Consider the following 57,671-nt stretch of genomic DNA (forward strand, 5'->3'; position numbering starts at 1 on the left):
AAGGCACACCGCTGCATCTTGCGCGGCCTTCCGATCCGAAATGGTATCGCACCGCGCACCGCATCCTGCGCGATATGCGTCGTCTTGGTGTCACCCACAACGACCTCGCCAAACCGCAAAACTGGCTGATGACACCCGAAGGTGAAGCAGCGGTCATCGATTTCCAGCTTGCAAGCGTTCATCGTCGTCGTGGCGCGCTCTATCGCCTGATGGCCTATGAAGACTTCCGCCATCTCATCAAGCAGAAGCGTGCTTTCGCAAAAGACCTGATGACACCGACGGAAAAGCGCATTCTGGCGCGCCGTTCTCTGCCGTCGCGCATCTGGCTGGCGACAGGCAAGAAAGTCTACAACTTCATCACTCGCGGCATTTTCAGCTGGTCGGACGGTGAAGGCACTGGTGACCGGATCGACAATGAAGGCCCTGCAATTCAGGCTGCCCTCAAATCCGATCCACGCGTGACCGATGTAGCGCTCGCGCTCTATTCACTGCCAGCCAAGGGCGTCGGCATCTACGCTTTTGTGGAAACACTGAACGCCGATGAGAAAAGTCTGCGTGCAAGGCTCAAAGGCCAAAAGGTTGAACTGATCCAGCCGGTTGCGCATCTGCCGCGGCGCGCCGATGGGACCATCCGAGACGACATTCTGCGGCTAATCGCAATGAACCAGATGACGGAGCTCGATGATCTTCTGCAGCGTGAACCGGAACTGCGTGGACTGGTTGAAGCACTGGCCTCGCATCGCCTGAACTTTACGGATCGTCGCGTTACTCAATTAGAGTAGTCGAATATTTTAACCCTTTCGCTGGTCTTTCAGCCGCGAATCATTACATTCGGGTCAAATGTCTGACTTTCCCGACGATATGCCGTTTTTCGGCGATGACGACGCTCCGGCAGGCCGCACGCCTGCTCCCGGTGGCATTGCCGCACGTGCCATGGCAGCACGCAACCAGCAGCGTGGCGAACCCGATTACCTAAAAGGGCTGAACCCGGAACAGCGTCAGGCTGTCCTGACGACAGAGGGTCCTGTTCTGGTGCTTGCCGGTGCGGGCACGGGAAAAACGCGCGTTCTGACAACGCGTATCGCACATATTCTGACCACCGGCCTTGCCTATCCAAGCCAGATTCTCGCCGTGACTTTCACGAACAAGGCCGCGCGCGAAATGAAGGAGCGTATCGGTCATCTGGTCGGCGGCGCAGTCGAAGGCATGCCGTGGCTCGGCACGTTCCACTCGATCGGTGTTAAGCTTTTGCGCCGCCATGCGGAACTTGCAAATCTGACATCGGATTTCACCATCCTCGACACTGATGACGTGATCCGCCTCATCAAGCAACTCATTCAGGCTGAAGGCCTCGATGACAAGCGCTGGCCTGCCCGCACCTTCGCCAACATGATCGATGGCTGGAAGAACAAGGGATTCGGACCATCCGATATTCCAGAAGGCGATGCACGCTCGTTCGGCAATGGTCGCGGACGCGAGCTTTATCAGGCCTATCAGGAACGCCTGCGCACATTGAACGCCTGCGATTTCGGCGATCTTCTGCTGCATCCGATCCGTATCTTCCGCAATCATCCGGATATCCTGCGCGAATATCACGCGAAATTCCGCTACATTCTGGTGGATGAATATCAGGATACGAATACGGCGCAATATTTGTGGCTGCGTCTGCTGGCGCAACGACCAAAATCACGAACGACAGCGCCAACGCGGGCCGGAGGCTCGCCGGTACAGCCCGCCAAGGCATCCGAAGCCTCCCGCAGGACCGATGAGCGCAGCGAATTCGGCGTGAGCGGAGATAAAGTCAATCTGTGTTGCGTCGGCGACGACGATCAGTCGATTTACGGCTGGCGCGGAGCAGAAGTGGACAATATTCTTCGCTTCGAAAAGGATTTTCCGGGCGCAGTCGTCATCAAGCTTGAGCGCAATTACCGCTCCACAGCGCATATCCTCGGTGCAGCCGCCCACCTGATCGCACATAACGAGGGTCGCCTTGGCAAAACGCTGTTTACCGAAGCACCCAATCCGGACGATCCACGGGTCAAAGTTCATGCGGCCTGGGACTCGGAAGAGGAAGCCCGTGCTGTCGGCGAAGCCATTGAGCAGGCCCAGCGTCAGGGGCATCTCCTCAACAACATGGCGATCCTCGTCCGCGCTTCTTTCCAGATGCGTGAATTCGAAGACCGTTTTGTCACACTCGGTCTCAACTACCGCGTCATCGGCGGCCCGCGCTTCTACGAGCGGCTCGAAATCCGTGATGCGATGGCCTATCTGCGTGTCGTTGCACAACCGGCCGACGATCTGGCGCTGGAGCGCATCATCAACACGCCGAAGCGTGGTCTGGGTGAAGCCGCCATCCGCCAGATCCATGATTATGCCCGCGCACGCGATATTTCGATGTTTTCTGCGGCCTGCGATCTCATTGAAACCGAGGAATTGAAGCCGAAGCCACGTTCCGCACTGCGCGAAGTGGTCGAGAACTTCCTGCGCTGGCAGTCCCTGATCGACAACACGCCGCATACCGAACTGGCCGAAACCATCCTTGATGAATCCGGCTATACGGGCATGTGGCAGAACGACAAATCAGCAGAAGCACCGGGCCGGCTTGAAAACCTCAAGGAACTGATCCGTTCCATGGAGGAATATGAAAGCTTGCGCGGTTTCCTTGAGCACGTTGCACTCGTGATGGACGCCGAGCAGAATGAGGATCTGGATGCCGTCAACATCATGACGCTGCATTCGGCCAAAGGTCTGGAATTTGAAACCGTCTTCCTTCCCGGCTGGGAAGAAGGCTTGTTTCCACACCAGCGCGCGCTTGATGAAGGCGGGCGTTCCGGCCTTGAGGAAGAGCGCCGCCTCGCCTATGTCGGCGTGACCCGCGCCAAGAAAAACCTGCATATCTGGTTCGTTTCCAACCGACGCATCCACGGCATGTGGCAATCGACCATTCCTTCCCGTTTTCTGGAAGAACTACCGGAAGCGCATGTGGAAGTGGCCGAACTGGAAGGCAATTACGGCGGTTACGGCGGTGGCTATGGACAGTCCCGCTTCGACAAGGCTGATCCATTCCAGAATTCCTATTCGACACCCGGCTGGCAGCGCGCGCAGCAGAATCGCTCCGATGCCACCCGTAACAACTGGGGTTCTCGTTCGGGCAGCAAAGTGGAACGCATCGGCTATGGCGAGACCGATTCCGGTTTTGGAGCTGGTCGTGGCTCCATCAAGGGACGCACGATTGACGGTGAACTGGTGGCCAAGTCAGTGGCCGACAAGCCATCGGCCTTCAAGGCGGGCGACCGCGTGTTCCATATCAAGTTCGGCAACGGAACGATCTCGCTTATTGACGGCAACAAGCTGACCATCGATTTCGACAAGGCCGGACAGAAGCGCGTTCTCGATAGTTTCGTCCAGCCGATCTAGTTTCCATCACAGATGAAGGATCAGGGCAGCCGGATTATTCCGGCTTGCCCTTCGCCCATGTTACATCACCCTTGTAAAGCGGCACGGTTGAAAGCGACGTTTTCGCTGAACCATCCTGAACCTGTGTCGCATGGGCGAGATAGAGCAGAGTATTGTTTGTCTTGTCGTATATGCGCGTGATGACAAGCTTCTTCCAGATCAAGCTTGTACGCTCGGAGAACACCCGTTCCCCGCCCTTACCGAGATCGATATCTGCGATAGTGATCGGCCCTGTCTGCTCGCAAGAGATGGAAGCATTGGACGGGTCCTCGAACCAGTTGCCTTTTTGCAGCCGGTCGATCATGCCGCGCGAAAACGACGCCAGATGACAGGTTACGCCCTGCACTTTCGGGTCCTGTACCGCATCGATGACAATATCGTTTCCAAGCCAGTCGACGCCAACCTTGCCAACTTCTTCGGCCGGAGCGGCCGAAGCCGCAACGACCAGCATGGGAGCAAGCAACAACCCGGCAAAACGCTTCAGTCCGACCATATCTTCCAGCCTCCAGAACTGTTGTGATGCCAAGGTGGGTAAACAATTGCGGCTTTGCAAGAGCCGGAATTCAGCTGCTCCACTTTTCCAGAAACGCCTCGATTTCGAGCGTCTGGATGTCTGGAACCGCTTCATAGAGCTTTTCCACCGACCAGTTCCACCATTCGAGTTCGAGCAGTCGGTCTATGACAGCATTATCGAAGCGTTTGCGGATGAAACGAGCGGGAACACCGCCGACCACATGATAGGGTGGCACATTCTTCGTCACGACCGCATTCGCACCAATCACGGCACCGTGGCCAATCTGAACGCCCGGTGTGATGACCGCGCCGTGGCCGATCCATACATCGTTGCCGATGATCACGCGCTGCTCCTGACGCCTTGCCCGGAACTCGCCATCAACGCCCAGATAACGAAAATACTCATTCGGTCGATAACTGACTTTATGAGTCGTGAGCCGCTCCATCGGGTGTTCGAGCGCATTGATGCGAACATTCGCGGCAATAGAACAGAACTTGCCGATCTCGGCATAGATTCCCTCGCCGTTCCGCTCGAAATAAGTGAAGTCGCCGACCATGACTTCACGAAGAATCACACGCTCGCCAATATCGGCATACCGTCCCAGCTTGACGGATTTCAGTTGAGCCGTCGAATGAATGCGGGGTTCACTGTTCTGGAAACGGAGATCATCTGACGACATCATTGCAAACTCACCTCAAGCTTCCCTGCAGCGCAGTCAGCTCTGGAACGAACTGCTTAAGCCGCTTCCTGCGAACTATCTTGCTCGCCGGAAAGATAATCCTTGATAACATTCGGCAGAACATCGTCAAACTTCGCAATGAGGGTCTGGTGAATTTGGGCTCGAAATGCGGGATCGAAACGCTCAAAACCCTGCACGCAGCCGAAGGGCGCTGAACCGGCCTCGATCGCCTCAAGTTCTTCCGCCCAATGTTTTTCCTGGACAAAATCCAGATAAGCCAGTTCTCTCGCCGGACGAACAGAAGCTTTGTGCCGCAAAATCTCCAGATGATTGGCGAGAGCAACCGTATTGAACTGTTCGATATCGCGATATCGGAAACTGACCTGCTTATTCAGAACGCCGGGTTTCTCGGTGAAAAAAGCCGCCAGCGTGTTGCGCCGCAACGGATGTGGGTGATGATGGATCGACATGAATCGATCCTTCATGCCAGCAGTGACAGCGCCTTTCCATTGCGCCATGCGGAATTTCGGAAACGTATATTCATACCGCGATATCTTGCCAAGCAAATGGCGCAGCTTGTACTTCCAGCGGGTGTTTTCAGGCCGCACCCAATCGCCATGAAGAACAGGGCGCTCGTTCTCATAAAGATCGGATACTGTCAGCGGAGCATTCACGAAGAAATCGTCGTTGGAATAAATAAAATGCTCCGACAGCCCGGGTATCCGCCACATCGCACCTTCAATAGCGCGGGCGTTGAACGAAGGGCGAGCAGCCGGCAAACCATCAAAAATATCATCATGTGATACGATCTGAATAAAAGAAGCATCACATTTGCCCTCATGCTTGAATGCATCGAGGAAACGTGGCTTCTGATGATCGGTGATGATGAAAATGCGCTTGATGAACGGGGCGAATTTGATGACGGAAGCGATGTTATAATAAATCTCGCCATTATCGAGATAACGTTCGTTTGTAACGGCTTCGAAATGCGTGCGATCAGAATTTGGCGCGAACCTTTTTCTGGCAGCCGTATGCGCGGGATCCTGCCCGTCAACCCAAGCGATTACGTAATCGACTTCCAATATTGCTCTCACAAGAAATTGCAATTTTATGACCGAAATATATCAGTTCGATCAACCTTGCAAAAAGAAAGAACGAAGAAGCTGTTCAACTTTGGTCACGCGAATGAGACAGGAGCCAAACTGTGCGAAGAGCCATTTCCACCGCGCGACAAATAGTCAAAAGTTTCAGAAATTATTGAAAATTGAGCAAATGGCCGTACATTACCGCCATGCTCTTCATGATGCAGGATGCGGCTATATCGACCGTTCTGCAACGCATAAAGAAAAGATAGATTGTTGATCAGCGCATCAAGGCGCGTTCGGAAATTCAAGGCTGACTGGACATGAAAAAATTCCTGCCCATCTTCATCATCGCCTTCATCGTCGTTATCGTCGGCGCTGCGGGTCTCAATCTTTTCCGAGACAAGGAAGCGGCTAAAGAACCCTTCGGCGGTCCGCTTAACCTTGTGACCATGGATGGCACGCCTTTCACCGAGAACGACCTGCGCGCTGCGCCAGCAGCAATCTTTTTCGGCTTCACCCATTGCCCGGACGTCTGTCCCACCACGCTCTATGAGCTTGATGGCTGGCTGAAGCAGCTTGGGCCGGAAGCCAGTGACATCAAGGCTTATTTCATCACCGTTGATCCGGAACGCGACACGCAGGAAGTCATGAAGACCTATGTCGGCAACGTTTCCGACCGCATCATTGGCATCACCGGTACACCACAGAATATTGCTGATATGGTCAAATCCTACCACGTCTATGCCAAGAAGGTTCCGGGCGAAGACGGCGAATATACGATGGATCATACAGCATCGGTATTTCTGCTCGACAAAGGCGGTCGCTTCCGCAGCACAATCGCCTATCAGGAAAACCCGGATACGGCTCTGGAAAAGTTGAAGAATCTGGCCAAAGGCGCTGCAAAGAGCTAAATAGAATCTACGAAGCATTTCCATCGGAAATGCGTCAGAGCCTGAATCAAAAAGCGGCATGTATGTGCGAAAATGGTGATTTTCGAGTACCGGAACGCAATGTACTTCTGAGCATGGTCCCGAAAAGTTGCAGACTTTACGGATAAGACTATGCACCCGAGAAAGCTACATGAGCACCGGAACGCAGAAAAATTGCCATTTGCAGCCATACAGGTCGGCTTTTGGTACAGACTCTCAAAGATAGAGAGCTTTATTACTTCATGGCCCAGTCACGACTTTTCTTTTCGGCGGATAAGGCGGAAGCCGAGCGCGTCTACAACATTCTCGAACAGACTTTCGAGGAAGACGGCTTCCCCATCGCTATCACCGAAATCGATGAAGACCGGCAGATTTTCGAGGTGTCGGTCTATGTCGAGGACGATGCCGAAGATGTCGCCAAGCGGATCGATGCGTTGGTCGGTGCGGACATTTTCTCCGTCGAAGAACTGCCTGACATCGACTGGGTCACGCATTCGCTGGAAGGTCTGAAGCCTGTCAGAGCCGGGCATTTCTTTGTCCATGGCTCGCACGACCGCGACAAGATCGAAGCAGGCGACATCCCCATTGAAATCGATGCTGGTCTTGCCTTCGGCACCGGCCATCACGGAACGACGGCAGGATGCCTTGAACTGATCGAGGAAACTGTCAACGGCGAACATCCGACCAATGCGCTCGACCTTGGCACCGGCAGCGCTGTTCTTGCCATCGCCATAGCCAAGCTCGCTCCCATTCCTGTACTGGCTACCGATATCGATCCTGTCGCTGTCACCGTCGCCGCAGAAAATGCCGCCAAGAACGGTGTGGCAGAACATATCGTTACGGCAACGGCGGAAGGCTTCAGTCACCCGATCTTCCGTTCCTATTCGCCATTCGACCTGATCGTCGCCAACATTCTTGCCAATCCGCTTATCGAGCTGGCACCTTCCCTCAAGGAGCATCTGGCATCCGGCGGTTCCATTGTTCTTTCCGGAATACTTGACAGTCAACACGATGCAGTGCTCGCTGCCTATCAGGCACAGGGACTCACCCACCAAAAGACGCTGCATCGCGAAGGCTGGGTAGCAATTCATCTGAAATAACAGGCCGTTTGAACCACGGCGTATTCCTGTTTTGAGCGAGTTAAACCTATGGCTTTTCAGAGTTTCGACGTCACCACAAATCCGGCCAATGGCGGCCCACGCGTTGCGAAGCTGCGCGCGAAAATGGCCGAACTTGGCCTTGACGGATTTCTGGTTCCTCGCGCAGACGAGCATCAGGGTGAATATGTTCCGCCCCATGCGCAGCGCCTTGCCTGGCTGACCGGCTTCACCGGATCGGCTGGTGCCGCGCTCATCCTCGAGAACAGCGCCTATATCTTCGTCGATGGACGTTATGAACTGCAGGTCCGCGCCCAGACCGACCCAAAGGTCTTCTCCTATGAAAGCCTTGTCACAAATCCACCGGCTTCCTGGCTGGCAGAAAACGGCAAAGGCCTGAATATAGGCTTCGATCCCTGGCTCCATACAATTTCCGAAGCCCGCGCCTTGCGCGAAGCGCTTGAAAATCAGGGCGGTCAGCTCGTTCCCGTCGAAATCAATCTTGTTGACGCCGTATGGAACGATCAGCCTGAAGTGCCAACGGCAGAGGTGACGATCCAGCCTGCCCGCTTCTCCGGCCATGAAGCGGAAGACAAGATCAAGGAAATGCAGGCGGCAGTCGCCGCAAGCGGCGCCAGCGCAACTGTCCTGACCGATCCGTCATCAGTTGCATGGGTGTTCAATATCCGCGGCAAAGACGTGTCCAACACACCACTGCCGCTGAGCTTTGCCATTATCCCTGCAAAGGGCGAACCAGAGCTTTTCATTGATGAACGCAAGCTCGCCATCGAACCACGCGCCTATCTGACCCAGCTCGCCAAGCTCTCGGCACCGAGCGATCTGGAAGGGCACCTCAGTGCTCTCGCGGCCAAGGCAGAAGCTATTCTTCTCGACCCGACCCTTGCGGCTGAACAGCTCCGCCTCGTTGTCACCAGCGCAGGCGGCAGTGTGATCGAAGGCAAAGACCCTGCCCGTATTCCACGCGCAATCAAGAACAAGGCGGAACTTGATGGCTCACGCGCCGCCCATGAGCGCGACGGTGTGGCTATGGTCAATTTCCTCTCATGGGTCGACGGCCAGAAGCCCGGCACAATCGATGAAATCAGCGCAGCGCAGAAGCTGGAAGAATCGCGTGCCGATGCCGGGCGCGACTTCCAAATGCCGCTGGAAGACATATCCTTCGACACGATCTCCGGTGCGGGGCCAAATGGCGCAATCATCCATTATCGCGTCAATACCGACACCAACAGAACGCTTGAAGATGGCGAGCTTTATCTGGTCGATTCCGGCGCACAATATCGCGACGGCACCACCGACATTACCCGCACCGTCCCCATCGGCAAGGTAACGCCAGAGACGATCAAGGCATTCACGCTCGTGTTGAAAGGTGTGATTGCGATCACGACGGCGCGTTTCCCGAAAGGCACACGCGGGCAGGATATCGACGTTCTGGCGCGCATCGCACTATGGAAGTATGGTTTTGACTATGCGCACGGAACCGGTCATGGCGTCGGCTCCTACCTGTCAGTGCACGAAGGCCCACAGAGCATTTCGAAAAAGGGCGCGCAGGAACTGCTGCCGGGCATGATCCTTTCCAATGAACCGGGCTATTACAAACCCGGTTCATTCGGCATCCGCATCGAAAACCTCATCATCGTCACCGAACCGGAAGTGCCGGAAGGCGGCGACATTCCGATGATGGGCTTCGAGACACTGACTTTCTGCCCTATCGACCGGCGCCTGATCGACAAGTCACTTTTCACGCACGAGGAAATCGACTGGCTGAACAGCTACCATGCCAGCGTGCGCGAGAAGCTTTCAGGCCACCTCAAGGACGCTGAACGCAAATGGCTTGAAGCGGCAACCGCGCCGCTTTGATAATGCATTCACACCGTGAAATGGCGTAGCGCGATCAAAAGCGCTACGCCAGCAAAGAACATGGTCATCATGCTGAGCCGCAACGAAAGCACGATGCAAACCGCGAGTACGAGCAGTTCCCGCCAGCCATGATCCGAAGCAGGCGCAGCCACGATGGCCGTCAGAACGGCTGCAGGCACGGCGTTGAGCGCCGCTTCCACCCGGTAATGCACACGGCTGAAGCGTGACAGGACCAGATGCCCACCAATACGGGTGAGATAAGTGCAGAGCGCGCCCGCAAGAATGATCCAGATTGTGGTGGACATTTACGCCTCCCCTTCGCGTGGCTTGGCAATAATCGCCGCAAGAACAATGCCGCCAAGTGCGCCCAGCGATACATGCCACGGAGATCCCACGAACTTGTAGGCCGCCACGGCTGAAATCGCACTGACGATAACGACCGGCAGCCAGTTCTGTCGGTGACGGAAACTCATCACCATGCCGAGAAAATAGATCGGCAGCAGAAAGTCGATGCCGAAGGCGTAGGGATTCGTGATCAGATTGCCGAACAGCCCGCCAATCAGCGCTTCGAGAACCCAGGTCAGATAGAATGTGAGCCCGATGGCCATATACCAGACGAAGGTGACCGGCTTACCGGCTTCCGCTCGCTGTTCAACTTCCGCATACTGGATGTCTACCAGTACGAAAAAGGCCAGTGCCTTCTGCCATGGCTTGAAGTGACGGATACGCCGACCTGTGCTCGCCGAGTAAAGCACGTGCCGGAAATTGACGGCGAAGATCGACATGACAATCATCCACGGCGCAATGTTCTGGCCGAAAAGATCTAGCCCGACCATCTGGCTGGCACCGGCATAGATGATGGAACTCATGAACACCGCTTCGGCGAGCGACAATCCGTTATCGACAGCAAGCGCACCGAACAGCAGGCCAAAGGGCGCGCCGGCAACGACAAGCGGAAGTCCGCGCCGGACACCGTCAATAATATCGGCGCGCGCTGAAGCCCTTACGGGCCGAAAAGTCTGATCCACGAATATTCACTCCTCCGAATGAAGAGTAGTTAGGAAATTCTGGGGCCTGTTGGAATATGATTTCCCAAAAAATCATACTATTAAACAGGAATGCCGCATTTGCGCATCACTCATAAATCCGGCTGATGCATTCATGAACGATCATGATTGTTGCGGAACTGTCTTTTCGATTTTGTGCATCCAGTCTACGAGCGGACGAGCCCGTTCGGTGAAGTCGACAAGACGATCCGCCAGATCGGCACGGGTAATCGTTTCAGGGTCGATTTCCATCCGCACCGAGAAATGCCGATTGCGAATTGCTTCCAGCAAATCATCATCAGTGACGGCCTCGAAACCACGTGGCGTGCGTTTCAGCCGGTCGTAATCGCTGATTTTCAAACCGTTTTTCTTGAGTTTCGCGACCATGGCGCGGAATTCTTCCGGCTTCTCGGCAATGGCCGTACGTATAGCCAGAAGCAGCTCTTTTCTCGCTCCCCACCAAGCCACACAGGCGTAGCAGTCGCGAACACCCGGCAGGCCGATACAGACATAGAAGCAGCCGCTCTCGTCCCATTTTGTACCCGATTGCGACAGCAGCGCAGACAGGTGACGGTTATAGGGGGCCTTGTCCTTGGAAAACCGCGTATCGCGTTTGATACGGAACTGCGATTTCACCCGGTCGCCCTTGAACGGCAGACCGGCCTTTGCAAAACGACCTGTCAGTTCCTCGACAAGATCGCCAAGCGGTTCCTTCAATTGCTGCTCGAAAAGATCCTTGTTCTCGACGAACCATTCGCGATTCTGGTGAAAATCCAGAGCTTTCAGAAACGGGATCGCTTTTTCACCAAAACCGCTGAACGGGGCCATTATTCTTCTCCGACCAGTGTGAACCAGGCGTCTTCATCGATGACTTCGATACCCAACTCGGACGCCTTGGCGAGTTTGGAACCAGCGCCCGGTCCGGCCACCACAAGATCGGTCTTTTTCGAAACCGATCCAGCCGTCTTTGCCCCATAGCGCTCGGCCATGGCTTTCGCCTCATCGCGCGACATACGTTCCAGACTGCCGGTAAATACCACCGTCTTGCCTTCGACCGGCGAACCGGTGGCAACACGTGCTTCCTCGTCAAGCGGCGTCACTTCGGCGAGAAGAGCCGCCAACACTTGCACGTTATGCGGCTCCGCATAAAAATCCACGACTGCCTCTGCAACGATGGAACCGATGCCCTCAACCGCAATCAATTCCTGCCAGGCGTCGTTACCCTTGTCGGTGCGGTCGCCTTCTTTTGGCGGAACCGCTTCCAGAGCCGCTTTTTCAAAGGCGGTATAAGACAGATAGGCGCGCGCAAAGCGCTTGGCATTCACCTCACCAACATGACGGATACCAAGGCCGAACAGAAAGCGATGCAGGGCAATCTCGCGCCGATCATTGATCGCATCATAAAGCTTCTTCACGGAAGTCGCGCCGAAACCTTCAATGTTCTCCAGTTTCTTGAGAGGCGAATCCGCCTGTCGCTTTTGCAGCGTGAAGATATCGGCAGGCGATTTGATCTTCAGGCTGTCATCTTCTGCATGGAAGAAGAACTCGACCTGCTTCTCGCCAAGGCCTTCAATATCGAACGCATTGCGCGATACGAAATGACGAATGCGCTCGACCGCCTGCGCAGCACAGGTCAGGCCGCCGGTGCAACGATAGACCGCCTCGCCCTCTTCACGCACAGCATGGCTGTGACAGACCGGGCATTCATGCGGGAACACAAACGGCGTTGCATCGGCTTTGCGCTTCTCCAGCACGACATCGACAATCTGCGGGATCACATCACCTGCGCGCTGCACGATTACCGTATCGCCGACGCGAATATCATGCTCATCAGCACGAATACGCTCACCCTTGAGGCCGATACCCTTGATATAGTCCTCGTTGTGCAGCGTCGCATTGGTCACGACCACGCCACCGACAGTGATCGGCTCCAGCCGCGCCACTGGCGTCAGCGCGCCGGTGCGCCCGACCTGAATGTCGATGCCGCGCAAGATCGTCGTAGCCTGTTCTGCCGGAAACTTGTGCGCAATGGCCCATCGTGGGCTGCGCGAGCGGAAACCGAGCCGCGTCTGCAGATCGAGCCGATCAACCTTATAGACGACACCGTCAATGTCGTAGTCGAGCTGAGCGCGCTCAAGGCCAATGGCACGGTAATGCGCAAGCAATTCATCTGCACCGTGAAGCCGCTTCGTCAGCGGATTGACCGGGAAACCCCATTCGCGAAAAACCTCGACCATACCCGTCTGCGTATCGGCAGGCATGTCCGACATCTCACCCCAGGCATAGGCAAAGAATTTCAGCTTGCGGCTCGCCGTCACCTTGGCATCGAGCTGGCGCAGGGAACCTGCTGCCGTGTTGCGCGGGTTCACATAGGTCTGCTTGCCTTCAGCGGCCATCTGTTCGTTGAGCGCGAGGAAGTCACTTTTAGCCATATAGACCTCACCGCGTACTTCAACGACGGAAGGCGCTCCAGCCGGAAGCCGGTTCGGAATTTCGGCAATGGTGCGGATATTCGCCGTCACATTCTCGCCGGTCGTGCCGTCACCACGCGTCGCACCGCTAACCAGAATTCCATTCTCATAGCGGATCGACATGGAAAGCCCGTCGATCTTCGGTTCAGCGGTAAATGCGATGGAATTATCCGGCAGATGCCCCAGAAAGCGATAGACACTGCCCACGAAATCGCGGACGTCATCGTCTGAAAACGCATTGCCGAGCGAAAGCATCGGGCGTGCATGAACAACCTGCGCAAATTTGGAAACAGGTGCTGTACCAACACGCAAGGACGGGCTGTCTGTCCGCACCAGATGCGGGAAGCGCGCTTCAATCGCATCGTTACGCCGCTTCAGCGCATCATACTCGGCATCCGAAATCTCTGGCCGGTCATTGGCATGATAGAGCTCATCATGATGCGCAATTTCACGCGCCAGCCGTTCCAGTTCTGAAGCGGCTTCAGGTTCAGTCAGTTTTTCGACGGGAGTATCGGTCATAAGCGGAGCAAAACCTGCTGATTCAATTTTGCTCAACATAACCAAGAAATGGCATCGCGCCTACACCGGCCCGACATTACGAACATGCATATCCCCTGACAGCGTCATGTCAGGAGACGAGCGCACTATCTCTTTGTTTGTACGCATTATCCGACGCATCGAAGCGGGATCAGAAATCAGTCCAGTGGACTGATTTCCCCGCGTAGGCGCTTCGCACTTTTGCTGGAAATGCTCAATTCTCAGCCAGCAGGCGTTCTGCTGCTGCGCGCGCTTCGTCGGTAATGCTGGCACCGGCCAGCATGCGGGCAATCTCTTCCTGCCGCTCATCCACCCCGATGGAACGGATCGAGGTAGACATACGGTCTTCATTGGTCGCAGACTTGGCAATCAGGAAATGCGTGGAAGCACGCGCTGCCACCTGCGGCGCATGTGTGACCGAAAGCACCTGTACGCGACCAGAAAGCCGTGCAAGGCGCTGCCCGATGGCATCTGCCACCGCACCGCCCACGCCGGTATCGATTTCATCGAATACGAGCGTCGGAGCAGAACCGCGATCCGCAAGCGCCACCTTCAGTGCCAACAGGAAACGTGAAAGCTCGCCACCCGAGGCGACCTTCATCATCGGCCCGGCCCGTGTGCCCGGATTGGTGCGCACCCAGTACTCGACAGTATCGATGCCTTCAGCCGCCCGTGCTTGCGCGTCGGTCGTCATCTCGACAATGAATTCGGCGCGCTCAAGCTTCAGCGCCGGCAATTCGGTCATTACTGCAACCTTTAGATGCTCTGCTGTTTCCTTACGCAAACTGGAAAGCTTGGCCGCCGCCGTGTCATAGGCCACCCGCATTTCGGCCGCCTGACTTTCAAGCTGGATCAGCTTTTCTGCTCCGGCATCCAGATCGGCAAGATCAGCATCCATCTTGTCACGCAGCGCAGGCAATCCCTCTACTGCGACAGAATATTTGCGTGCGGCGGCGCGCAAAGCAAAAAGCCGCTCCTCAACCTGTTCCAGCACGCGCGGATCGAAATCGATTTCGCGCATGGCATGATCTATACCGTCCTGCGCGAGAGCCAGACTGTTGAGCGCCTCGTCAATTGCCTTGCAAACCGGCTCCAGCAGATGCGGCGCTTCCGGGATCTTGCGCTCCAGACGACGCACAAGGCTTGCCAGAGACGGCACAGGTGATCCCTGCCCCGACAGTAACTCACCGGCTTCGTTCACATCACCCGCGATCTTTTCGGATTTCATCATGATCGCGCGGCGCTCGGCGAGCTCTTCTTCCTCGCCGGGCTGCGGATCCAGCTTGGTCAGTTCTTCAACTGAAGACCGCAGGTAATCGCCTTCACGCTCGGCCTGCTCGACGCGGGCACGATGCTTGGCAAGTGCTGTTTCCGCATCGCGCCAAGCCTTGTGACGCTCGCGAACCACTGCGGCCTCTGGCTCGAGACCGCCAAAAGCATCCAGCAATGTACGGTGAAGATCGGTATCGATCAGCGCGCGGTCGTCATGCTGGCCATGGATTTCCACCAGCCTGCGTCCGAGATCACGAAGAAGCGCGACGCTCGCCGCCTGATCGTTGATGAAGACGCGCGTGCGACCATCACCCATCTGCAGGCGACGCAGAATGATGTCGCCATCATCGTCAAAACCGTTGTCACGCAGAAAAATCCGAGCCGGATGCGCGCCCGGCACATCGAACACTGCAGTCACCTGCCCTTGATCGGCACCATGACGCACCAACGAGGCGTCGCCACGTGCGCCAAGTGCCAGTGAAAGCGAATCAAGCAAAATAGACTTGCCCGCCCCGGTTTCACCGGTAAGTACGGACAAGCCTGTCTTGAACTCGATGTCGAGCCTTTCAATCAGAACAATATCGCGGATCGACAGGTGCGACAGCATGTGAGAATCAGCTTATGAGCCGCCGCCGGTGATGAGCGACGAAGCCTTGGCCAGCCACGAATTACCGTTTTCGCGTGGCTCAAGACCACCGCTCTGCAGAAGCTTGTAGCTGTCCTTGTACCACGGACTGTCCGGATAGTTCTTGCCGAGAACCGAAGCGGCCATCTGGGCTTCCGACGTCAAGCCAAGCGCATAGTAGGCTTCGACGAGACGAGCCAGTGCTTCTTCCACCTGACGGGTATTGGAATATTCCTCCACAACGCCGCGGAAGCGCTTGATAGAGGCAAGGTATTCCTTGCGTTCCAGATAATAGCGGCCAACCTGCATTTCCTTGCCAGCGAGCTGGTCGCGGGCGAAGCGGATCTTGGCCTTGGCATCATCCGTATATTCGGAATCCGGGAAACGATCGACCACTTCCTGCATCGCAGCGATTGCGCGACGGCTTGCAGCCTGATCGCGGGTCACGTCCGGAATCTGGCGGAAGTAGGAAAGACCGATGATGTAATAGGCATAGGCCGATTCAGGCGAAGTCGGGTAAAGCGTGTTGTAACGCTTCGCCATCGAGATCGCTTCTTCGTAATTGCCCTTGCGGTAGTTGGTGAAGGCAGCCATCACGAGCGACTTGCGTGCCCATTCCGTGTAGGGATGCTGGCGATCGACGGCGGCGAACTTCTTCGCAGCTTCATCAAGGCGACCTGCGTCCAGATTGGCGAGACCTTCATTGTAGGTTTTGTCGGCAGGATCAATCGTCTCGACATACTTGGTGAGATCGATGTCGTCGTCCTTGCTGGCACAACCGGCGAGCGGGATAAGAACGGCGATAGCGCCAGTCAGCAGCGCGGTTTTCGTCACACCCTTGAATTTGAAACTCGTCATGCGGTCTCCGGCCTTCTGACAGCGTCATTCCTGTTTGGAGTTGCGTGCTTCTAGCACTGCACGGCAGCTCCATCCATACAAATCATTCAGCTTCAGCGAATGTACGAACATAGCTGACGCTGTTTTGGCCGTCCATAAACCACATGCAGGCGAAATCGGCAATCGTCTAGTGGTCTGAATCCGCCGGACGGCGTATCGAAACGCGTAACCAGTGTGAATTGGCCCCGGTATTGGCTACCCGTATGGGTAGTTGCTCCCCGATCAATCCACCGTAGAACGGCGCACCGACTCAATTGTGAGGTGAACCGGCGAACACGGCTCAATTAAGGCCATGCGCCGATACATACTATTTCTTGGCTAAATTTAGAGCGCCCATGGAGCCGCTATATTCGGCTTCACAGCAACGAAATCCGATGCTCTCGAGTTCTGGCGAACACCGGAAGCCTCGACAATATCGAACGCCGTCTTGTCCGACAGCAGCGCCTTCACCGTTTCCGCATTCAGCCTGTGACCACTGCGGTAGGAACGGAAACAGCCGATGAACGGCAGACCGGCAAGTGCCAGATCGCCGACGGCATCGAGCGTCTTGTGACGAACGAATTCGTCCTTGAAACGCAGCCCGCCCGGATTGATGACAGAATTGTCGTCACCAATGACAAGCGAATTGTCGAGCGACGAGCCAAGCGCATGGCCGGAAGCCCAGAGGCGTTCCACATCCTTCATGAAACCGAAAGTCCGCGCGGTGGAAAGCTCCTTGCGGAAGGTCGCTTCGTCCACATCGTCTGCAAACTTCTGCCGACCGATCAGCGGGCATTCGAAGTCGATCTCAACTTCAAACCGCGTACCGGCGAAGGGGCGGAATTCACCCCAGGAACCGCCAGCTTCGACGCGGACCGTTTTCAGAATGCGAATAAAGCGTCGTTTTGCTTCCTGTGTGACAACACCCGCCTCATCGAAAGCTTCGATAAAACGCGCAGAAGTACCGTCGAGAATGGGAACTTCAGGACCGTCGATTTCAACGACAAGGTTATCAATGCCCAGTGCGGCGACCGCCGCCATCAGGTGCTCAACCGTGTCGATCTTGGATTCTTTCGGTCCGAGCGACGTGCAGAGGTCAGTGGCGCCAATCTGTGAAACATGGGCCCGTACTTCCGGCGCCTTTCCCTTCAGATCTGAACGCTGGAATACGATTCCCGTATCGGCATCGGCCGGGAAAAACGTCGCCGAAGCTGGAGCTCCGCCATGAACGCCGACGCCCGAAAGCGTAACCGCACGACCAATTGTCTTTTGATAAGCGCTCAAGAGAGTTCCAATCTGCTGAATAAAATGAATACAGGCCGTTTAAACGGAATTTCAACACAGCCCATTTCGCAATTCTTTGCGTCTATATGGATAGATATAGCTAAAATTGCGACAGGAAATACAGAGGGTTCACCAACTCGTGCTGCCCGGACCATACTCCGTTACAATTAAAATAATAATTTGCGTGACTTGAAGAAAATCACGCTTTCTTACGAATGTTTTGATTTTGTTTACTGAAACGAAAAAGCCGCGGGGGTTACCCGCGGCTTTCCTATTCACTCACCGAAATGGCTCAGTTCGACTGACGGCGCAGGAAGGCCGGGATTTCGAGCTGATCTTCTTCCGAAGCTGCGCGCGGCTGCGGACGACCCTGATCATCAAGCTGGCCGCGACGCGGTGCGTAGATGGACGTGTCCTGCTGCGGAGCGCGACGTTCAGCCGGACGCATGCCAGGTTCACGATGCTGAGCCGGTTCCAGACGGGCTGCAGGCTGATCTTCCTCACGACGCGACAGACCATGAGTCAGGCGCTTCAGGAGGCTCATCGGGCCGCGCGGCTCTTCCTGTGCAGGCTGCTGCGGAGCACGACGGGCATTGATTTCAGCCTGTGCAACCGGCGGAAAATCCGAAACGGCAGGCATGCGCGGAGCAGGACGCGGTTCACGAACCGGCTGTTCATGCATCTGCGGCTGCTGGTAGGCCTGTGGCTGTGCTGCCTGATGACCTGCCGGTGCCTGCGGCATCGGTGCACGGGCAACCGGAGCGCGTTCGAAGGACTCCGGTGCCGGAGCCTGGAAAATGCGGCTCTGCGGACGGAATTCCGGCTCAGCAGAAGCTGCAGGAGCTGCTGGTGCGGCTGGAATTTCAGCTTCGGCAGACTGGATCGCCTGGGCAATCGGATCGACCTGACGCGGCTGTTCAACAACTGGAGGACGAAGTGCGCCATGCGGAGCCATTGGCTTCGCCTGTGCAGTCTGCTTTACCGGCTGGCGAAATTCCAGCGGCGCAGGCGCCGCGTCTCCTAACTGCTTATCGATACCGGTAGCGACGACAGAAACGCGGATGACGCCTTCGAGGCCTTCGTCGAAGGTTGCGCCAAGGATGATATTCGCATCCGGATCGACTTCTTCGCGAATACGCGTAGCAGCTTCGTCGACTTCGAACAGGGTCATGTCGCGACCACCGGTGATCGAGATCAGGAGGCCCTTCGCGCCGCGCATCGAGGTTTCGTCAAGCAGCGGGTTAGCGATTGCAGCTTCGGCAGCAGCCATTGCACGGCCTTCGCCGGAAGCTTCGCCCGTACCCATCATAGCCTTGCCCATTTCGCGCATCACCGAACGAACGTCGGCGAAGTCGAGATTGATGAGGCCTTCCTTGACCATCAGGTCGGTGATGCAGGCAACGCCCGAATAAAGCACCTGGTCAGCCATTGCGAAAGCATCGGCGAAGGTGGTCTTGTCGTTGGCGATGCGGAAGAGGTTCTGGTTCGGAATGACGATAAGCGTATCGACGTTCTTCTGCAGTTCTTCGATGCCGAGATCGGCAGTCTTCATGCGGCGGGCGCCTTCGAAATGGAAAGGCTTGGTCACGACGCCAACGGTGAGGATGCCCCGTTCACGGGCAGCGCGCGCCACGACCGGAGCAGCGCCGGTGCCGGTGCCGCCGCCCATGCCGGCGGTCACGAAGCACATATGCGTGCCATTCAGGTGATCGACGATTTCGTCGATGCACTCTTCAGCAGCCGCACGGCCAACTTCTGGCTGGGAACCAGCACCAAGACCCTCTGTAACGGCAGCGCCGAGCTGGATCATGCGTTCGGACTTCGACATCGTCAAAGCCTGAGCGTCGGTGTTGGCCACGACAAAATCCACGCCGCGCAGACCGGCATTGATCATGTTGTTGACCGCATTGCCGCCGCCGCCGCCGACACCGAATACGGTGATGCGGGGCTTCAGCTCGGTGATATCCGGCTTTTGCAGATTGATAGTCATAGGTCCTTGTTCCTCTTAAGCCTTACCACCGCTTCGCCGCCGCGGTGTGGATTGGTTGTTACCCAGATGGTCACGCCCCAATAATTCAACACGCTATTTCAACAGCTTACACAATACTTACTACTCAGAAACTCTCTTTCAGCCATTGGCTGACACGTTGAATGCGCCCACCCGTACCGGTCATGAGACCGGAGGAAGCCGCTTTCACCGACCGCTCTTCTATCCCGGCCACCTGCGGGTAAATCAGAAGTCCAACGGTCGCGGCAAAAGCTGCCCCCTTAGCCGCCTCAGGCAATCCCGCTATTCCTAGAGGACGCCCGATTCGTACATTTCTTGCAAGGATTCGCCTGGCTGCCTCTGGCATTCCTGGCAGCTGGCTAGCGCCGCCGGTCAGAACCACACGCTTGCCGACAATATGTCCAAGACCTGACTGGTTAAGCCTGTCGCGCACCAGTTCCAGTGTCTCTTCCACTCTTGCACGGATAATCCGCGTCAGCACCGAGCGCGGATATTGATTGGGTACATCACGCTCATCGTCGCCGATGGGCGGAACGGAAATGAGATCGCGGTCATCGGCAGCGCTCGGCAGAGCGGAGCCATACATGACCTTCAGACGTTCGGCATCTTCCATCCGGGTGGAAAAGCCGCGAGCCACATCCATCGTCACGTGATTGCCGCCAATGGCCACTGCATCGGCGTGAATAAACTTGCCTTCGGAGAAGACGGAGATCGTCGTCGTGCCGCCGCCCATATCGATGCAGGCCGCGCCCATTTCAGCTTCGTCGCCGACCAGAGCGGCAAGACCGCTGGCATAAGGCGTTGCAACGATGGCTTCCACCGACAAATGGCAGCGATTGATGCAAAGCTCCAGATTGCGCAGTGGCGCTGCGTCGGCCGTCAGCACATGCATATCGACGCCGAGGCTATCGCCCAACATGCCGAGCGGATCGCGAATACCGCGTTCACCATCGAGCGTGTAGCCAACCGGCAGCGAATGAACGAGGTGACGCTCGGCTGCAAGCGCCTGCTTGGCACCGGCAGCCAGAACACGACGAATATCGGTCTGCTCGACTTCATGGCCGCCCAGATTGACGCTGGCCGTGAAGGTTTCGCTCTTGAGGCGACCGGCTGAAATATTGACGATCAGGCTATCGACGGTAAGACCAGCCATGCGCTCAGCTGCATCGACCGCAAGGCGGATCGACTGCTCTGCCGCATCCAGATCAATGATGACGCCCGACTTGACGCCGCGCGAACGCTGATGGCCGATGCCCAGTACTTCCATACGGTGCGTGCGGCCTGGCAGCAGTGCGCCGCCTTCATGCGGACGCAACCGTGCGATAACGCAGGAAACCTTGCTCGATCCGACATCCAGAACCGTTAACAGGCGCACCTTGCGCCCTGCAGTTCCGCCTTGTGATGATCCCTTGCCGCCCAGAATACTCATACGCGCTTCCCCGTGCGGGATAGTTCTTTTTTACGCTCTGCCAGAAACTTCTGGCGCTGCTCCATGCCACTTGCAGTCAATTGAACAGTCACGCGATCATCCAGACGAAGATCGACCGCAGCGATATCGCGCGAAAGAAGATGCTGGTCCTGATCGAGCTTCTCGACCTGCGCGAGCGCCTTCAGCGGATCGGTTTCCGGCAGCATGATGCGCACGCCATTATCCAGAAGCAGGTCCCAGCGACGGTCGCCGACACGGATGTAGGCGCGAACCTTTCCGGCCAGACCCGGATAGGCAGCGATTTCATCAACGAAGCCCTTGACCTTCTTTTCCGCGCCATCGCCCACGACGAGCGGCAACGAATTGTAACGGCCCGGACGGAACGGAACGATGGTATCCCCGGCGGCGTCGATCAGCGCCAGATCCTTGTCGTTTTGCCAGATGGCGAACGCCTTGCGTTCATGCAACGAGACAAGAACCGTACCAGGATAAACCTTGCGAACTTCTGCGCTTTCAACCCATGGCAGCTTGTCGATGGATTGGCGCGCTTCTTCAGCGCTCAGACCGACGAGAGATGTCTCGCCATCAAGATCGAGCTGACCCAGAATATCTATATCGGACGTCTCGTTGTTGCCGACGACCTTTATATCCTCAATTGCGAAACCGAGTGTGGAAGCAGTCGCCTTGACCACCTCCGGCGTGTGACCGCCAACCGCCATGCCATAAAGGCCGGTAGCACCAAGGAAACCCAGCATGCCGACAGTGCCTGCATGGCGCGGAATATTTACATTGCCTTGGAAAAGGCGAGCAGCAAAGCGAAACGGCTTGCGCAGGAAACGCGGCAGGACAAAAGCAGCACCCGTCGCCCCCGATGCATCCCGCATCGAGCCCGAGCGCCCATATCCGTCCGATTTTCCGTTCAACGCAAACAAGACGCGTCCTCCACCATCCAACTCAACAATTCACCGAAAGAGATACCAGCCGCTTTGGCGATATCAGGCACGAGCGAGGTAGGAGTCATCCCCGGCTGGGTATTGATTTCCAGCCAGATAACTTCGCCATCATCAGAGAAACGATCGTCGAAACGGAAGTCTGACCGGCTTACGCCCCGACACCCGATTGCCCGATGCGCCGTAAGGGCCATTGTTTGTATTTTTTGGTAAATATTTGGTAAAATTTTTGCCGGACACACGTGAGATGACGCGCCTGCAACATATTTTGAATCATAATCGTAGAACTGATGGCCTACCGGAATGATCTCACACACGTCCATGACGCGATCACCCATCACGGCACAGGTCAATTCCCGGCCGGGAATGTATTTTTCGACCAGAACCTCGGCACCGTAGTTCCACTCAGCCGAACTGATGATTTGCGGCGGATGCGCCTGATCTTCCTTGACGATCACGACGCCAAAGCTCGAACCTTCGCGAACCGGCTTGACCACGTAAGGCGGCTCCATCGGATGCTCAGTGCCGATCTCAAAACGGTTGAGCAGAAGCGAGGAAGCAACAGCAACACCGGCAGCAGCCGCAACCTTCTTGGCGCGGTCCTTGTCCATGGCGAGCGCCGATGCGAGCACGCCCGAATGCGTGTAGGGAATCTGGAGATACTCGAGAACGCCCTGAATAGCGCCATCCTCACCGAAAGGGCCATGCAGCGCATTGAACGCAACGTCAGGCTTCAGTTCGGCAAGAACGCTGGCAACATTGCGATCCACATCAATACGCGTCACGCGATAGCCGCGCTCTTCAAGGGTCGCAGCGCAAGCCGTTCCAGAGGACAAACTGACCGGGCGCTCCGAAGAGAAACCGCCCATCAAAACGGCGACGTGCTTTCCCGTCATGTTAGCATCCCCTCTGCGCAATCCCCTGCGCATCAATTAAACAGAATCCAAGCAACCCAGCAGCGAAGGCCGCAGGCACCCGCGGCAGGAAAATCCTGCCGAATCAAATCACTGTGTGGTTAACCCTAAAGAATCAGAGGATTGATTCCGTGACAAGACCCTATAGAAAGGGACGAACCTTACGCGTCGCTTGTGAAGGCAAAAAAGCCCGGAATATCAGGTAGAAAATCCGGGCAACTTTTTTATCAAAATTTTCCAAGAAACTCTTCTACCGCCTCGCCCTCGCGGAACAAACCGAGACGTTTGATTTCCCAATGAAGGCGAATACCCGAATTTTCAAAAACTCTGGCGCGAACCGTTTCGCCCAAAGTCTCCAGATCGAGCCCCGTTGCGGTGCCTGTATTGATCATAAAATTGCAGTGCATTTCGGACATCTGCGCGCCGCCGACGCGCAAACCGCGGCAACCTGCCTTGTCGATTTCCTTCCAGGCCGATGTGCCTTCCGGATTCTTGAAGGTCGAGCCACCTGTTTTTTCGCGTACAGGCTGCACCGTCTCGCGATGATGCTGCACCTCGTCCATGGCTTGTTTGATCGCTTCATGCTTGCCGGGAGTTCCCTCGAACAAGACAGAGGTAAAAATCAGATCCGGCGATGCTGAGGAATGCCGATAGGCGTAGCCCATATCCGCATTGGAAAGCACATGCACATCGCCCTTGCGATCAAGGGCGCGAACCTCCACGACGCGCTCGCGCGTTTCCACGCCGTTGGCGCCTGCATTCATGCGCAAAGCCCCGCCCATGCCGCCGGGTATGCCATGGTAGAAGTGGAAGCCAGCCAGCCCCGCTTCCAGCGCCGCTGCGGCCACGCGCTTGTCAGGCGTCGCCGCGCCTGCCCGCAGCTGCGTCTCAGAAACCTGATCGACTTCGCCGAAGCCTTTTGCGGAAAGCCGCACGACAAAGCCTGGAACACCGCCATCGCGCACGAGCAGATTGGAGCCGATGCCAACCACGAGAATCGGTATCTCTTCCGGCACAGCCTTCAGAAACGAGGAGAGGTCTTCTTCATCGGCAGGCTGAAACAGAACCTGTGCCGGTCCGCCAGCGCGGAACCAGGTGATCTTGTCCATACCAGCATCGGGCGTCAGCCGACCACGCAAGCCCGACAATTTGCCGTCGAGCTTCTTCAGAAGCGTCTCGCCGCTTTCCATCTTACTTCTTACCCTGTTCAGCCAGTTCTTTCGGCAGCGCATATGCCCACTGCGTAATATTGCCTGCGCCGAGGCAGACCACGAAGTCGCCCGGCTCCGCTATCGAAGCAACCAACGGTGCCAGTGCTTCTGGCCCGCTGGCATAGCGTGCATCGCGATGACCTGCGGTTTTGATGCGCGATACGAGCGCCTCGGAATTGACGCCTTCGATAGGGTCTTCGCCAGCCGTATAGACCGGCGCCACGATAACCGTATCGGCATCGTTGAAACATGCCGCGAATTCATCAAACAGGCTTGCCAGACGCGTATAGCGGTGCGGCTGCACAATGGCGACCACACGACCTTTTGTGGCTTCACGTGCAGCTTTCAGCACGGCGCGGATTTCAACCGGGTGATGGCCGTAATCGTCGAATATCTCTACGCCGTTCCACGTGCCCGTATGGGTAAAGCGACGTTTCACACCGCCGAACGAACCAAGGCCACGACGAATATCGTCGGCCACGATACCCAGCTCATGCGCAACGGCGATTGCCGCCGTCGCATTGGATACGTTGTGCTGCCCCGGCATCGGCAGACGCAGATCCTTGATCTCGGTTGCCTCGCCCTTGCGCGAACGGATCACGACATCGAACAGACTCGCAGCACCATCCATGCGGTGATTGACAAAACGCACATCAGCCTGCGGGTTTTGGCCATAAGTCACAATGCGGCGGTCTTCGATCCGGCTCACCAGAGCCTGCACTTCCGGATGGTCAAGGCACATCACGCCAAAGCCATAGAACGGAACATTCTCGACAAACTGCGCGAAAGCCGCACGCACGGCATCGAAATTGCCGTAATGGTCGAGATGTTCCGGATCGATATTGGTGACGACCGCGATATCGGCTGGCAGTTTGAGGAACGTGCCGTCGCTTTCGTCGGCTTCCACCACCATCCAGTCACCATCGCCCATACGGGCATTGGTACCGTAAGCATTGATGATACCGCCATTGATGACGGTCGGATCAAGATGCCCGGCATCGAGCAATGCGGCGACCATTGAGGTCGTGGTGGTCTTACCATGCGTACCGCCAATCGCAACCGCATGACGGAAGCGCATCAACTCGGCCAGCATTTCGGCGCGGCGCACGATAGGCAGCAGCTTTTCGCGTGCAGCAACCAGCTCGGGATTGTTTTTCTTGATCGCCGTCGAAACGACAACAACTTCGGCATCACCGATATTTTCAGCCTTGTGGCCGACAAAGACCTCAATGCCTTTTTCACGCAGGCGCTGCACATTGGCGCTGTCGGACTGGTCAGAGCCCTGTACCTTGTAGCCGAGATTATGCAGCACTTCGGCAATACCGCTCATGCCGATGCCGCCAATTCCGATGAAATGGACAAGCCCGATATTCAGCGGCATTTTCATGGCCGAGTTCCTTCTTTGAATTCCTGAACAGATTTACCTGCTGCAATAGCCTCTGCCAGATCAGCAAGCAACTGCGCTGCATCCGGCTTACCAACGCTTTTTGCAGCTTTTGCTTGTACTTCGAGGCGCTGTGGCTCATTCATCGCAGCCTGGAGTATCTCGGCAAGGCGTTCTGGCGACAATTCCGACTGGCGAACAACCTCGCCACCGCCGACAGCCGCGAGCGCTGCTGCATTCGCTGCCTGATCATGATCGAGCGCGTGCGGAAACGGCACCAACATCGCCGGACGACCGATCACGGTGATCTCAGAAACGGTCGAAGCACCGGACCGCGAAATCACGAACTGAGCATCCGCCATGCGTGCTGGCATATCGTTGAAAAACGGCGCAACGTCAGCGGGAACACCAAGTTTCTTGTAAGCTTCGCGTACAGCGGCTTCGTCTTCCTTGCGGGCCTGCTGGGTGATCAGCAGCCGCGCTCGGTCGTTCTCTGGCAGCAAAGCCACGGCAGCGGGAATGGCAGTCGAAAAGAACTGAGCGCCCTGGCTACCGCCAAAAACCAGCAGGCGGAAACGTTCATCCGCCTTGACCGGCTTGTAGGGCGTTCCGGCTGCAGTCAGAACTGGTGGACGCACCGGATTGCCGGTCGTAGCCGTCTTTTCGGCATGGGCCCCACCGGTCTCGGGCAGGAAACCACCGGCAATTGCTTTCACGCGACCTGCAAGGCCCTTATTGGCGCGACCCATGACGGCATTCTGCTCGTGCACCATCGTCGGGATGTTCATGTTGCTCGCGGCATAGAGCGGCGGCAGCGTCGGATAGCCACCAAAGCCCGCAACGAGTTTGGGCTTCAGCCTGCGGAACAATTTACGGGAATCGAGATTGCCCTGCCATAGTGACCAGAACGTCTTCAGGAGCGCTATCGGGTTGCGGCCTGCAATTGTTGCCGAACGAATGACATGAACATGATCTTCCGCGAAGGCACCCGCGAAACGCTGCGCGCGCGCATCGGTCGCCAGATGGACGTCCCAACCACGCGCCTTCAGTTCATGCGCCAGCGCTTCCGCCGGAAAAAGATGACCGCCCGTTCCACCGGCGGCCAGTACGATTACGCCTTTTACCATCAGCCCCTCACAGCGCAGGAATGCGTTTGCCCATATCGACACCGCTACCGACCGTATGGGTCATGCGGGCTTCCGGACGGCGGCGCGTCAGAGCCAGAAGGATGCCCATCGTGATGGCGATGGCAATGAGCGAGGAACCGCCATAGGAGATGAACGGCAGGGTCATTCCCTTTGCAGGCATGAGATGCAGGTTCACAGCCATGTTGATGATCGACTGGAAGCCGAACAGAATGACAATCCCCGAGACAGCCAGACGGGTGAACGGATCACGCTCGCGCAACGCAATCGAAAGGCCGCGCACGACGATGAATGCGAAAAGCAGCATGATGATCATGCACAGAACGATGCCGTATTCTTCTGCCGCAACCGAGAAAATGAAATCGGTATGGCTGTCCGGGATGATGCGCTTGATGGTACCTTCGCCCGGACCTTGTCCGAACCAGCCGCCGCGCAGGATTGCTTCGCGTCCGGCATCGACCTGGAACGTGTCGCCCTCGCCTGTCATGAACCGGTTGATACGCCCGGCCACGTGATCGAACATGAAATAGGCTGAAACGCCGCCGCAAACAGCAAGACCACCCAGGACCAGAATCCAGAACATCGGCAGACCGGCGAGGAAGAACATGGCACCCCATGTGCCTGTGGTCAGCATTGTCTGGCCAAGGTCAGGCTGGAGGACGAGCAAAGCAGCAACGGTGCCGAACAGCAGCATGGCAAGAAAATTGCCGGGCATTTCGCCACCGCGTTCACGCTCCGAGAACAGCCAGGCGCAAACCACCACGAATGCAGGCTTCATGAATTCTGACGGCTGGATAGAGATCCCTGCCAGATTGACCCAGCGCCGCGCACCTTTCACTTCGATACCGAAGAACAGTGCGGCAACCATCAATACAAGCGAAATGCCGAGCAGGATCAAAGCAAATCGCCTGATCTGGCGCGGCGACAGAAACGACACGCCGATCATGACGCCAACTGCCGGCAGCATGAAGAAAATCTGGCGCTCGACAAAGTGGAACCCGTCGAGCCCGATACGCTGGGCCACGGCAGGACTTGCGGCGAATGACAGCAGAATGCCAAGCCCCATTAGAGCAAGACATGCAGCGAGGAAGAAGCGGTCTATTGTCCACCACCAATTGGCGACAGGACCGCGATCGACACGGCTTACCATCAGCTTTTCCCTCCTATCGGCTCGACGCCCGGAAGCGCCAGAACAGCGCTGCGGAATGCATCGCCGCGTTTTTCAAAATTCTGGAACTGATCGAAGCTCGCGCAAGCGGGCGACAACAGCACAACCGGTTCGGGAGCCGCATCGTTACCGGCATCGCGAGCCGCATGTTCGACGGCAACTGCAAGCGTGTCAGAAATCTCAAATGGCGCCCCATCGCCAAGCGTTGCCGCAAACTGCGCTGCGGCTTCGCCGATCAGATAGGCCTTGGCAATTCGCGGGAAGAACCCGGCCAGCGAGGTAATCCCGCCAGCTTTCGGCACACCACCTGCAATCCAGTAGATGTTCTGCGGGAAGGAGGACAACGCCGGAGCCGTTGCTTCCGCATTGGTTGCCTTGGAATCGTTGACGAACAGGACTTTCCCGCGATGCCCAACCTGCTCCATGCGGTGGGCCAGACCGGGAAAGCTCTTCAATCCCGCATCGATTTCTTCAAGGCTTAAGCCCACTGACAGGCAGGCGACGACAGCCGCAAGCGCGTTCTGCGCATTGTGCGCACCGCGCAGCGAACCGATACCTTCCAGGGAAGCGATTTCGTCAATTTCCCCGTCCTGCGACCAGAGCAGCTTTGCGCCGTCAGCGAAATAGCCTTTGCCAAGGTGCCTTTCCTTGGAAATTCGCACGACGTGTACACCATCGCGATAAAGCCGGTCCGCAATGGCTTCGCAATAATCATCATCAACGCCGACAATTGCCGTGTCGCTCGCCGCCACCAGACGTTCCTTGATCGCGGCATAGTTTTCCATTGAGCCATGACGGTCGAGATGATCCGGTGTCAGATTGAGCAGAATGCCCGCCGTCGGGTTCAGCGATGGCGCCAAATCGATCTGATAGGATGAACATTCGACCACATAGAAGCGATTTGCCTGCGGCGGCTCCAGCGTCAGGATTGCGGTGCCGATATTGCCGCCAAGCTGCATATCCCGACCGGAAGCCTTGATGATATGGGCGATCAAAGCGGTCGTCGTCGATTTGCCGTTGGTGCCGGTGATGGCGATGAACGGGCAATCGGGAGCAATGTGATTGCGCTCGTGGACAAACAGCTCCACATCACCGATGATTTCGACACCTGCGGCATGAGCCAGATCGACAGTCCAGTGTGGCTTTGGATGGGTCAGCGGAACGCCCGGCGAAAGCACGAAAGCCGCAAATTGCGTCCAGTCAGCCTGCCGCAAATCGCCTGTGGCAATGCCCGCGCTCTGGGCACGGGCAACGCTGTCGGGATTGTCATCCCAGGCAATGATCTTTGCGCCGCCCGCGAGAATGGCCTTGGCGGTCGCGATACCCGACCCGCCCAGTCCGAAAAGGGCGACTGTCTTATCCTTGAGGGCGGTGATCGGGATCATTCGATATGCCTGTTATCTGAGCTTCAGGGTGGAAAGGCCGATCATCGCGAGAATGATCGCAACGATCCAGAAGCGGATCACGACCTGGCTCTCGGTCCAGCCCTTCTTTTCGAAATGGTGGTGAATAGGCGCCATGAGGAAGACACGCTTGCCGGTCAGCTTGAAGGAGCCAACCTGAATGATGACGGAAAGCGCTTCGACGACGAACAGACCACCGATGATGGCGAGAACGATTTCATGCTTCGTTGCAACCGCAACAGTGCCCAGCATACCACCCAGCGCCAACGAACCCGTATCGCCCATGAAGATAGCGGCGGGAGGCGCATTGAACCACAGGAAGCCGAGGCCCGCGCCGATAACAGCGCCAAGAACCACGGCAAGTTCACCTGTGCCCGGCACGAAATGAATCTGCAGATAGTCGGCGAAGATCGCGTTGCCGGAAAGATAGGCAATGAAGCCGAAAGACGCTGCGGCCACCATGACCGGTACGATTGCAAGCCCGTCGAGACCATCTGTCAGGTTTACGGCATTGCCTGCGCCCACCATGACGAAGGCTGCAAACGGAATGAAGAACCAGCTCAGATTGACGACGAACTGCTTGGCAAACGGGAATGTCAGCGACGACGAGAACGGCTCCTGCCCTGCCCGCATGATGACGAACGCGGCAATAGCGGCGATCAGGAATTCGATGCCAAGACGCGCCTTGCCGGAAAAACCCTTGTCGGACTGCTTCGTCACCTTGAGATAATCATCATAGAAGCCGATGGCGCCGAAACCCACCGTAACCAGCAGAACGACCCAGACATAGACGCTGGCCAGATTGGCCCAGAGCAGGCATGACACAAGAATGCCGGTCATGATCATGAGGCCGCCCATGGTGGGTGTACCGGCCTTCTTGAAATGGGTCTGCGGACCGTCAGCGCGGATCGGCTGGCCTTTCCCCTGACGCACCCGAAGCGAGTTGATGATCGACGGGCCGAACAGGAACACGATCAGCGCCGATGTAATCATCGCGCCGCCGGTGCGGAAGGTAATGTAGCGGAACACATTGAGCGGTGTCATATGTTCGGCGAAGAAGGTGAGAAGCATCAACATGTAGAGAAAAATCCCTCAAATACCGCTTACTCCGCGGGTTCCACCGGCGGAAACTGGCTAATCAACGTCTTGACGATTTTGGAAAAGCCGATCCCCTTCGACGATTTCACCATGATGACATCGCCCGGACGGACCGCCTTGATCACCAGCGGCAACAATTCGTCGGTGCTTTGCCTGTACTCGGTCTGAATTTCAACCGGCAAGGCATTTTTCAGCGCCGACATGTCCGGTCCACCGATAAAAAGCGTATTCACTTCAGCATCCACGATCGGGCGCGCGAGATCGGCATGAAGTTTGCCCGACTGACGGCCAAGCTCCAGCATGTCGCCTAAAACCGCGATGCGACGGCCACGCGAACCTTCCGGTGTGGTCGAATGCAACAGCGACAGGGCTGCGCGCATCGAGGTCGGATTGGCGTTGTAGCTCTCGTCGATCAGCGTGAAGGTTCCTTCAGGATGCTGAAGCACATGGCGCGCACCACGACCGCCTTCTGCAGAAAGCGTCGCCATGGCCATCATCACCTTGGCGATATCAGCTCCGACCAGATCAGCGGCCCCAAGAACGGCGAGCATGTTCTGCACAATATGACGGCCCGGCATACCAACCTTCACGGCTGCTTCATGCGTTCCGATTTTGACCGTCATGCAGGAGCAGGTTGGGTGCAGCTTCACTTCGCGCAGACGATAGTCGGACCGGGCGTTCTCGCCGAATGTGGCAATGTGTTCGACACCGGCCTTTTCGGCCAGTTCTTCCAGCTGTTTGAAGCGCTTGTCATCACGATTGAGAAGCGCATAGCCGCCTGGAACTATGCCTTCGAAAATCTCCGCCTTAGCAACGGCGATTTCTTCCAGATTGGCGAAATGACCAAGATGTGCCGGTGCAATCAGCGTGATCAGCGCCACATGCGGGCGCACCATCTTCACCAGCGGACGAATTTCATCGTGATGGTTCATGCCGATTTCGAAAACGCCGTAATCCGTATCGGCAGGCATGCGCGCAAGCGTCAGCGGCACACCCCAATGATTGTTGAACGACGCCACAGAAGCATGGACCTTGCCGACTTCCGAAAGAACGTGACGCAGGGCTTCCTTGGTCGTCGTCTTGCCAACCGAACCAGTCACCGCGATGATCTGCGCCTTCGAGCGTGCCCGCGAGGCAATGCCAAGCTTGGTCAGGGCCTCAAGCACATCCTCGACCACGATCATCGGTACTTTGGAATTGCCGAATGCGGGCAGACGATGCTCGGCCACCACAAGAAGACCCGCACCAGCGGCCATGGCGCTGGTTACGAAATCATGCCCGTCGAACTGTTCGCCCTTGATGGCGAAAAAAGCCTCGCCCGGTTTCAGCGAACGGCTGTCGATTGAGATGCCGGTTATGCCGCCGGGAAGGTTGCCAAAGGGCCTGCCTTCCATGGCTTCAACCATATCGTTGGATGTCCAGAGCCAGTCACTCATTCCGAGCGCTCCTCAAGGCGGGCAGCAAGTGCTGCTGCAACTTCCGCATGATCAGAGAACGGCAAGGTAATGCTGCCGACAATCTGGCCCTCTTCATGCCCCTTGCCTGCAACGACCAGCGTATCGCCCGCCTGCATCATGGATACAGCGGTAAAGATAGCCTCTCGACGATCACCAATTTCGGTTGCGCCCGGCGCTGCTGCCATGATTTCCGAGCGGATTTGGGCTGGAACCTCCGAGCGCGGATTGTCGTCCGTGACGATTGCCACATCCGCCAGTCGCGAGGCGATTTCGCCCATGATCGGACGCTTTCCCTTGTCGCGGTCGCCGCCGCAACCGAAGACCACAATCACCCGGCCCGTCGTGAACGGACGCACCGAAGTCAGAACATTTTCCAACGCCTCAGGCTTGTGGGCGTAATCGACATAGGCCGGAGCGCCATCTTCCGTCGCACCGACGAGATCGAGCCGTCCCGGCGCACCTTTGAGGAGCGCCAAGGCACGCATTGCAGCCGCAGCCGGAACGCCCGTAACCATGGCAAGCCCTGCAGCAACCAGCGCATTTGCGACCTGAAAATCTCCGGCGAGCGGCAGTTCGATCTCAAAAATCTCGTCGCCGATGCGCACTTCGACATGCTGGCGGAAACGCTCGTGCTCGACCCGCTTGAGAGCAATGAAATTGCCTTTTCGTCCGACCGTCTTCACGTCGCATCCAGCAAGCGTCGCCGCCTCGATGGCCTGCGCCGAGAAATGATCGTCGGAGAAGATGATGGCTGGCGCACCCTTCGGCAAAAGCGTGTTGAAGAGACGCATCTTCGCGCCAAGATATTCCTCGATGGTCGCGTGATAATCCATATGGTCACGACCGAGATTGGTAAACGCACCGGCAGCGAGCTTGACACCATCAAGACGACGCTGATCAAGGCCATGCGATGAGGCTTCCATGGCCGCATGGGTCACGCCTTCATCGGCAAGCTCTGCCAGAACACGATGCAACTCCACCGGATCGGGTGTTGTCAGCGAATTATAGTCGCTGCGCGTCGGCGAAAACACGCCGGTCGTGCCGATATTCGCCGCCGGAAAACCGGCATAGGCCCAAATCTGCCGGGTAAAGGACGCGACGGAAGTCTTGCCGCTGGTGCCTGTAACTGCAACCATAACTTGTGGCTGCTTGCCATAGAACTGCGCCGCAGCAACTGCCAATGCAAGGCGGGGATCATCGACATGAAGAACCGGGACGCCTGCGTCAGCGACAGCCGTATCCTTGCCTGCGATGATGGCGCTGGCGCCGCGCTTGACGGCATCGACGACAAAAGCCGCACCGTCTGCTTTCACGCCTTTCAACGCTGCGAAAAGAAAACCGCGTTCGACCTTGCGGGAGTCCGACGTGACGCCGGTGATCTCCACCTCACCGGCATCGCCGGAGGCCAGTTCCTTAAAGAGAGCGATTTCCTTCAGTTTCATGGTCATACCAAATCCAGATTCAGTTGTGCGCGTTTCGCTGCAAGGGCTGCTTTATGCGAATCAGTCGTATTCGTTGGAAACCATTGCTGGCGGCACTTCCTGTTGAAAATCAGGCTTGCCGCTTAAATTGCTAACCATTGCTGGCTGGGCTTCGAGTTGGAAATCGGGCTTCACGCCGAGGAACGATGCAGATCGGCGGATGATCTCCGAAACCATCGGTGCTGCGTTGAGACCTGCGGTTGCGCTGAACTTGCCTTCTTCCGGCTTCGGTTCGTCGATGATGGTCAGCACGACATAGGTCGGATCATCCATCGGAAATGACGCCAGAAACGCGTTGAAACGCACGTCCTTCGAGTAGCGGCCATGCACAACCTTTTCCGCCGTGCCGGTCTTGCCGCCGACGCGGTAGCCCGGAACAGTGGCCCGCTTGCCGGAGCCGCCCTGAGCGGTCGCGTTGAGGCGATAGAGGTAACGCATATCCGCAGAAACCTGTGGATGAATGACCTGCTTGGCCACCTGATCAGCCTGAGCCTGCGTGCGCATCAGGAAAGTCGGCTCCATCAGCTTGCCGCCATTCATCAGTGCAGCCGCACCGACCGCCGTCTGCAACGGCGTCGTCATCATGCCGTGGCCGAACGAAATCGTCATCGAGTGGACCTTCTTCCACACACGCGGCTCAACGGGACGCGCCACTTCCGGCAACTCCGTCTGCATGCGGTCGAGAAGGCCGATCTTCTTCAGGAATGCGCGATGGCCTTCAATGCCGACGGCATCCGCCTCGCGGCCCGAACCGATATTGGACGAGAAGATGAAGACTTCCGGCAGCGTCAGCCAGCGGCCCTTGCCGTGGAAGTCACGGATCGTCTGGCGACCGAACACCAGCGGACGGCTGGCATCGAGTTTCGACTGCAGGTTGAACTTACCGGAATCGAGCGCCATTGCCGTGGTAAAGCTCTTGATGGTCGAACCCATTTCATAGGTGCCTGCCGACATGCGGTTCAGGCGGTCCTTGTCCAGAGCATGGACCGGGTTGTTCGGATCAAAATCCGGCACCGATGCCATGGCGATCACTTCGCCGGTCTTGACGTTCAGCACCACAGCACCGGCAGCAATTGCCCGGTAGCGTTCCATGGCCTTGACGAGTACGTCACGCATGATGTGCTGCACACGAATATCGATCGAGAGGCGCACCGGCTCCAGCGACTGTCCGGTTGCGAGCCCCACGGAACGCAGATCGGTCAGCCCCTGACTGTCGATATATTTCTCCATGCCCGCAATGCCCTGATTGTCGACATTGACGAGACCGAGGATATGCGACGCGGTCGGGCCACCCGGATAGAAGCGGCGCTTTTCCGTACGGAAGCCGATGCCCGGCACGCCGAGCGCCATGATCTGGCTCTGCTGGCGGGGCGTCAGTCCTCGCTTGATCCAGACGAAACCGGCACCACTTTTCAAACGCTTATATGTCGCTTCCCAATCAAGATCGGGCAGCACCGTCGACAGCATTTCGATGGTTTCGTCGGGATCTACGATCTTGCGCGGCTCTGCATAGAGCGAAGCCGTCTTGATGTCGGTCGCGAGGATTTCGCCGTTGCGGTCGAGAATATCCGGGCGTGACGCGAGCTGGTGAACCGCCGGACCTGCATTATCCTCATTTTCGCCGCCGATGACACCGAAATAAATGAGCTTGCCGCCCATCACACCATAGATGCCGACAAAACAGGCGATGGCCATCCAGAGACGATTGCGCGCGCGGTTGCCATGCTTTTTGCGCGAGCCGACAAACGCCATGTTGCCGGCCAGCTTTTCATCGCCAACCGGCTCGACACCGTCATCTGCCTGCATATTCTTTTTTTTGAAAAGTCTCAGCCGCATGATCAGTGCCTCGCCCCGCTTTTCTTGACGCTACCGGTCGTGATGGCATCCTTTTCAAGCACGCCACTTGCAAGCAGTTCATCGCTGCCGGAGATGATCTTCTGGATATCGTCAACCGGACGTTCCGGAATTTCGTGGACACCCAGCACAAGCTGTTCGGCTTCGATCGGCTGGAGGTTGAGTTCCTTTTCGTAGACACCAACGAGACTTTGCAGGCGGCCAGGCTGGGTCATCAATGCCCAGTCGGCGCGCAGGAGCGTGATCGTGTCCTTCTCGGAGTCGATCTGTCGCTTCAGCTTGGCGATCACCGCGATCTGCTTTTCCGCGTCATATTTGATCGTGTAGGTGACGGTCGCCGCCACCAGCATCGCCGCTATCATGATGATGTCGAAAGTACGCAGCACTCGTTCAACTCCGGGCCAGTTCGTTCGTCTCGGGCAGTTTGGGCAGTCCGAAAAGCGATAAATCGTCTTCCAGTGGCGGATTTTCCGTCCTTATTCCAGCGCGCAGCTTCGCCGAGCGCGCACGTGGATTTCGTTCTTCTTCCTCTGCGGTCGGGCCAACAGCGCCCTTGACCGCAGGTGTAAAGCTCGGCAGACGGACATGTGTTTCCGGCAGATGACGCGATCCGGCACTACCGCCAGCGCGGTCAGCGAAATAGCGCTTCACCATGCGGTCTTCGAGCGAATGGAAGGTCACGACAACCAGCCGACCGCCCGGTTTCAGGATACGTTCGGCAGCAAGCAACGCCCGCGCCAGTTCGCCCAACTCGTCATTCACATAGACCCGCAACGCCTGAAACACCCGCGTCGCCGGATGGATGCGATCCTTCGGATTGCGTCCCACCAGCGTTTCGATGGCATTGGCAAGATCGAGCGTACGTGTGAAAGGCTGTGCGGTCCGGCGTTTGTCGATCATGCGTGCAATGCGGCCTGCATGGCGCTCTTCGCCCAGAAAATTGAAGATGCGGGCAAGATCACCGGTCTTGAGACGGTTCACCACATCGGCAGCGCTTGGTCCTTTTTTCGACATGCGCATGTCGAGCGGACCATCTTTCTGGAAGGAAAAGCCGCGCTCGGCCTCATCGATCTGCATCGACGATACGCCAATATCGAGCACAACGCCGTCCACCTTGCTGCCTGCTCCCTTAACCTTCGAGACTGCTTCATCAAGAGCAGAGAACCGGGACTCGACCAGATCGAGCCGGTCCGGAAACTGCTTTTCCATCGCCCGCCCGGCTTCGATTGCGGTCGGATCGCGGTCAATCGCGATCACGTCCGCTCCCGCTTCCAGTATGCGACGCGTATACCCGCCAGCACCGAATGTCCCATCGACAATCACTGCGCCAGATACAGGCTTCAGGGCGTCGATCACTTCGGCGATCAGCACCGGAACGTGACGGACTTCAGCCCCTTCGGCTTGAGATTTGTCTCCGCCGAGGCTTGCCATCATTCCGATCCTTTCCCGGGTACTTGGCCCGTTTTAAAGCGTCTCGCGCTTCAATCTTTTGTTTTCACGCATGTTTTGTTCCAAAATCGGTTCCCAACTTCAGGAAACATGCTTTCGTGTTTTGCTTGCGGATTCCGCCCATTTGCCGTCAACGTGGCGACATGGCGGATTCGTTCGTCAGTTATCGGATATTAAGCTTAATGAAGCGTTATCCTTTGGCTCAGCACTTCTACAGAACTGTGCCAGCCCCATAATTTTCAACAGGGATTTTTTGAAGGCAGCTTGCGCTCAGCGCTTGCCCGAAAACGGATATTTGCTTCAATCCAAATGCGATGGATCCACACACTATGCATCACAAGCTTATGATTTGTGATGCCCCGCCCCCGGTTGACGCCTTCCCATCATTGGCATATTTAATGCAAATAGTTTGCAACTGCATAAACACCCAAGGCATTGAGTATGGCACCCCATGGAGCAGGCCCCTCCGGCGCTGGCGAAGTAACATTTGAAGGCTGGCGACGTGATCGCGGCGAAGCATCCATGTCCGATGTCCACCGCTCGATCCGAGTCAATCGTTCAGGTTCAAAGTTCCGTCGCGCACTTTCCTTCTTCGGTCCCGGCTATCTGGTAGCCGTTGGCTATATGGACCCCGGCAATTGGGCCACCTCGCTCGCTGGCGGCTCTCGCTTCGGCTATACGTTGCTATCCGTCGTGCTGCTGTCCAATCTTATGGCCGTGCTACTGCAGGCGCTTTGCGCACGTCTTGCCGTCGCAACCGGCCGCGATCTGGCACAGGCTTGCCGCGATGCCTATCCGCGCTTTCTCGCATGGCCGCTCTGGTTCCTCGCCGAACTGGCAATCTGCGCCACCGATCTGGCGGAAGTCATCGGCACCGCCATCGGCCTCAACCTGCTCTTCGGCATTCCGCTGGAAATCGGTGTCATCATCACTGCTGCCGATGTGCTTCTGGTTCTTTATCTCCAGAACAAGGGATTTCGCCGTGTCGAGGCGCTCATCATCACCCTTCTGGGCGTGATTGCGCTCTGCTTCCTTATTCAGATTCTGATGGCGCAGCCGCAATGGGGCGCAGTCATCAAGGGCTTTGCGCCAACGACCGACATCATCCGCAATCCGGACATGCTCTATATCGCCCTTGGTATCATCGGCGCCACGGTCATGCCGCATAATCTCTATCTGCATTCGGGCATCATCCAGACACGCGATTACGGCCACACGACCGCTGAAAAGCGCGAAGCCATACGCTATGCGACGCTGGATTCCACCATTGCGCTGACATTCGCACTCCTGGTCAATGCATCGATCCTGATCCTCGCTGCGGCAAGCTTCAACGCCACCGGCAATACCGGTGTCGAAGATCTCGACAAGGCCCATGCTCTTCTGAACCCGCTATTGGGATCGGCCCTCGCACCAACACTTTTTGCGATTGCACTTCTCTGTTGCGGCCTGAACTCGACCATCACCGCGACGATGGCCGGTCAGATCGTGATGGAAGGCTTCATCGACATACGTCTGAAGCCGTGGCTGCGCCGCGCGATCACCCGCTTCGTGGCCATCGTTCCGGCTGCTGTCGTGACGATCATGTATGGTTCGCAAGGAACGACCGAGCTTCTGATCCTGTCTCAGGTCGTGTTGAGTCTTCAGCTGCCCTTTGCCATCATTCCACTCGTCATGTTCACGGCGGAGAAAAAGAAGATGGGATCGCTGGTCGCTCCACGCTGGGTGACGATTCTTGCCGCCATTACCGCCGCGATCATCGTCGTCCTGAACATGAAGCTGATTTACGATTTCATGTCCGGCGTGCCAATTTAAGCCCCTCCCGAGGCTCTTGGAATGGGCGGTTCCGTATCGCGGAGCCGCCCTTTCTTTTACTTCACTGCGGCGTTGCCACCGTCGGCATAAAGCGCCGAACCAGCAACAAAACTCGACATCGGGCCTGCCAGGAACAGCGCTGCCTGCGCGATTTCTTCAGGCTGGGCGATCCGCTTCATCGCATGCAGGCCTGCGGCCCATTCCTTCTGCTTTTCATCTCCACCCATTGGCGTATCAACACCGCCCGGCAGAAGCGCATTCGCCCGGATGCCACGGGCGCCGTAATCAGCGGTTATGCCCTTGACCATCCCCATGAGAGCTGCCTTCGAGGTTCCGTAAACCGACATGCCGGGAATGCCAACGCTCGTGCCGACAAATGTCGAGGTGAAGACAATCGAGCCGCCGCCCCTTTCGAGCATCAGCGGGATTTGCGATCTCGCTCCCAGAAATGCCGAGGTCAGGTTGCCCGCCAGCACCCCTTCCCAATCATCGGGCACGATTTCGGCAAGCGGCGCGATAGGGCCTACAGTGCCAGCATTGTTGACAGCTATATCAAGCCCGCCGAATTTATCCTTCGCTGCCGTAGCAAGTGCCTCATGCGTTTCAGCTTCTGAGACATCGCCTGCAACACAATGCGCCTTTCCGCCAAACGCCGCGATCTCCTCCGCAACACGTTCCAGACCGGCAAGCCCGCGAGCATTCAGCACAAGGGCTGCGCCTTCTCTGGCGAAGAGCAATGCGGCGGCGCGCCCTATTCCGGACGATGCGCCGGTGATGATTGCGACCTTGTCTTTCAAACTGGACATACTGAACCTCCGTGATTTCGTGGAGGTCCCAATTAAAGTCCCGGCGGTAACGCAACTATCCGTTTCTTGCGTTTGAATGCTGAAGCAGTCGATTAGGAGCATTTTCAGCAAAAGTGTGAAACAATTTTGCGTAGGGCAATGCGACAAAACAAATAGTTAGAGCGGTTCCAATGCTTCTTTTAAAATAGAAGCCGCTCTAGAGAAAATTGTCAGTCGGTCTGTAAGCCGGGTTCTGTATGGCCGGGCTTTCGCCCGACGTGGCAGCCATTCATCTGGGACGGATGTCGCCACCCGCCTCGTGCAACCCACCCGGACGGCTGATCCGGAAACCGATTGCCGGCCCTTGCGAGCCAGCGCGCCGTCCCTATTCGGTTTTGCTCCCGATGGGGTTTACCGTGCCGTCTGCATTGCTGCAGACGCGGTGGGCTCTTACCCCACCCTTTCACCCTTACCCCGTCATCCCTGCCGTTTCGTTGCGCAACGGTACGGAAGACGGGGCGGTCTGCTTTCTGTGGCACTTTCCCTGGGGTCGCCCCCGCCGGGCGTTACCCGGCATCGTGTTTCCATGGAGCCCGGACTTTCCTCACCTGCCGCCTTTCGGCATATGACAAGCGCGGCTGCCCAACCGACTGACAGCGCGCATATAGCAACGATAGCGGAACAGTGGAACCGGATTCCGGAAAAAATCTGCAGTCACCGGAAACAGAAAAGCCGACAGTGTCTCCACTGTCGGCTTTCCGTTCACATCAGGCGGCCTGTACTCTACGCGACCGCCGACGTAAATCTGCATTCGCATCCTGAAAATGCATCAGAGAGCGCGCATATAGGCCTTGACCGAGCTGCAATATTTCGCCGAGGTCGGGTTCATACGCTTTGCACCGTGACCGGCATTGTACTTCAGGATCGTGCCGCAAGTGCTGCCGCCGCCGAGCTTCTGCGCCTGGGCCAGATACTTCATGCCGAACTGGATGTTCGTGGAAGGCTCATAGAGACCCTTGGCTGAACCCGTGTAGCCGAGGCCACGTGCGGTCGAGAGCTTGATCTGCATCAGGCCGATTTCACCGGCCTTGCCACGCACATTCGGCTGGAAATTGCTTTCGTGACGCACAACCGCATGGGCAAGTGCGGAAGGCACGCCATAGGTCGATGCGTAACGATTGATAATGCTCGAATAAGCGCCGCCGCTCTTGGCGTTACGAGCAGTCGTGTCCTTCGACTGCGAACGCTTAGCAGCAGAACCCTTGCCCGTAGAATTCTTGGCAGTCGGAGCCGCACGGCGGCTTACGACCGATGCCTTCTTCGGCGCTTTGGTTGGCTTTTCCGCCTCGGCAGTCTTGTTCTGCTGGCGTGCCTTGAGGAGAGCTGCGAGGTTGGTCGGTTCAGTTGAAGGGGCACTCAGTGCTGGATTCAGGCCAAACGAACTCATCGCGCCAACAAGGGCGCAAACAACAACAAATTTAATTTTCATAACCTACCGTCTTGGAACGTTTCTTTTCTCAGACTGTCTGTCTTGGGTAAAAACAGTCCTGTTTTTTGATCCCGCCCGATATGGGTTGTCAGGCCCTTGTCCGCTGGGATTGAGCGATGAAGTGCCGGGCAAATGCAGCCGAAGATTGGTTGTAAAAGTAAAATAGTCTTACAGGTTGTAACATTCGCGATTCACGCAAACGCGGCGTAAACCTTCGCCACAACCCTTCTGCAACCGGGCTGGATCGATCTATTTTTATGAAATCATTACAGAAATACGAATCAACGCTGGATAGAGAGATTAACCGCCCGCATCTCGTCAGGCGGTAACATTCTGCAGAGAAAAAATTAGCCTGTAGAGGGTATCTATAGTAGATACATCGGCCACCCCGTCCACATTTTGTGTCCGAAAATGTCGCTGAAAGGCCTTAATCACAGTCTCGGTGCCTTCATCGAAGACACCAGTGATGGCGATTTCGTAGCCATAAAGTGCCAGCATGGATTGCAACGCCTCAACCGGCTGGCCGTTTTCGCCACGTGCCAGAAACCGCCCGCCGCGGATCGACGTCGGCTCGATGTAGTGGCCGATACCCGCCTCGTGGAGCCGCTTCCAGGGAAAGTTATGGCCCGGGTCTGTCTTGCGCGAAGGTGCAATATCCGAGTGGGCCAGAACATTTTCCGGCTTGATGGCATGACGCTCGCATATATCGCGGCAGAGGCGGATGACCGCATCGATCTGCGCATCCTTGAACGGCGGATAGCCTTCGAGATTACCCGGATTGACGATCTCGATGCCGATGGAAGCGGAATTGATGTCCGTTTCGCCCTTCCAGAAGCTCTTGCCCGCATGCCAGGCACGGGCCTTTTCCGAAACCATCTGCACGATCCGCCCGTCTTCATGGACAAGGTAATGCGCGGAAACTTCCATATCTGGCGATTTAAGAACCTGCACGGCCTCTTCGGCAGTCGCCAGACCGGTATAATGGAGAATGAGAAAGGCAGGCACCTTGCCGTCGCGACGCGGACCGAAATTGGGTGACGGATCAAGCGTTGCACCGGCAAAATCGGGCCGGTCAAGCGCCAGCTCCCGCAACAACTCGCTCTCGATTTCGCGCACGCTGCTCATGCAGCCTCCAGATTCTTCTCAATGCTTGCCCAGGCAGCGTTTATCGCTGCCAGACGCCTGTTGGCAATGGTTATGAATTCAAGCGGCAAGCCCTCTGCCACCAGCCGGTCCGGATGATGTTCCTTGACCAGAGAGCGATAGCGCTTGCGGGCCATCTCGAAGGAAACGCCGCGCTCCAGCCCCAGAATGGCATAAGGATCATCAGCACCGCGCTGGACATGCCGGATCGCGATACGATCGAAAGCGACTTCATCATAGCCGAAAATATCCGCAACGCCTGCAAGGAAGGCCATCTCTTTTTCATGCACATAGCCGTCAGCGGTGGCTATATGAAAAAGACCGTCGAGGATATCCTCAAGCAGATGGCAATCGGGTTGCCCTTCACTGCACAATCCGGCGAGCTGACGCGCATAGGATTCATAGCCAGCGACATCCTGCTTGGCGAGATCGTAGAGCCGCGCGACATGCGCCGTCTCTTCCTTCGGCACAGCGAATATGTCCTGAAAGGCGCGGATTTCGTCCTGTGTGACGACCCCGTCGGCCTTGGCCATCTTGGCTGAAAGCGCGATCATCGCAATGGAGAAGGCCACCCGGCGCCGTGTATCGGCGTCACCTTCGAAAACGGTGCGCACGGCTTCGATAACGCCAGTAATGGCATTCGACGCCACGTAAGTGACAAACTCACCGATGCGAACCCAAATCGACATGGGACTTTTCTATAGAATTCCGAATGAACTGAAAACCGCCCAGGCGAGCGAAAGTCTAAAAAACAAACATTTAGAAAGAATATCAGGACATTGGCTTAGATTGTTGCCGAGTTCCGCAACGAACGCTTATTGCTGGGGTTCGCGTTCGTCGAAGGAACGCTGTGCGGCCGTGGCTGCTGCTTGTCCAGCCGTCTGTGCCTGCTGATCCGTCTGACCGACAGATTTTGCCGCAGCGACAGCATTGGTCCGTGCGCGTTCAATGGCTGCTGCCTTCTCTTCCGGGCTCACCACACCGGAACTGTCGCGGAGCGACTTGACCAGATCGGGGCCTTTCTCCGTGCTTCCACTTTCTGCCGGTTTGGCAGGCTGCGATACAGCAGCAGCGCCCTGCTCGCCGCCATTCGTGGTGGCAGCAGTCTCGTCGTCTCCTTTGCCGCAAGCGGCAAGCACAACAAGAACAATCGCAGAGATGAAAAACAGGAAGTTACGGTTCATGACAAAAGCCATAACCGAACCGAGCCTGCGTTGAAACACGGAAAACGCAGAATGCCCGTCTTTTCCCGACATGGTTGCTTTAACGTTCATCTCAATCCTAAAACCATTGGCTTAAAGCCATTGGCCTAAAGCCTTTGACCGAAGCCTATTGGCACGAATGGCGACCCGGAAACCGGATCGCCACCCGCATGCTAGTGCATTACGACTTCCCAACCTTAGTTGGAAGGCGCTGTCCCTGTACCTGGCGCCGGGGTAGCCGGTGCCGGAGTTGCCGGGGCTGGCGTCGTCGTCGTGTCATTGTTCGAGGGCGCTGCCGGCGCGGATGGTGCCGGTGCGTTGCTCGTGTCGTCCTTCTTGTCATTGCACGCTGCAAGGCCGAGAAGCGATACGGCGGCGACAGAAGCAATCAGAAACTTCTTCACGTTGGCTCTCCTTCCTAGATCAGGCTCGTTGGCCTGGTTTCAGGCATTAAATGGCAATATTGCCAAACGCCTCTCTCTGTTTTCTCCGTGCGTGACCGGTTGATCCGGCCAATCACCTTTACGGTCACTCATCGACACAGAAATCCCGTCGACTCGGACCGTCACACAAGAAAACGGCAACAGCGCGAAAAAGTTCTCTCAAATAGTCTTACCGACCGTAATAAAGCGACAGTATTACAGGCGTATAGCCGCATTCATCTGGTTTAAAAACCCGCAATTAATTCGTCACGCCCCTGTCATTGGACGATGTTTAACTTGGCAAAATCAAAGTCGGGATTCGTGCATTAGGGGAATTTTTGATGACACAGCAAGCATCAGCCGACACAATTCTAAAACAGGCCGTGACCCAGAACAGCGCCCTCTCGCGGGCAGGCTTTTCTGAAAGGCTGTTTGCCTGGCTGTTCAAAGGGCTGGTCTATCCGCAGATATGGGAAGACCCGGAAGTTGATATGGCGGCTCTGGCTATAGAGCCGGACCATCGCATCGTCACCATCGCGTCCGGCGGATGCAATGCCATGTCCTACCTGACTGCCGATCCGGCACGTGTGGAGGCGGTCGATCTCAATCAGGCACACGTCGCGTTCAACCGGCTGAAGCTTGCGGCTGTCAAAAACCTGCCCGACTACGATGCATTCTACCGATTTTACGGGAAAGCCGACGACAAGACCAATCTTGCCGCCTACAAGCGCTTCATCCGCCCACATCTGGACAGCGAAAGCCGCGCCTATTGGGAAAAACGCAAATGGAATGGTCGCCAGCGAATTTCCATTTTCTGGCGCGACCTCTATCGCCACGGCTTGCTTGGCGTCTTCATCGGCATGGGCCATCGCGTGGCGCGCCTCTACGGGATCGATCCGCGCGACATCTTGAAGGCGCGCACAATGGAAGAGCAGCGTAGCTTCTTCGACACGGCGCTTGCCCCGCTCTTTGAAAAACGCATGGTGCGCTGGGCCACAGCCCGCAAATCATCCCTTTTCGGACTGGGCATACCGCCACAGCAATATGATGCCCTTGCCACTGCAGGAAACGGCGACATGGCGCTTGTCCTGCGCAGCCGTCTTGAGAAACTCGCTTGCGGTTTCCCCCTTACCGACAATTATTTCGCCTGGCAGGCGTTCGGGCGCGGCTATAGCGGCAATGAGGAGACCGGGCCTCTCCCGCCCTATCTGTCGCGCACCAACTTCGAAACGGTACGGGCACGCGCTGATCGCATGACCGTACAGAACGCAAGCTATACCGATTTTCTCGCTGCCAAGCCTGCGGCATCCGTCGACCGCTATATCCTGTTGGATGCGCAGGACTGGATGAATGACGAGCAGCTCAATGCCCTCTGGAGTGAAATCACCCGTACGGCAGCACCAAATGCCCGTGTCATCTTTCGTACCGCAGCCGAACCGAGCCTGCTTCCAGGACGGGTGGCACCGCAGATTCTGGATCGCTGGGAATATCAAGCGGACGAATCCCGCGCCCTGCACGACCGCGATCGCTCGTCGATCTATGGCGGGTTCCATCTTTATGCGCTGAAGGATGCCTGACATGTCGCGCAGCCCATGGAGCGTTCAGGGTATAGACCATGCCAACCTCATGGATCGGGTCTACCGTCGTCAGCGGCACTTCTATGACGCGACCCGCAAATACTATCTTCTGGGTCGCGACCCCATGATCGCAGGACTGTCCGTACCCAAGGACGGCACAGTTCTGGAGATCGGCTGCGGCACCGGCCGCAATCTGATAAAAGCTGCAGAAAACTACCCCGATGCAAAACTCTTCGGCATCGATATTTCAGCAGAAATGCTGGATACGGCACGCCGGGCGGCGGAGCGCGCTGGCATCGAAGATCGCGTCCGGCTTGATCGTGCGGATGCGGCCCAGTTCGATCCAGAACGACTGTTCGGGCAAGCCGGCTTCGACCGGATTTTCATTTCCTATGCCGTATCGATGATACCGCAATGGCAGTCGGTCATTCGTGAGAGCATCCGGCACCTCAATGCGGGCGGAGAATTGCATATCGTCGATTTTGGCGATCAGGCCCGGCTGCCGCGCTGGTTCGGAAAGGCACTCTTCCAATGGCTGGAATGGTTCCATGTCACCCCGCGCAGCGACTTGTTCGCGGTTTGCGACCAGCTTGCGCAGGAACGCAGTGCTGTCGTTGAGAAGCGCATTCTTTATCGCGGCTTTGCCTGGATAACGGTTGTTCGTTCGACAATGCCACCCTCTGCCACAGATTAGCACCAAACTTGCCCGCCAGACTGGTGACGTCCGCCTCCGGATCGCGTAACCGTTAGAAGACTGATTCGCGACACGGAACCACTATATGAACCGTCTGGCCAGCTGCAGCATTCTCGCCCTCGGCGCTTTACTTCTCTCCGCCTGCACGACGGTGGATTACGACTTTTCCGACGTAAAGAAATCAGGCGGCTCGGTGGCCCGGATCGCACCGCCGTCCGGCTCGGTAAAGGCACCGCGCTTCGGTGATCGCGACCCGCACGACTGGACCGGCAAAACGCCCTGGCACTATCCGATCCACGGCACAGACGTTTCCAAATATCAGACCAACATTGACTGGAGCGCCGTGCGCGCCAGCGGCATTTCCTTCGCCTTCATCAAGGCGACCGAAGGCGGTGACCGCGTCGACGACCGTTTCAAGGAACACTGGAACGGCGCCCATCAGGCAGGCATCGCACGGAGCGCCTATCACTTCTACTATTTCTGCCGCCCGGCCATCGAACAGGCCCGCTGGTATATCCAGAACGTGCCGCGTGATCCGAGCGCGCTTCCACCCGTTCTCGATATGGAGTGGAACCCGCAATCGCCGACCTGCAAGCTGCGCCCCAACGCAGCCGTTGTGCGCAAGGAAATGCGCATCTTCCTGCAGGCGCTGGAAAAGCATTACGGCAAACGCCCGATTGTTTACACGACGGTCGATTTCTTCGATGACAACGACTTGCGGCAGATGGCAGACTATCCGTTCTGGCTGCGCTCCGTTGCCGGTCATCCGGACGAGAAGTACGGCCCGCATCCGTGGACGTTCTGGCAATATACCGGCACCGGCTCAATTCCCGGCATTAAGGGCGACGCCGATATCAATGTCTTCGCAGGCGATGCCAACTCGTGGAAAAAGTGGCTGGAAAGCAACAAGGTCCGCTAACACGGCGCAGTTTGGCAGTTCACACCAAGTTTTGCTTCATTTCCGGGGCTTGTTGGGGCAATAGCTAAAACAATCCCCGAAAGGGAGCCTTTTGCTCCCAATCTATTAGTGTGAGTTACCAATGAAGTTTTTTGCTTCAGTTATCGCAGCCGCCTTGCTTGCATCGACAACCATGTCGGGTGCACAGGCCGCCGCGTCTCCAGCGCCTGCTGCGACGCCAACTGAAAACACCGTCAATCTTCCCAAGCCGGAATGCGAGATCGATTACGGCCAGTGGATGGACAATCTGACCAAGGAAGCCCGGGAAGCCGGTGTCGGCGAAAAGGGCATCGCCGAATTGCACAAGGCCATGCTTGAGCAAAAGGTGCTTGATCGCGACCGCAAGCAGACTGTTTTCAACCTGACTTTCACCGAGTTTTCCAAGCGCCTCATCTCGGAAGCTCGTTTGAAGAAGGGCCGCGAAAATCTGGTCAAATATGCCGACGTCTTCAAGAAGGTTGAAGATACCTATGGCGTTCCGGGGCCAGTCCTTGCCGCGTTCTGGGGGCTTGAAACCGACTATGGCGCCATTCAGGGTGATTTCGACACGCTGAATGCGCTTGTCACCCTCTCCTATGACTGCCGCCGTCCAGATCTGTTCCGCCCGCAGTTGATCGCCCTTCTCAAGCTATTTGATCAGGGCGTCGTCGATGCCGCGACAACCGGCGCATGGGCTGGCGAAATCGGCATGATGCAACTTCTGCCGAAGGATTATCTTGAACGTGGCGTCGATGGCGACGGCGATGGCAAGGTCGATCTGAAGAGCAGCGTTCCCGATGCCATGATGACCGCTGGCCGCATGATTTCGGAACTCGGCTGGAAGCGTGGCCAACCTTGGCTGGAGGAAGTTCGCCTGACCAAGGATCTGCCTTGGGAAGAAGCGATCCGCACCAACCGCAAGCCACATTCCTGGTGGGCTGAGCAGGGTGTGATGGGCCTCAACGGTCCACTCGGCCCGGATGATGGCGACGCGTCGCTTCTACTGCCGCTGGGCCGCAAGGGACCGGCTTTCCTGTCCTATCCCAACTTCGACGTGTTCGTGGAATGGAACAAGTCCATCGTCTACGCCACAACGGCTGCTTATTTCGCAACACGTCTGGCTGGTGCACCTGCCTTCGATCCGGGCAATCCAGTTCCGGGTCTGACACAGGACCAGCTAAAGGAACTTCAGACCAAGCTCCAGGCCCGCGGTTACGACATGGGCGGAAAAATCGACGGCGTGTTCGGTCTCCTGACCCGCGATGCCGTGCGCGCCGAACAGATGCGCCTTGGAATGCCTGCCGATTCATGGCCGACACAAGAGCTTCTCGATAGGCTCTGATCTCGACAAGGCGCGGTTCAAAAAACCGCGCCTTTTCCTTTCCTGAAATGAAATGCGCCCCATGCTCACAACGCTGATTGTCGTCCTTCCCGTTTTTGCGCTGATTTTCTCCGGCTGGGGTGCCTTCAAGCTGAAAATACTCGGGCCTCATGCGATAGCGGAGCTGAACCGTTTCGTCGTCTATCTGGCCCTGCCTGCTCTTCTCTTCGACATCATGGCCAATACACATGGCAGCGAGCTCTGGCAGCCGGGGTTCATCGCAGTGTTTCTGCTCTCAAGCGCCATTGCTTTCGCATTGCCCTTTCTGGTGCGACTGCGTGGAAAGCTGCCTCTGGCGGATACCGCGCTTGACGGGCTGAACGCCGCCTACCCGAATACCGGCTATATGGGCATTCCGCTTTCGATGATCGCCTTCGGGTCAGGCGTTTTGGCAGCGACCACCATTTCGATCATCATCACCGTCTGCGTCACGTTTGCTTTGGCGATCGTGCTGATCGAAATCGGCCTGCAGACAGAGAAGAAGCCGCTTCATCTCATCTGGAAAGTCATGCGGTCCCTGATCCGCAATCCACTGCTTGTCGCTCCGGCGCTCGGCGCGTTGGTGTCCTTTCTGGGACTCACCGTCCCTGCCCCGGCCGAAACCTTCCTGAAGATGCTCGGTGGTGCCGCATCCCCTTGCGCGCTGGTGGCGCTTGGCCTGTTTCTCGCCCAGCCGCGCAAGATCGAACGCGAAAGCGTCAATGCCATCGCTTTTCTCGTTTCGGTGAAACTCATCGTCCAGCCGCTCGCAACCTGGCTGCTGGCGGTCTATGTATTCGGATTGCCTCCCCTGCTCGCACAAAGCGCTGCTCTTCTTGCCGCACTTCCGACCGGCACGGGCCCCTTCATGCTGGCCGAGCATTATCGTCGCGAGGCGGCGATAACCTCCAACGTCATCCTCTACTCGACAGTGATATCTATCCTCACCTTGTCGGCATATTTGGCGCTAATTCGCTAAAAAGCGCAAAAATATCGCCAAAAGCCGGTGGCAACTACGGCGAAAACAGTACCAAACGTGGCAGTTCGGTGTCTTTTTCATGAAATGTGAACAAATTTTTCTAGTCAAATATTTCAATAGTTTAGGTGGTAAACGATAGGTTTATTTCTCCATCACGCCAGATTGCAGCACGAAATCTTCTTTTGTTCGAGGCGTTTTGCGCTTAGATTCCAGTTTCCTACCAGCGCGCGTCCGGTCACCCGGGCGCATATGAAGGAGACAGACCAATGGGACTTACGCGATCTTTGAATGTCCTCATGATCTGTGCGGCATTTGCATTTGTTGCAGCGTTGATAGCAGGCGTCATCCCTTAGGGGAATTAGCCTAAACCATTACGGCGGCTTCGGTTTTGAGGATAGGCCGACCCGCACGAAAATGAAAAGCCCGGCGTCACCGCCGGGCTTTCTTTTATTTCAAGCAACCTCTAAAGCTGCTTCCGTCTTCGGCCTTATGCCGATCATGTGACAGATCGCAAAGGGCAGATCGGCGCGATTCATCGTGTAGAAATGGAAATCCTGCACGCCGCGTTCGATCAGATCCATCACCTGCTCGGCGGCAATTGCTGCGGCTACAAGCTGATGCGTCTGCGGATCGTTGTCCAGTCCTTCGAAACGCTCCGCCAGCCAGCTTGGAATATGCGTTGCCGACCGCGCGCAGAAATTCTTGACCTGTTTGAAATTGTGCACCGGCAGGACACCTGGAACGATCGGGATATAGATACCAGCACGGCGAACGCGCTCGACATAACGCTCGTAAAGGTCGTTCTCGAAGAAGAACTGGGTGATGGCGCGCGTTGCACCATTATCGACCTTGCGCTTCAGCATATCGATATCGGTGGCAAAATCCGGGCTTTCCGGATGCTTTTCCGGATAGGCGGAAACTGAAATGTCGAAATCAGCGATATTGCGCAAACCGGAGACCAGCTCGGCGCCGTTCTGATAGCCGCCCGGCGTCGGTACATATTTTTCGCCGATACCGGCGGCCGGGTCGCCGCGCAGCGCCACGAAGCGGTTGACACCAAGAGCTGCGAACTCACGCACGACGCGGTCGACTTCCTCGCGTGTTGCATCCACGCAGGTCAGGTGCGCCGCTGGCTTGACATCTGTTTCCTTGAGGATGCGCGCCACGGTACGCGCTGTGCGTTCACGCGTAGAACCGCCAGCACCATAGGTCACGGAGACAAATTCGGGTTGCAGCGGAGCGAGCCGTGTCACCGTATCCCAGAGACGCTGTTCCATTTCCTCCGACTTGGGCGGGAAGAATTCGAACGATACCCGGGTGGTCTGGCCAATATCCGGTCGGCGGGAAAGACCGTAAAAACCCATCAAACTGTCTCCGTCATGCTCATTATCTGTTTTTGTCGCATTGTCTTTATCCCAAAACCGGTTCCCACTTTTGGGAGACATGCGAAGCCGGATCGGCGATAAGAAGGCGTGGATCGCGGGCAAGCCACAGCTTCACCGTCAGCCCCTCTTCTCCATTGGCCGCCTTCGGCTCCAGTTCCAGTGTCTTTTCCGGCTCAAGACCGGCATCTCTCATCCAGCCCAGCATCTGCTCGTCACTGAACCCAAGCCGCAAATGGGCGTGTTCCTCACGCAGGAATTCGAGCTTGTGCGGCGCAAAATCGACGATCAGCAACCGTCCGTTGGGGCGTAAAGCCCGCGCCGCTTCACGAATGGCCGCAAGCGGATCGTCAAGGAAGTGCAGAACCTGATGAATAGTCACCAGATCGAAGCTCTCACGCTCCACAGGCAACGCATAGACATCGCCTTGGCGAACCTGCGCATTGCCGATAGCTGCAAGATCAAGATTGGCTCGCGCTACAGACAGCATGTCACGATTGATGTCGATGCCGACACCACGAAGATAAAGCGGGGCAAAAAGCTCCAGCAACCGACCCGTGCCGGTGCCAACATCCAGCATCGCCTGAAACGGCTTGTCACCGATAACTTTCTTAAGCGCGACTTCAACCGCATTCTCGGAAACATGCAGCCTGCGAATCTGATCCCAGCTGCCGGCATTGGCGCTGAAATAGGCGGCCGCCTTTTCCTGACGGCTGGACTTCACCTGCGACAGGCGTTCCATGTCGCGCTCAACCAGCGCATCCGCCTTGTCGAGACGAGCCAAAAGCCCACGTGCAAGATCGCCACTGATCGCATTGTCGGCGAGACGGAAATAAGCCCATGCCCCTTCCTGATAGCGATCGATAAGATCGGCTTCCCCAAGCAGCTTCAGATGGCGCGAAACCCGCGGCTGGGATTGCCCCAATATCGTCGTCAGGTCGGAGACGGTGAGATCACCGCGCGAAAGAAGCGCCAAAATACGCAAGCGGCTTGGTTCAGCCACCGCCTTCAGCACATCCACCATCAGATCGAGTTGCAGTTGCAAACCGGTCATGCCTTCCGCTCTTGATTGATCCATCACCTCATTTACGGTCCATCGCGGCAATCCGTAAAGATATAAAGATATGTTTATATGGAAAGTAATTCCTGCGCAAGCGATTTTCGTGGCACAATGAAGCAGACAAAGGATTCGCCTCAATAACTGACTGTAAGGATAAGCCATGCGTGCAGGCACAATGCGCCAGAAGGCAATCGCCAAATCGCTGACGCTCCTGCTTCCGGCAGTACCCTATTCGGATTCAGAACCGATCCGCGCTGCGGCGCTCAGCCCCCATATGAAGACGTTGCCACCATCTACTGCCGTGTGGCTGGCGACAGTCGCGCATGTGCGCCACACGCATACTGATTACGATGCACTGCGGGATGATGGATATGACAAGGATTCAGCGCGTTTCTTCGTGCTGGATGCAATCAATACCAAGCTGACCGAATGGCGCGCCACGCGCCTTCTGTCGCCCGAGGACGACGAAGCCGTGGAGATGTGAAAACACCGCCCGGAGGCGGCGTTTTCATACGTAATAGAACACCGGCTACTCGGTGCCGTGGCCTTGCAGATATCCATGTTCACGCGGGTTCGGCATGACAAGGCTGACGACGAAGACAATCACCATCATCGCGGTCACATACCAGAAGAAGCCGCTTTCCATGCCCTGCTGCTTGAACCAGAGCGCCACATATTCAGCCGTGCCGCCAAAGATCGCATTGGCGATGGCGTAGGAAAATCCGACGCCCAGCGCCCGCACTTCCGCCGGAAACAATTCCGCTTTCACGATGCCGCTGATGGAGGTGTACATGCTGACAACCGCCAGAGCGATCACGATATAGATGAATGCCCAGGTCGAGCTCTGCACCGAACCGATCAACGTCATGAGCGGGATTGTGGTCAGGATTGAAATGCCGCCAAAGCCGATCATCATCGTCTTGCGGCCGATCCTGTCGGACAACGCGCCGAAAAGCGGCTGCATCAACATATAGGCCAACAGCACGAAGGTCATGGTTTCGCTGGCCGTTTCCTTGCTCATGCCAGCCGTGTTGACCAGATATTTCTGCATATAGGTGGTGAAGGTATAGAAGGCGAGCGAACCGCCAGCCGTGAAGCCGACGACGACAAGGAAGGCCTTGCGATGGTTCTTCCAGATATTGGCGAAGCTGCCCGCCGCCTTGTTGTTGCGGGTTTCTTCCGTCGAGGTCTCGTGAAGGGTCCGCCGCAGAAAAAGCGCGACGATGGCTGCAACACCGCCAATGGCAAATGGAATGCGCCAGCCCCAGGCATGAAGCTCGTCCGATGTCAGGAAGAACTGCAGGACCACGATCACAAGAACAGCGAGCAACTGCCCGCCAATCAGCGTGACATACTGGAACGAGGAGAAGAAACCACGGCGCCCGGCCAGCGCCACCTCACTCATATAGGTAGCGGTGGTGCCGTATTCGCCGCCCACGGAAAGGCCCTGCAAGAGGCGCACGATCAACAGCAGGAATGGCGCCAGAACACCTATCGTTTCATAGGTCGGCAAAATGGCGATGGCGAAAGAGCCAAGGCACATCATCGTAACCGAAATCAGCATGGATGTGCGCCGACCAAGCTTGTCGGCAATGCGGCCAAACAGCCAGCCGCCGATGGGGCGCATGAGGAAGCCAGCCGCAAAAATCGCAGCCGCATTCAGCAACTGGCTGGTCTGGTCCTCCGCAGGGAAAAACTGCGATGCGAAATAAAGCGCACCGAAGGAATAGACGTAAAAATCGTACCACTCCACCAGATTACCCGATGCGCTGGCCACGATGGCAAAGACGCGGCGGCGCGTGTCATGGGCATCATGTGCCGCTTCGACCTCGCCATTGGCGTCAGCATGCATTTCTGCATTGTTCATTCTGAAAACTCCCGATAGCAGGCGGTTCTCAAACAACCTGCAAGCTGCCGATCCCAAGCAGGGATTACCGAAATCGGCGATTGTTTCACTTCGTAAACATAAAACTACGAACCACATTCAACCCGAAAGCAGGCTCGTATTTGAAATGTCCTCCCGGTCGAAATCACGCTGCTTGGATCTATTGCGAAGACGCAAAGACGCCTGAAACAGTCCTTGAACCGGCGGCCTCGGCGTTCATTCCCATTGAAAAATAAAAACGGAGCAAGAGCATCGACACCGGCCTCCTGAACGAAATCGCAACGGGGATGGCGCGCATCGCGGCGTTACGATCATGACGGCTCATATTTAGAGCGGTTTCAGGATGCGGCCAGACCATAGGAACAAAATCGTTTGCATGCAATCTATTCCAATATTAGAAAGCGCTCAAATTAATGATTGACGTTGCCGAGCGATGAGCTGCCAATATAAGACATTGAAATAATTATAAAATAATTGGCTTCTTCTACACGGGCAATCGATCAATTCCCCGTGTAGAGCGATCTTCGGGCAACTATCTCTTCTGAACAACCAGGAAAATACGCGGAAAACGCAGCAGGACTTTACCGTCTACAGCCGCCGGATAATGCGGCGCAATCCTCGCCTTGTAAGCCTTCAGATAGTCGGCCTGCTCCTGTTCATCGAGCGGATCGAGAAACGGTCGCAATCCGGTCGCCTTTACCCATTCCACAATCGCATCAACGCCATCCAGCGGGTGGTTATAGACCGTATGCCATATATCGAGCCGAGCGGCCTGACCGGCGAGCGCATTATAATATTCCATCACCGGGGGCAGAGGTCCCCTGCCCTTGGTGCCGATCTTGGCGACAAAAGCCTCTGTTTTTGCGACGTCACGCATACCGACATGGGTCTGCTCGCCCATATTGTCAGGCATCTGGACGGCCAGCACCGCGCCGGGACGAAGCAGCGACAAGAGGCGTTTCATCTGCTCGATGTGATCCGGCAGCCACTGGAAAACAGCATTGGAGAAGAGGACATCGGTTTCCGCATCCGGCTCGTAGCTCGCCACATCGCCGATGGTGAAATCCACCTTCGGCAGGCGGGCCTTGGCCTTCTCGATCATGTCTGGCGATGTATCGAAGCCGGAAACATCAGCTTCCGGCCAACGCTCAACCAGAAGCTCCGTCGAGTTACCCGGTCCGCAGCCGATATCGACCACCTTGCGCGGCTTATCGACCGGTATCTGGGCCAGAAGATCGCGTGCCGGGCGGCTGCGTTCGTCTTCAAACTTCAGATATTGCTTTGCAGACCAGTCTTTCATCATGTTTCCCTTCATCAAATAAAAAAGGCCGGTGCATTGCACCGGCCTTAACTTTAAAGCGCCAAAGGTTCGTTGAGGTTCTGGCTATGGCGAGACGAAAATGGTGAGGTTCGAGAACCGGAGCGGAGCGTACTTTGCGTACGTGAGCACCGGAAGCGCAGAACCACGCCATTTGCAGACCGCCAGAGCCTGAACATCTCGAACCTTACCGTGTGAGCGGCTTGTAGGTCACCCGTTTCGGGTTGACGCTATCCGGTCCAAGACGACGGATCTTGTCTGCTTCATAGTCCTCGAAGTTGCCTTCGAACCATTCGACATGGCTGTCGCCTTCGAATGCGAGGATATGTGTTGCCAGACGGTCGAGGAACATACGATCGTGGCTGATGATAACGGCGCAGCCAGCGAAGTTTTCCAGCGCATCTTCAAGCGCGCCGAGCGTTTCCGTATCGAGATCGTTGGTCGGTTCGTCGAGCAGCAGAACATTGCCGCCGGACTTCAGCATCTTGGCAAGGTGAACGCGATTGCGCTGGCCGCCGGAAAGATTGCCGACCTTCTGCTGCTGGTCGCCGCCCTTGAAGTTGAACGCACCGCAATAGGCTCGGGAGTTCATTTCAAACTTGCCGAGCTTGATGACGTCATTGCCGCCGGAAATTTCTTCCCAGACGGTCTTGTTGGCATCGAGCGCGTCGCGGCTCTGGTCCACATAGGAAAGATGAACCGTATCGCCAATACGAACCGAACCGTTATCCGGCTGTTCCTGCTCCGTCAGCATCTTGAAGAGCGTCGATTTACCGGCGCCGTTCGGGCCGATCACACCGACAATGCCGCCTGCTGGCAGCTTGAAGCTCAGATCGTCAATCAGGAGACGGTCGCCATAGCCCTTCGACAGACCCTCGACCTCGATGACCACCTGACCGAGTCGCTCGCCGACCGGGATAATGATCTGCGCATCGCCAGGGCGGCGTTCTTCCGCGCTCTTGACCAGTTCGTCATAGGCCTTGATACGCGCCTTGGACTTGGCCTGACGCGCCTTTGGGCTCGCGGAAATCCATTCACGTTCACGCGACAGCGCCTTTTCACGGGCAGCCTCTTCGCGGCCTTCCTGCTGCATGCGCTTGGCCTTGGCTTCCAGATAGGCGGAATAATTGCCTTCATAAGGAATGCCGCGACCACGGTCGAGCTCGAGAATCCAGCCCGTCACATTGTCGAGGAAGTAGCGATCGTGGGTGATGATCAGCACTGAACCCGGATATTCACGCAGGTGCTTTTCAAGCCATGCAGTCGTTTCGGCGTCCAAATGGTTGGTCGGTTCGTCGAGAAGCAGCAGATCAGGCTTCGAAAGCAGAAGCTTGCAAAGTGCCACACGGCGCTTTTCACCGCCCGATAGTTTGGTCACGTCAGCATCGCCCGGAGGGCAACGCAGCGCTTCCATGGCCATTTCAACCTGGCTTTCGAGATCCCAGAGGTTCTGGCTGTCGATGATGTCCTGAAGCTTCGCGCCTTCATCCGCAGTTTCGTCGGAATAGTTCATCATCAGTTCGTTGTAACGGTCGATGATCGCCTTCTTGGCGGCCACACCTTCCATCACATTACCGAGCACGTCCTTGGAAGGATCGAGTTCCGGTTCCTGAGCAAGATAACCGCAGGTCGCGCCATCGGCCAGCCAGGCCTCGCCGGTATATTCCTTGTCGAGACCGGCCATGATCTTGAGGATGGTCGACTTACCGGCGCCGTTCGGGCCGAGAATGCCGATCTTCGCGTCGGGATAGAAGGAGAGATGGATATTCTCCAGAATCTTCTTGTTGCCATAGGCCTTATTGAGGCCGGACATGTGATAAATGAACTGGCGTGCCATAAAGCGCGTCGTCTCCGCAGGTTGAGAAGCGCGATCGGTCTTAACATTGCCGAACCGCGCGGAAATTGCTGACGCGTATGTAGGCCAAATATGCCCCGGACGCAAACGGCAACCCACCAAACGGAAGCAGCCGGAACCGCAAATCAAACTCTGATGAAAACCATAAATAATGAAACCGGGCGCGGATATTTCCGTCACCCGGTTTCCCCTCTGGCCACCGTCCGCGAAAGTTTCCTCCCTTTCATCGGACGGCCTGCAAGTTATGACGTGGAATCCCGTTTAAAACGCCCCTGATTGCCCTTCAAAAACCCCGTCTGCAAAGCTAGATTTGCCCAAGCTTTTGCGCTTTTCAAGCGGAATCTGCACAAAAAACGCAATTGCCTAAAATTCATTCACACTCCGTTCCAGTGCCTGTTTAAGCGACGCCGCAACGGAGGAGATTGACTATTTGCACGGCATAAAATCAGATGGCGAAATGACATTCAAAACCATTCATCATCTGCCGGTTTCAGACAAATCAGAACTCCCGTTCCGCACCGTCCGCGCCGGGACACCGCGAGCCGTTGTCCAGATATGCCACGGCCTTGCCGAACATTCCGCACGCTATGAACGCTTCGCGTCCGTCTTGGTCGCAGCAGGCTACCACGTCTATATCCACGACCATCGCGGCCACGGCGCCAATATCGGCGCTCATGCGCCAAGAGGAATGTTCGCACAAAAGCAGGGCCATCTTGTGGCTATCGAGGACGTGCTGGCGCTCAACCGGCATATTCACGAGAACCATCCGGGCCTTCCGGTCGTGCTTTTCGGACATTCCATGGGCGGGCTGATCGCGCTGAACTATGTGCTGGACTACGCTAACACAGTCGATGCCGCCGCGATCTGGAATGCCAATGTCGATGGTGGCGCGGAAAGCGCTGCAGCGCTCGCACTTCTTTATATGGAGCGCATACTGAAAGGCTCGGATGTTCCGAGTACCATTCTGCCAAGGATGACTTTCCGCGCCTGGGGTCGATCCATAAAGGGCCACCGCACGCTATTCGACTGGCTCTCGCACGACCCGGCAGAGGTCGACGCCTATGTCGCCGA

The 57,671-nt window shown here is 56.7% G+C and carries 50 protein-coding genes and 1 other RNA gene (2 of these 51 running past the window's edge); 14 read left to right on the forward strand and 37 right to left on the reverse strand.

Annotated elements, in window-relative coordinates:
• Both AC1RHM_RS03395 and AC1RHM_RS03400 read left to right on the forward strand, forming a co-directional pair.
• Nucleotides 1–782, forward strand: the 3' portion of a protein-coding gene (locus AC1RHM_RS03395; protein WP_010659750.1) for a serine/threonine protein kinase. The gene continues 295 nt to the left of window position 1, outside the view; the window shows 782 of its 1,077 coding nt (coding positions 296–1,077); the start codon falls outside the window, past its left edge; it ends in the stop codon at nucleotides 780–782.
• Nucleotides 783–840: 58 nt separating this feature from the next.
• Complete coding sequence (locus AC1RHM_RS03400; RefSeq protein ID WP_010659749.1) at nucleotides 841–3,417, forward strand: ATP-dependent helicase; 2,577 nt, start codon at nucleotides 841–843, stop codon at nucleotides 3,415–3,417.
• A 34-nt stretch (nucleotides 3,418–3,451) separates the two neighbouring features.
• Here the strand turns inward: AC1RHM_RS03400 and AC1RHM_RS03405 are convergent, their stop codons facing one another.
• The 3 genes from AC1RHM_RS03405 to AC1RHM_RS03415 form a co-directional block, all read right to left on the reverse strand.
• The gene (locus tag AC1RHM_RS03405; RefSeq protein WP_010659748.1) at nucleotides 3,452–3,949 is read right to left on the reverse strand and encodes a CreA family protein; all 498 of its coding nucleotides are present in this window, start codon (nucleotides 3,947–3,949) and stop codon (nucleotides 3,452–3,454) included.
• Nucleotides 3,950–4,019: 70 nt separating this feature from the next.
• Nucleotides 4,020–4,652 carry a DapH/DapD/GlmU-related protein gene (locus AC1RHM_RS03410; RefSeq protein ID WP_010659747.1) on the reverse strand — a complete coding sequence of 211 codons (633 nt, stop codon included), beginning with the start codon at nucleotides 4,650–4,652 and terminating at the stop codon, nucleotides 4,020–4,022.
• Nucleotides 4,653–4,705: 53 nt separating this feature from the next.
• Nucleotides 4,706–5,593 (reverse strand): hypothetical protein, encoded by an 888-nt coding sequence (locus tag AC1RHM_RS03415; protein WP_226622288.1) that lies wholly within the window; start codon nucleotides 5,591–5,593, stop codon nucleotides 4,706–4,708.
• On the opposite strand from AC1RHM_RS03415, the gene AC1RHM_RS03420 reads away from it, so the two are divergent.
• The 4 genes from AC1RHM_RS03420 to AC1RHM_RS03435 all read left to right on the forward strand — a co-directional run bounded on the left by AC1RHM_RS03420 (nucleotide 5,522) and on the right by AC1RHM_RS03435 (nucleotide 9,638).
• A complete protein-coding gene (locus tag AC1RHM_RS03420; RefSeq protein ID WP_226622316.1) occupies nucleotides 5,522–5,887 on the forward strand; it encodes a hypothetical protein in 366 nt (121 codons plus the stop codon). The genes AC1RHM_RS03415 and AC1RHM_RS03420 overlap by 72 nt on opposite strands.
• 167 nt (nucleotides 5,888–6,054) lie before the next feature.
• On the forward strand, nucleotides 6,055–6,645 hold the full coding sequence (locus AC1RHM_RS03425; RefSeq protein ID WP_010659745.1) for an SCO family protein: 591 nt from the start codon (nucleotides 6,055–6,057) through the stop codon (nucleotides 6,643–6,645).
• Between the two features lie 260 nt (nucleotides 6,646–6,905).
• Nucleotides 6,906–7,763: a 50S ribosomal protein L11 methyltransferase gene (locus AC1RHM_RS03430; RefSeq protein WP_010659744.1), complete on the forward strand. Its 858-nt coding sequence runs from the start codon at nucleotides 6,906–6,908 to the stop codon at nucleotides 7,761–7,763.
• Between the two features lie 48 nt (nucleotides 7,764–7,811).
• The gene (locus AC1RHM_RS03435) at nucleotides 7,812–9,638 is read left to right on the forward strand and encodes an aminopeptidase P family protein (protein ID WP_010659743.1); all 1,827 of its coding nucleotides are present in this window, start codon (nucleotides 7,812–7,814) and stop codon (nucleotides 9,636–9,638) included.
• Between the two features lie 8 nt (nucleotides 9,639–9,646).
• Here the strand turns inward: AC1RHM_RS03435 and AC1RHM_RS03440 are convergent, their stop codons facing one another.
• The 22 genes from AC1RHM_RS03440 to rsmH all read right to left on the reverse strand — a co-directional run bounded on the left by AC1RHM_RS03440 (nucleotide 9,647) and on the right by rsmH (nucleotide 36,685).
• Nucleotides 9,647–9,943 (reverse strand): AzlD family protein, encoded by a 297-nt coding sequence (locus AC1RHM_RS03440; protein WP_010659742.1) that lies wholly within the window; start codon nucleotides 9,941–9,943, stop codon nucleotides 9,647–9,649.
• Nucleotides 9,944–10,666: an AzlC family ABC transporter permease gene (locus tag AC1RHM_RS03445; protein WP_010659741.1), complete on the reverse strand. Its 723-nt coding sequence runs from the start codon at nucleotides 10,664–10,666 to the stop codon at nucleotides 9,944–9,946. It lies immediately after the preceding gene.
• Nucleotides 10,667–10,807: 141 nt separating this feature from the next.
• Nucleotides 10,808–11,512: a DUF2461 domain-containing protein gene (locus AC1RHM_RS03450; protein WP_010659740.1), complete on the reverse strand. Its 705-nt coding sequence runs from the start codon at nucleotides 11,510–11,512 to the stop codon at nucleotides 10,808–10,810.
• Nucleotides 11,512–13,674 (reverse strand): NAD-dependent DNA ligase LigA, encoded by a 2,163-nt coding sequence (ligA, locus tag AC1RHM_RS03455; protein ID WP_010659739.1) that lies wholly within the window; start codon nucleotides 13,672–13,674, stop codon nucleotides 11,512–11,514. Before ligA ends, AC1RHM_RS03450 begins: the two co-directional genes overlap by 1 nt.
• Nucleotides 13,675–13,906: 232 nt before the next feature.
• Nucleotides 13,907–15,571 (reverse strand): DNA repair protein RecN, encoded by a 1,665-nt coding sequence (recN, locus tag AC1RHM_RS03460; protein ID WP_010659738.1) that lies wholly within the window; start codon nucleotides 15,569–15,571, stop codon nucleotides 13,907–13,909.
• 12 nt (nucleotides 15,572–15,583) lie between these two features.
• Complete coding sequence (locus AC1RHM_RS03465; protein WP_010659737.1) at nucleotides 15,584–16,447, reverse strand: outer membrane protein assembly factor BamD; 864 nt, start codon at nucleotides 16,445–16,447, stop codon at nucleotides 15,584–15,586.
• Nucleotides 16,448–16,810: 363 nt separating this feature from the next.
• Nucleotides 16,811–17,749 (reverse strand): UDP-3-O-acyl-N-acetylglucosamine deacetylase, encoded by a 939-nt coding sequence (gene lpxC, locus AC1RHM_RS03470; RefSeq protein WP_010659736.1) that lies wholly within the window; start codon nucleotides 17,747–17,749, stop codon nucleotides 16,811–16,813.
• A 292-nt stretch (nucleotides 17,750–18,041) separates the two neighbouring features.
• Nucleotides 18,042–19,739: a cell division protein FtsZ gene (gene ftsZ, locus AC1RHM_RS03475; RefSeq protein ID WP_010659735.1), complete on the reverse strand. Its 1,698-nt coding sequence runs from the start codon at nucleotides 19,737–19,739 to the stop codon at nucleotides 18,042–18,044.
• 124 nt (nucleotides 19,740–19,863) lie between these two features.
• A complete protein-coding gene (gene ftsA / locus AC1RHM_RS03480) occupies nucleotides 19,864–21,186 on the reverse strand; it encodes a cell division protein FtsA (RefSeq protein ID WP_010659734.1) in 1,323 nt (440 codons plus the stop codon).
• Nucleotides 21,183–22,118, reverse strand: coding sequence for a cell division protein FtsQ/DivIB (locus tag AC1RHM_RS03485; protein WP_010659733.1), 936 nt, complete (start codon nucleotides 22,116–22,118; stop codon nucleotides 21,183–21,185). The genes ftsA and AC1RHM_RS03485 overlap by 4 nt, the downstream gene beginning before the upstream one ends.
• Nucleotides 22,106–23,032, reverse strand: a complete 927-nt coding sequence (locus AC1RHM_RS03490; protein ID WP_010659732.1) for a D-alanine--D-alanine ligase — start codon at nucleotides 23,030–23,032, stop codon at nucleotides 22,106–22,108. The genes AC1RHM_RS03485 and AC1RHM_RS03490 overlap by 13 nt, the downstream gene beginning before the upstream one ends.
• Nucleotides 23,033–23,277: 245 nt before the next feature.
• Nucleotides 23,278–24,240, reverse strand: coding sequence for a UDP-N-acetylmuramate dehydrogenase (murB, locus tag AC1RHM_RS03495; protein ID WP_010659731.1), 963 nt, complete (start codon nucleotides 24,238–24,240; stop codon nucleotides 23,278–23,280).
• Nucleotide 24,241: 1 nt separating this feature from the next.
• On the reverse strand, nucleotides 24,242–25,648 hold the full coding sequence (gene murC, locus AC1RHM_RS03500) for a UDP-N-acetylmuramate--L-alanine ligase (RefSeq protein ID WP_010659730.1): 1,407 nt from the start codon (nucleotides 25,646–25,648) through the stop codon (nucleotides 24,242–24,244).
• Nucleotides 25,645–26,772, reverse strand: a complete 1,128-nt coding sequence (gene murG / locus AC1RHM_RS03505) for an undecaprenyldiphospho-muramoylpentapeptide beta-N-acetylglucosaminyltransferase (protein ID WP_010659729.1) — start codon at nucleotides 26,770–26,772, stop codon at nucleotides 25,645–25,647. Before murG ends, murC begins: the two co-directional genes overlap by 4 nt.
• A gap of 7 nt (nucleotides 26,773–26,779) precedes the next feature.
• Nucleotides 26,780–27,940 (reverse strand): putative lipid II flippase FtsW, encoded by a 1,161-nt coding sequence (ftsW, locus tag AC1RHM_RS03510; RefSeq protein WP_010659728.1) that lies wholly within the window; start codon nucleotides 27,938–27,940, stop codon nucleotides 26,780–26,782.
• A complete protein-coding gene (murD, locus tag AC1RHM_RS03515) occupies nucleotides 27,940–29,343 on the reverse strand; it encodes a UDP-N-acetylmuramoyl-L-alanine--D-glutamate ligase (protein WP_010659727.1) in 1,404 nt (467 codons plus the stop codon). The genes ftsW and murD overlap by 1 nt, the downstream gene beginning before the upstream one ends.
• A gap of 12 nt (nucleotides 29,344–29,355) precedes the next feature.
• A complete protein-coding gene (mraY, locus tag AC1RHM_RS03520; RefSeq protein WP_010659726.1) occupies nucleotides 29,356–30,438 on the reverse strand; it encodes a phospho-N-acetylmuramoyl-pentapeptide-transferase in 1,083 nt (360 codons plus the stop codon).
• Between the two features lie 26 nt (nucleotides 30,439–30,464).
• The gene (locus AC1RHM_RS03525; RefSeq protein WP_010659725.1) at nucleotides 30,465–31,895 is read right to left on the reverse strand and encodes a UDP-N-acetylmuramoylalanyl-D-glutamyl-2,6-diaminopimelate--D-alanyl-D-alanine ligase; all 1,431 of its coding nucleotides are present in this window, start codon (nucleotides 31,893–31,895) and stop codon (nucleotides 30,465–30,467) included.
• Nucleotides 31,892–33,364 carry a UDP-N-acetylmuramoyl-L-alanyl-D-glutamate--2,6-diaminopimelate ligase gene (locus AC1RHM_RS03530; RefSeq protein WP_010659724.1) on the reverse strand — a complete coding sequence of 491 codons (1,473 nt, stop codon included), beginning with the start codon at nucleotides 33,362–33,364 and terminating at the stop codon, nucleotides 31,892–31,894. Before AC1RHM_RS03530 ends, AC1RHM_RS03525 begins: the two co-directional genes overlap by 4 nt.
• 54 nt (nucleotides 33,365–33,418) lie before the next feature.
• A complete protein-coding gene (locus tag AC1RHM_RS03535; protein ID WP_010659723.1) occupies nucleotides 33,419–35,233 on the reverse strand; it encodes a peptidoglycan D,D-transpeptidase FtsI family protein in 1,815 nt (604 codons plus the stop codon).
• A gap of 2 nt (nucleotides 35,234–35,235) precedes the next feature.
• Nucleotides 35,236–35,637 carry a cell division protein FtsL gene (ftsL, locus tag AC1RHM_RS03540; RefSeq protein WP_010659722.1) on the reverse strand — a complete coding sequence of 134 codons (402 nt, stop codon included), beginning with the start codon at nucleotides 35,635–35,637 and terminating at the stop codon, nucleotides 35,236–35,238.
• Nucleotides 35,638–35,641: 4 nt separating this feature from the next.
• Nucleotides 35,642–36,685 carry a 16S rRNA (cytosine(1402)-N(4))-methyltransferase RsmH gene (gene rsmH, locus AC1RHM_RS03545; RefSeq protein ID WP_029376071.1) on the reverse strand — a complete coding sequence of 348 codons (1,044 nt, stop codon included), beginning with the start codon at nucleotides 36,683–36,685 and terminating at the stop codon, nucleotides 35,642–35,644.
• 456 nt (nucleotides 36,686–37,141) lie between these two features.
• Here rsmH and AC1RHM_RS03550 point away from each other — a divergent pair, with 456 nt between their 5' ends.
• Nucleotides 37,142–38,512 (forward strand): Nramp family divalent metal transporter, encoded by a 1,371-nt coding sequence (locus AC1RHM_RS03550; protein WP_010659720.1) that lies wholly within the window; start codon nucleotides 37,142–37,144, stop codon nucleotides 38,510–38,512.
• A 56-nt stretch (nucleotides 38,513–38,568) separates the two neighbouring features.
• Here AC1RHM_RS03550 and AC1RHM_RS03555 read toward each other — a convergent pair whose 3' ends face one another.
• From AC1RHM_RS03555 to AC1RHM_RS03585, 7 genes are all read right to left on the reverse strand, one after another.
• Entirely contained in the window at nucleotides 38,569–39,318 is a 750-nt protein-coding gene (locus AC1RHM_RS03555) for an SDR family oxidoreductase (protein ID WP_010659719.1), read from the reverse strand.
• Nucleotides 39,319–39,523: 205 nt separating this feature from the next.
• Nucleotides 39,524–39,951, reverse strand: an RNA gene (gene rnpB, locus AC1RHM_RS03560) — RNase P RNA component class A.
• A 175-nt stretch (nucleotides 39,952–40,126) separates the two neighbouring features.
• Nucleotides 40,127–40,786, reverse strand: a complete 660-nt coding sequence (locus AC1RHM_RS03565; RefSeq protein ID WP_010659717.1) for a lytic transglycosylase domain-containing protein — start codon at nucleotides 40,784–40,786, stop codon at nucleotides 40,127–40,129.
• A 318-nt stretch (nucleotides 40,787–41,104) separates the two neighbouring features.
• Entirely contained in the window at nucleotides 41,105–41,911 is an 807-nt protein-coding gene (locus AC1RHM_RS03570; protein ID WP_010659716.1) for an N-acetylmuramoyl-L-alanine amidase, read from the reverse strand.
• Nucleotides 41,908–42,618 carry a J domain-containing protein gene (locus AC1RHM_RS03575; protein ID WP_010659715.1) on the reverse strand — a complete coding sequence of 237 codons (711 nt, stop codon included), beginning with the start codon at nucleotides 42,616–42,618 and terminating at the stop codon, nucleotides 41,908–41,910. The genes AC1RHM_RS03570 and AC1RHM_RS03575 overlap by 4 nt, the downstream gene beginning before the upstream one ends.
• A gap of 126 nt (nucleotides 42,619–42,744) precedes the next feature.
• On the reverse strand, nucleotides 42,745–43,203 hold the full coding sequence (locus AC1RHM_RS03580) for a hypothetical protein (protein ID WP_029376069.1): 459 nt from the start codon (nucleotides 43,201–43,203) through the stop codon (nucleotides 42,745–42,747).
• A 125-nt stretch (nucleotides 43,204–43,328) separates the two neighbouring features.
• The gene (locus tag AC1RHM_RS03585; RefSeq protein ID WP_010659713.1) at nucleotides 43,329–43,535 is read right to left on the reverse strand and encodes a hypothetical protein; all 207 of its coding nucleotides are present in this window, start codon (nucleotides 43,533–43,535) and stop codon (nucleotides 43,329–43,331) included.
• Nucleotides 43,536–43,894: 359 nt separating this feature from the next.
• Here AC1RHM_RS03585 and AC1RHM_RS03590 point away from each other — a divergent pair, with 359 nt between their 5' ends.
• From AC1RHM_RS03590 to AC1RHM_RS03610, 5 genes are all read left to right on the forward strand, one after another.
• Complete coding sequence (locus AC1RHM_RS03590; protein ID WP_010659712.1) at nucleotides 43,895–45,130, forward strand: BtaA family protein; 1,236 nt, start codon at nucleotides 43,895–43,897, stop codon at nucleotides 45,128–45,130.
• Between the two features lies 1 nt (nucleotide 45,131).
• A complete protein-coding gene (locus tag AC1RHM_RS03595) occupies nucleotides 45,132–45,824 on the forward strand; it encodes a class I SAM-dependent methyltransferase (RefSeq protein WP_010659711.1) in 693 nt (230 codons plus the stop codon).
• Between the two features lie 85 nt (nucleotides 45,825–45,909).
• Nucleotides 45,910–46,743, forward strand: a complete 834-nt coding sequence (locus AC1RHM_RS03600) for a glycoside hydrolase family 25 protein (RefSeq protein ID WP_029929055.1) — start codon at nucleotides 45,910–45,912, stop codon at nucleotides 46,741–46,743.
• Nucleotides 46,744–46,864: 121 nt separating this feature from the next.
• A complete protein-coding gene (locus tag AC1RHM_RS03605) occupies nucleotides 46,865–48,103 on the forward strand; it encodes a lytic murein transglycosylase (protein ID WP_010659710.1) in 1,239 nt (412 codons plus the stop codon).
• Nucleotides 48,104–48,164: 61 nt separating this feature from the next.
• A complete protein-coding gene (locus tag AC1RHM_RS03610; protein WP_010659709.1) occupies nucleotides 48,165–49,100 on the forward strand; it encodes an AEC family transporter in 936 nt (311 codons plus the stop codon).
• A gap of 452 nt (nucleotides 49,101–49,552) precedes the next feature.
• Here the strand turns inward: AC1RHM_RS03610 and metF are convergent, their stop codons facing one another.
• Complete coding sequence (metF, locus tag AC1RHM_RS03615) at nucleotides 49,553–50,464, reverse strand: methylenetetrahydrofolate reductase [NAD(P)H] (RefSeq protein WP_010659708.1); 912 nt, start codon at nucleotides 50,462–50,464, stop codon at nucleotides 49,553–49,555.
• A gap of 46 nt (nucleotides 50,465–50,510) precedes the next feature.
• A complete protein-coding gene (locus AC1RHM_RS03620; RefSeq protein ID WP_010659707.1) occupies nucleotides 50,511–51,536 on the reverse strand; it encodes an ArsR/SmtB family transcription factor in 1,026 nt (341 codons plus the stop codon).
• 166 nt (nucleotides 51,537–51,702) lie between these two features.
• Here AC1RHM_RS03620 and AC1RHM_RS03625 point away from each other — a divergent pair, with 166 nt between their 5' ends.
• On the forward strand, nucleotides 51,703–52,026 hold the full coding sequence (locus AC1RHM_RS03625) for a DUF2293 domain-containing protein (protein WP_010659706.1): 324 nt from the start codon (nucleotides 51,703–51,705) through the stop codon (nucleotides 52,024–52,026).
• Between the two features lie 45 nt (nucleotides 52,027–52,071).
• Here the strand turns inward: AC1RHM_RS03625 and AC1RHM_RS03630 are convergent, their stop codons facing one another.
• The 3 genes from AC1RHM_RS03630 to ettA all read right to left on the reverse strand — a co-directional run bounded on the left by AC1RHM_RS03630 (nucleotide 52,072) and on the right by ettA (nucleotide 56,582).
• Nucleotides 52,072–53,409 (reverse strand): MFS family transporter, encoded by a 1,338-nt coding sequence (locus AC1RHM_RS03630; protein WP_029376068.1) that lies wholly within the window; start codon nucleotides 53,407–53,409, stop codon nucleotides 52,072–52,074.
• A 550-nt stretch (nucleotides 53,410–53,959) separates the two neighbouring features.
• Complete coding sequence (gene tam, locus AC1RHM_RS03635) at nucleotides 53,960–54,727, reverse strand: trans-aconitate 2-methyltransferase (RefSeq protein WP_010659703.1); 768 nt, start codon at nucleotides 54,725–54,727, stop codon at nucleotides 53,960–53,962.
• Nucleotides 54,728–54,932: 205 nt separating this feature from the next.
• Entirely contained in the window at nucleotides 54,933–56,582 is a 1,650-nt protein-coding gene (gene ettA / locus AC1RHM_RS03640; protein WP_012091727.1) for an energy-dependent translational throttle protein EttA, read from the reverse strand.
• 475 nt (nucleotides 56,583–57,057) lie between these two features.
• Here ettA and AC1RHM_RS03645 point away from each other — a divergent pair, with 475 nt between their 5' ends.
• A protein-coding gene (locus tag AC1RHM_RS03645; protein ID WP_029376066.1) for an alpha/beta fold hydrolase crosses the window boundary here: on the forward strand, nucleotides 57,058–57,671 show its 5' portion. It continues 331 nt past the right edge of the window; 614 of the gene's 945 nt are visible here — the first part of the coding sequence; it begins with the start codon at nucleotides 57,058–57,060; the stop codon falls past the right edge of the window.

The organism is Brucella sp. GW823-FHT04E01 (assembly GCF_058796175.1).

Excerpts from the sequence above, each read along its gene's own strand:
- AC1RHM_RS03400 (WP_010659749.1), top strand. The coding sequence starts at position 841 with ATGTCTGACTTTCCCGACGATATGCCGTTTTTCGGCGATGACGACGCT.
- AC1RHM_RS03405 (WP_010659748.1), bottom strand. The coding sequence starts at position 3,949 with ATGGTCGGACTGAAGCGTTTTGCCGGGTTGTTGCTTGCTCCCATGCTG.
- AC1RHM_RS03410 (WP_010659747.1), bottom strand. The coding sequence starts at position 4,652 with ATGATGTCGTCAGATGATCTCCGTTTCCAGAACAGTGAACCCCGCATT.
- AC1RHM_RS03420 (WP_226622316.1), top strand. The coding sequence starts at position 5,522 with ATGATCGGTGATGATGAAAATGCGCTTGATGAACGGGGCGAATTTGAT.
- AC1RHM_RS03425 (WP_010659745.1), top strand. The coding sequence starts at position 6,055 with ATGAAAAAATTCCTGCCCATCTTCATCATCGCCTTCATCGTCGTTATC.
- AC1RHM_RS03430 (WP_010659744.1), top strand. The coding sequence starts at position 6,906 with ATGGCCCAGTCACGACTTTTCTTTTCGGCGGATAAGGCGGAAGCCGAG.
- AC1RHM_RS03435 (WP_010659743.1), top strand. The coding sequence starts at position 7,812 with ATGGCTTTTCAGAGTTTCGACGTCACCACAAATCCGGCCAATGGCGGC.
- AC1RHM_RS03440 (WP_010659742.1), bottom strand. The coding sequence starts at position 9,943 with ATGTCCACCACAATCTGGATCATTCTTGCGGGCGCGCTCTGCACTTAT.
- AC1RHM_RS03450 (WP_010659740.1), bottom strand. The coding sequence starts at position 11,512 with ATGGCCCCGTTCAGCGGTTTTGGTGAAAAAGCGATCCCGTTTCTGAAA.
- ligA (WP_010659739.1), bottom strand. The coding sequence starts at position 13,674 with ATGACCGATACTCCCGTCGAAAAACTGACTGAACCTGAAGCCGCTTCA.
- recN (WP_010659738.1), bottom strand. The coding sequence starts at position 15,571 with ATGCTGTCGCACCTGTCGATCCGCGATATTGTTCTGATTGAAAGGCTC.
- AC1RHM_RS03465 (WP_010659737.1), bottom strand. The coding sequence starts at position 16,447 with ATGACGAGTTTCAAATTCAAGGGTGTGACGAAAACCGCGCTGCTGACT.
- ftsZ (WP_010659735.1), bottom strand. The coding sequence starts at position 19,739 with ATGACTATCAATCTGCAAAAGCCGGATATCACCGAGCTGAAGCCCCGC.
- ftsA (WP_010659734.1), bottom strand. The coding sequence starts at position 21,186 with ATGAGTATTCTGGGCGGCAAGGGATCATCACAAGGCGGAACTGCAGGG.
- AC1RHM_RS03490 (WP_010659732.1), bottom strand. The coding sequence starts at position 23,032 with ATGACGGGAAAGCACGTCGCCGTTTTGATGGGCGGTTTCTCTTCGGAG.
- murB (WP_010659731.1), bottom strand. The coding sequence starts at position 24,240 with ATGGAAAGCGGCGAGACGCTTCTGAAGAAGCTCGACGGCAAATTGTCG.
- murC (WP_010659730.1), bottom strand. The coding sequence starts at position 25,648 with ATGAAAATGCCGCTGAATATCGGGCTTGTCCATTTCATCGGAATTGGC.
- murG (WP_010659729.1), bottom strand. The coding sequence starts at position 26,772 with ATGGTAAAAGGCGTAATCGTACTGGCCGCCGGTGGAACGGGCGGTCAT.
- ftsW (WP_010659728.1), bottom strand. The coding sequence starts at position 27,940 with ATGGTAAGCCGTGTCGATCGCGGTCCTGTCGCCAATTGGTGGTGGACA.
- murD (WP_010659727.1), bottom strand. The coding sequence starts at position 29,343 with ATGATCCCGATCACCGCCCTCAAGGATAAGACAGTCGCCCTTTTCGGA.
- mraY (WP_010659726.1), bottom strand. The coding sequence starts at position 30,438 with ATGTTGATGCTTCTCACCTTCTTCGCCGAACATATGACACCGCTCAAT.
- AC1RHM_RS03525 (WP_010659725.1), bottom strand. The coding sequence starts at position 31,895 with ATGAGTGACTGGCTCTGGACATCCAACGATATGGTTGAAGCCATGGAA.
- AC1RHM_RS03530 (WP_010659724.1), bottom strand. The coding sequence starts at position 33,364 with ATGACCATGAAACTGAAGGAAATCGCTCTCTTTAAGGAACTGGCCTCC.
- AC1RHM_RS03535 (WP_010659723.1), bottom strand. The coding sequence starts at position 35,233 with ATGCGGCTGAGACTTTTCAAAAAAAAGAATATGCAGGCAGATGACGGT.
- rsmH (WP_029376071.1), bottom strand. The coding sequence starts at position 36,685 with ATGATGGCAAGCCTCGGCGGAGACAAATCTCAAGCCGAAGGGGCTGAA.
- AC1RHM_RS03550 (WP_010659720.1), top strand. The coding sequence starts at position 37,142 with ATGGCACCCCATGGAGCAGGCCCCTCCGGCGCTGGCGAAGTAACATTT.
- AC1RHM_RS03555 (WP_010659719.1), bottom strand. The coding sequence starts at position 39,318 with ATGTCCAGTTTGAAAGACAAGGTCGCAATCATCACCGGCGCATCGTCC.
- AC1RHM_RS03565 (WP_010659717.1), bottom strand. The coding sequence starts at position 40,786 with ATGAAAATTAAATTTGTTGTTGTTTGCGCCCTTGTTGGCGCGATGAGT.
- AC1RHM_RS03570 (WP_010659716.1), bottom strand. The coding sequence starts at position 41,911 with ATGAGCAGCGTGCGCGAAATCGAGAGCGAGTTGTTGCGGGAGCTGGCG.
- AC1RHM_RS03575 (WP_010659715.1), bottom strand. The coding sequence starts at position 42,618 with ATGTCGATTTGGGTTCGCATCGGTGAGTTTGTCACTTACGTGGCGTCG.
- AC1RHM_RS03580 (WP_029376069.1), bottom strand. The coding sequence starts at position 43,203 with ATGAACGTTAAAGCAACCATGTCGGGAAAAGACGGGCATTCTGCGTTT.
- AC1RHM_RS03590 (WP_010659712.1), top strand. The coding sequence starts at position 43,895 with ATGACACAGCAAGCATCAGCCGACACAATTCTAAAACAGGCCGTGACC.
- AC1RHM_RS03595 (WP_010659711.1), top strand. The coding sequence starts at position 45,132 with ATGTCGCGCAGCCCATGGAGCGTTCAGGGTATAGACCATGCCAACCTC.
- AC1RHM_RS03600 (WP_029929055.1), top strand. The coding sequence starts at position 45,910 with ATGAACCGTCTGGCCAGCTGCAGCATTCTCGCCCTCGGCGCTTTACTT.
- AC1RHM_RS03605 (WP_010659710.1), top strand. The coding sequence starts at position 46,865 with ATGAAGTTTTTTGCTTCAGTTATCGCAGCCGCCTTGCTTGCATCGACA.
- AC1RHM_RS03610 (WP_010659709.1), top strand. The coding sequence starts at position 48,165 with ATGCTCACAACGCTGATTGTCGTCCTTCCCGTTTTTGCGCTGATTTTC.
- metF (WP_010659708.1), bottom strand. The coding sequence starts at position 50,464 with ATGGGTTTTTACGGTCTTTCCCGCCGACCGGATATTGGCCAGACCACC.
- AC1RHM_RS03620 (WP_010659707.1), bottom strand. The coding sequence starts at position 51,536 with ATGACCGGTTTGCAACTGCAACTCGATCTGATGGTGGATGTGCTGAAG.
- AC1RHM_RS03625 (WP_010659706.1), top strand. The coding sequence starts at position 51,703 with ATGCGTGCAGGCACAATGCGCCAGAAGGCAATCGCCAAATCGCTGACG.
- AC1RHM_RS03630 (WP_029376068.1), bottom strand. The coding sequence starts at position 53,409 with ATGAACAATGCAGAAATGCATGCTGACGCCAATGGCGAGGTCGAAGCG.
- tam (WP_010659703.1), bottom strand. The coding sequence starts at position 54,727 with ATGAAAGACTGGTCTGCAAAGCAATATCTGAAGTTTGAAGACGAACGC.
- ettA (WP_012091727.1), bottom strand. The coding sequence starts at position 56,582 with ATGGCACGCCAGTTCATTTATCACATGTCCGGCCTCAATAAGGCCTAT.